The organism is Microbacterium sp. EST19A (assembly GCF_019969685.1).
GTDB lineage: Bacteria > Actinomycetota > Actinomycetes > Actinomycetales > Microbacteriaceae > Microbacterium.
The window spans coordinates 278151-333941 of the sequence record NZ_JAHXYZ010000001.1 but is presented as its reverse complement, the minus strand read 5'-3'; the positions used below and the strand labels follow the sequence as shown (position 1 = coordinate 333941).

Genomic DNA, 55791 nt, shown 5'->3' with positions numbered 1-55791 from the left:
CGTCACCGACGAAGGTCAGGAGCCGGGCTACTACTCGCAGGCGATCGTCCCCAAGGACAGCGACATCTCGAGCATCGCCGACTTCAAGGGCAAGAAGGTCTGCTTCGTCGACCCGTCCTCGACGTCGGGCTACCTCTTCCCGTCGTACAACCTGCTGAAGGCCGGCATCGACCCCACGACCGACATCACCCCGGTGTTCGCCGGCAAGCACGACGTCAGCGTGCAGAAGACCGGTGAGGGTGTCGAGTGCGAGGTCGGCTTCGCCGAGGACTCCGAGGTCGAGAAGTCGGACGCCGTGAAGGTCATCGACGAGACGATGGTCCCGGGCGCACCGCTGGTCTTCTCCTCCACCCTTCCGGAGGAGGTCTCGCAGAAGCTGATCGACGGCCTGGCCGAGATCACGATCGACGACATCATCGCCGCGGGCATCGACAGCGCCGACTCCGACTCCTTCCGCAGCGTGTTCTACGCCACGAAGCCGGTCGACGACGCGTACTACGACCTGATCCGCGACATCTGCAAGGAGACCGAAGCCGAGCAGTGCCAGGGCTGATGCCCTGAGCCCGCTTCGCTCCCGTCCGTTGAGCGAGGGAGCGAGGCGAGCGAGACGAAACGCCGTCCGTGAGGACACGTTTCGTCTCGCTCCGCTCGCTCAACGACCGAGCTTCAGAGAATCACAGGAGAACCCATGAACGCCGCATCCGATGCCCTCGTCCGCCTGGCAGGCGTGACGAAGACCTTCGGGACGACCACCGCCCTGAAGGACGTGTCGCTCGAGGTCTCCCGTGGTGAGATCGTCGTGCTGCTCGGACTCAGCGGCTCCGGCAAGTCGACCCTGCTCCGCCACCTCGACGGTCTCGAGCTGCCGACCGCGGGTTCGGTCGAGGTGCTCGGTCAGCAGGTCCCGGCGCTGAAGGGCCGGCCGCTCCGGAACCTGCGCAGTCGGGTCGGGTTCATCTTCCAGCAGTTCGAGCTGGTGCCCTCGCTCACGGTGCTCGAGAACGTGCTGACCGGCTCGCTCTCGGGTGTGCGCGGTCCGCGCCTCGGGCTCTGGGGCTACAGCAAGGCGTCGAAGCTGACGGCACTCGAGCACCTCGACCGCGTCGGCCTGCTCGACCGGGCCTACCAGCGCAGCGACACCCTCTCCGGCGGGCAGCAGCAGCGGGTGGCCATCGCCCGCGCGCTCATGCAGAGGCCCGACATCCTGCTCGCCGACGAGCCGGTCGCCTCGCTCGACCCCGAGTCGAGCGACCAGGTCATGGCGCTGATCCGCGAGATCGCCGCCGACGAAGGTCTCACGGTCGTCTGCAGTCTGCACCAGGTCGATCTCGCGATCTCCTGGGCCGACCGCATCGTCGGACTCCGCCACGGCGAAGTCGTGCTCGACACCCCGACGACCGACCTCACCAAGGCCGAGGTCATGGAGATCTACGGCCGCGTCGCGACGACGACCGCCGAGATCGCGGCCGTGGCCATGGAACTGGCGGATGCCGCGACGCAGGTGGCGGCGTCATGACGGTCATCGCCGGGCGTCCGTCGACAGGCTCAGGGACGCGGGGCGGAGGCTCGGCGCCCCACGTCGGCGTCGCCGAACGCGCTCCGAAGCGCCCGATCTCGCCGGAGCGCATCGCCGCATCCCTGACCCTCCTGGCACTCCTCGTGATCGGCATCCTGGCCGTGGGCGAGGTCGGCATCTCGATCCCGGCGATGGTGCAGAGCTGGGGCAACGCCGAGAACTTCATGGCGCGCGTCGGTGGCCTGTCGTTCCCCGAGCCGGGTGATCTCCTCTGGCTGATCGCGCTCACGGTCGGTCTGGTGCTCGTGGGAACGCTGCTCGCCGCGGTGCTCTCCGTGCCGATCGCCTACCTCGCAGCCTCCAACACGACCCCCGGCAACGGCTGGCGTGCGGCCGCCCGCTTCATCGGCGTGCTGACCCGCGCCCTCCCCGACGTCGTCCTCGCGATGGCGTTCGTGCTGATGTTCTCCCTCGGCACGCTCCCCGGCATCCTCGCCATCGGCATCCACTCGATCGGCATGATCTCGAAGATGTTCGCCGATGCGATCGAGCAGGTCGACGAAGGTCCTCGTCTCGCGATCCGTGCCGCCGGTGGATCGAAGATGCAGGAGTTCACCTCCGGCATCCTTCCGCAGGTGCTGCCCAGCTGGGTGGCCACGGTGCTGCACCGCAACGACATCAACCTGCGCGGCAGCGTGGTGCTCGGCTACGTCGGCGTCGCCGGCCTCGGCCTCGAGATGTCGTACGCGTTCAAGGCGCTCAACTACGGCAAGGGCCTCGGTATAGCCCTGGTCATCTTCATCCTCTGCGTCGTGATGGAGATCATCTCGAGCGTGGTGCGCGGCGCGATGCTCGGGCAGCAGAAGCAGACCCGCTCGTGGATGGACCGCATCGTGCACCCGCGGCTGCGCGGGCGCAGCGCCGAGTCGGCGACCGGTCGACCCGCGTGGGCGACCAGCCCGCAGACGGCCGTGCGCCGGCCCTGGACCGCGCAGCGCGTGCAGCACACGATCGCGGGCATCGTCGCCGTGCTCGTCGTGGTCGGCAGCGTCGTGGTCAGCCAGATCAACTGGCTCGACTTCTTCACCTTCTGGGCGAAGCTCCCCGAGGTCGCCCAGAAGTTCTGGCCGCCGTCCTTCGGCAGCTACGACGCCTCCGTGATGTTCGAGGCCATGCGCGACACCGTCGCGATCGCGCTCGCCGCGACCGTGCTGACCTTGCTGCCCTCGGTCGTCCTCGGCTCGCTCGCCGCGAGCAACGTCGCCCCGAGCTCGGGCGCGAGAGGCGTCGCCCGGTTCCTGCTGGTCGGCATCCGCGGCATCCCCGAGCTGATCCTCGCGATCGTTCTCGTCGTGATCACCGGCCTCGGTCCGCAGGCCGGCGTCATCGCGCTCGCGATCGGGGGCATCGGACTGCTCGGCAAGCTGATCGCCGACTCCTTCGAAGAGGTCGATCGCGGACCGGAACGCGCTCTGCGCGCGGTCGGCGCCACCCGCCTGCAGACCTACACCTCGGCCACCGTCCCGCAGGGGATGCAGGCGCTCATCGGTCACAGCTTCTACATGCTCGACACCAACATCCGCGCGGCGACGATCCTCGGCATCGTGGGCGGCGGCGGTGTCGGCTACTACCTGCTGAACGCGAGTCAGGGGTCGCGCTACGAGACCGTGACCGCGATCGTGCTGATGATCCTCGCCACCGTGCTGGTGGTCGAAGGGCTCGCGATGTGGATGAGGAAGGTATTCCGATGACCCGCACGAACGACACCGCCGACGTGGTCGTGGTCGGATCCGGGATCGTGGGCCTCGGCGCCGCGTATGCCGCTGCCCGGCGCGGCCTGAGCGTGATCGTGGTCGACCGCACCGACGGCCCGGGCGGGGCGACGATCCGCAACTTCGGACACCTCTGCATCGGTGCCCAGGCGGGGGAGGCACGACGCTACGCCGACGCCTCGCGCGAGCTCTGGCTGCGACTGTCCCGTGATGCCGGCTTCTGGCTGCGCGAGTCGGGCACCCTGGTCGCCGCGCGGCACGACGACGAGATCGCGGTGCTGGAAGCGGCCGTCCCGGACGGCGGAATCCGGATGCTGGACGCGGACGAGCTGCTGCGTCGGGCTCCGCTCCGTCGCGACGGGATCGTCGGCGGTGCGCTCATCGAGACCGATCTGCAGACCGATCCGCGCACGGCAGCCGACGCCATCGTGCGTCACCTCCACGGCCTCGGCGTGCGGTTCCGCTTCCGCACCGCCGTCACCCAGCTCAGCGCAGGACGGGTCGAGACGACCAGGGGCACCATCGTCACCGGACACACGGTCGTCGCCGTGAATCACGACCTCGACCAGCTGCTGCCCGAGATCGCCGAGCGGCACGGCATCCAGCGCTGCGCCCTCGACATGATGCGTGCGGCCGTGACGCTGCGGCATCCGCTGACCGCACCGCTGCTCACCGGCTGGTCGCTCGTGCGCTACGGGCGGTTCTCCGAGGGTTCGGAGGCGGCCGCCCTCCGCGAGCGGCTGCACACCGAGCGGCCCGACCTCGCGGCCCTCGACCTCAACCAGATGTACACGCAGCTGCCCGACGGCACGCTCATCATCGGCGACTCCCACGCCACCGCCCCCTCGCCTGCGCCGTTCCAGCCCGAGGCCGCGTTCACCGCATTCCTCGCCGAGGCCGAGGCCCTGTTCGACATGCCGGCCCCTCGGGTGCTCGAGCGCTGGCAGGGCGTCTATGCCAAGGGGGCCGAGGAGTTCCTCATCGAACGCGGCGACGAGGGCGCGCTGGTGCTCGCCGCGACGACCGGCATCGGAATGACCACGGGTCTGGGGCTCGCCGAAGAGAATCTCACCGCCGCCTTCGGGTGGACCCCTGCGATGGAAGGAACCTCATGACCACTCCGCTCGAACTGCTCGTCCTCGACATGGCGGGAACCACGGTGCTCGACGACGGCGTCGTGGAGCAGGCGTTCCAGCGCGCTGCCGAGCGCACCGGCGTCGCGGATCGGATGCCGTGGGCCGAGGCCCTGGACCACGTCCGCGTCACCATGGGACAGTCCAAGATCGACGTGTTCACCCACCTCGCCGGCGGCGACGTCGCGGCCGCCGAGCGTGCCACCGCCGCGTTCGAGGGCGCATACGCCGAGATCGTCGCGGAGCAGGGCGTCACCGAGATCCCGGGGGCGGCGGATGCCATCCAGGGTCTGAAGGATGCCGGACTCACGGTCGTGCTCACCACCGGGTTCGCTCCGGTCACCCGCGACGCGCTGATCGACGGACTCGGCTGGCGCGGTCTCATCGACCTGGCCCTGTCGCCCGTCGACGCCGGGCGGGGGCGCCCCGCGCCCGACCTCGTGCTCGCCGCCCTGGTGCGCACCCAGACGTCTTCGGTTCGTGCGGTCGCGGTCGCGGGCGACACCGTCAGCGACGTCGAGTCCGGCCGGCGTGCCGGGGCGGGCTTCGTCGCCGGCGTGCTCAGCGGCGCACACGATCGGGCGGCTCTCGACGCCGCCGGAGCCGATGCGGTGCTCGACGACGTGACCGGTCTCCGTGACGTGCTGGCCGAGCGCGGACTGCTCCGCGTCGTCGCCGCTTCCTGAGACGGCGGCATGACATGGGCACCCTGCTGATCCGTCCGCCCGGCCACCGGCGCGACGTCGCCCTGCGCCCGGCGGCCACGGCGATGGTCTGGGTGGGTGAAGGACACCCGCACGAGACGATCGCCGTGCCCGGCGTCGCCCTCGCCGACGGCGACGTGCTGGTCGCGGTCGAGATGTCCACCATCTGCGGTTCCGACGTGCACACGGTGCAGGGCCGCCGATCCGCTCCGACGCCGCTGGTGCTCGGACACGAGAGCGTCGGGCGTGTGATCGCCACCGGCGACCACGGAGCGGATGCCGTCGACGGCACGCCGCTGCGCATCGGAGACCGCGTGGTCTGGTCGGTCACGATCTCGTGCGGGAGCTGCGACCGCTGCCTGCACGGCATGCCGCAGAAGTGCCGGACACTCGGCAAGTACGGTCACGACCGCGTGGGCGTGCACGGCGATCTCACCGGGGCGTTCGCGACCCATGTACAGCTGCGGGAAGGGACCGCGATCGTCCGGGTGCCCGAGGCGCTCCCGGCATCCGTCCTCGCCCCCGCCTCCTGCGCGACCGCGACGGCGTGGGCCGCCGTGGCGCGCGCCGCACGGGACCGTGATCTCGAGGGCGCCACAGTGCGGATCCACGGAGCGGGGCTCGTCGGTCTGTCGGCCGCGGCCATCGCCGCGGAGCACGGAGCGACGGTGGAGGTGCTCGATCCGAACCCCGTTCGTCGGGCCATGGCCGAGCGCTTCGGTGCGACCTCCGTCGACGGCGAGCCCGACGTCGTCATCGAGGCCTCGGGGCACGCCGTGGTCGACGCGCTCGAGGGGGTGGCGGTCGGCGGCACGGTCGTGCTCGTCGGAAGCGTGTTCCCTGCCGATCCCGTCTCGTTCGACGCGGAGAGCATCGTGCGGCGACTGGTCACGGTCGCCGGCATCCACAACTACACCGGGGCGGAGCTGGCCGAGGCCGTCGCGTTCCTGGCCGGTCGTGGTCGCGCCTATCCCTTCGCCGACGCCGTCGGTGCCGTGCGGCCGCTCCTCGACATCGACGACGCGCTCGTCGACGCCGCCGCCCCCGCAGCGCCGTTGCGCATCGGGCTCGTTCCGGGCCGATGAGGCCGCGGGCGGGAGACCGATCCCGCAGGAATCCCGCGGAACAGCACGAATCTCGCAGAGATCAGTTCGATTCCTGCGAGATTCGTGTCGTTCTGCGTCGTTCTGGTCGCGCGCGAACCCGTCAGATGCCGCGGTCGGGAGCGCCCTGCGGCTCGTTCGACTGCGTTCCCTCGGTGGAGTCCGCGTCCTCGGGAAGCGGCTCATCGGCGGGGGTCGGCGACTCGCCGGCCTCGTAGTCCGGGCGGGGCGGCTGCAGCGGCTGGTCCGAGAGCTCGCCGCCCTTGCGTCCGCCGAAGGGGCGCCCGTGGTCGGCGAACTCTTCCCGGGCGAAGACGAGAGTCCATGGTCCTGCGGTGAATCGGGCACCGGTGCGCAACGTCTCGGTCGCGTCGCCCTCGTGCGTGGCATCCGCGCTCGCGTTGGCGTTCATCTCGCCCTCGCCGTGGAGCGTCAGCACGTATTCATCGCGCTCGTCGTGGGTGATGGTCGCGTGCACCGGGTCCGTGTCGGACAGGCGCAGCTCGTTGCCCTCGGCGGAGCCGATGCGCACGACGTCGGCTTCCAGGGCGAACTCGGAGCGCTCGTCGTCGCGCGTGACGCGCAGGAGCGGGTTGCCGGCACCCCATTCGGCGTGCGTGGTCGTCGGGGTGTAGCCCTCGTCGGGCCGGTCATCGATGTGTCGTGCGTTCATGGCAATGCCCTCCTCGGAGTCGAGATCACCAAGCTATGGGGTGCGACCTGTTCCGCCGAGGGGGTTGACTTCGCTCCACCGCAACATCACGCAACCCCGCGGACACCGTTTGGGAGGGTGGCCACGATAGAATGAGCCCTCGATCTGGATCCGATACTTCGCACAGCGAACCGAGGGGCACATGGGCAAGTTCATCTACGAGGGCGGCGTGAAGACCGAGATCGAGGATCGCGCTCTCACCCACCTCCAGCTCGTCATCACGGCGAAGCTCCGCCGAGGTGAGCCGTTCCCGTTCAGCTGGCGAGAAGACGCCAGTGTCGGCGGCGGACGCACGACCGTGTGGATCCAGCCGGGCAGCTCGCTCGTCTTCAAGTACTTCGGCAGCCGGCAGCCGGCGATCAACCGCGCCTGGATCGAAGCCCTTGCCTTCACGGCGAACGCGCCGAGCGGCCTGTACCTCGTTCCCGAGCCCGCCGAGACGGGCGAGGCGCAGGGTTCGGGAGAGGTTCCCGTCGGCGCACCCGCGTAGCACCGCGAAGCAACGGGCCCGAGGTCGGGAGCGACGGGGCGCCGCCGCCGATCGCGCCTAGGCTGGGCAGGTGCAGAAGCCCACGGCATCCGGTCCCCTCGTGGGCGTCGCCCTCGTCGTCGGCTCCTGCCTCTCGCTGCCCTTCGGGGCTGCGGTCGCCGCGCAGCTCTTCCCTGTTCTCGGCCCGTGGGGCGTGACCTCGTTGCGCGTCGCCATCGCCGCGCTGCTGCTGGTCGTCATCGTGCGGCCACGGCCCGGCCGCTGGACGCGCAAGCAGTGGCTCGCCGCCACCCTGTTCGGTGTCTCGCTGGCGGCGATGAACGGATTCTTCTACGCCGCGATCGACCGGATCCCCCTGGGGCCGGCGGTGGCCATCGAGTTCCTCGGGCCGCTCGTTCTCGCGGCGATCCTGACCCGGAAGCTCGCGGACGCCGCGTGGGTCGGTGTCGCGCTCCTCGGCATGGCGCTGCTGGGGATCGACGGCCTGATCGGTGCCGAGCCGCTCGACCCCCTCGGTGTGCTGTTCATCCTCATCGCGGCCGGATTCTGGATCATGTACATCCGGATGAGCGCCCGCGTCGGCGCCCTCATCCCGGGCAGCAGCGGCCTCGCGATGGGGCTCGTCGTCGCGGCGGTGCTGCTCCTGCCGGTGGGTGTTCCGACCGTGTCGGTCGTCGCCGGTGACATGCAGCTGCTGCTGCTCGCCGCGATCACCGCCGTGCTGTCGTCGGTCATCCCGTACAGCTTCGAGCTCGCGGCGCTGCGGCGCCTGCCCCAGCGGGTGTTCGGGGTGCTGCTGAGCCTCGAGCCGGCTTTCGCCACACTGGCCGGCTGGCTGATCCTCGGGCAGGACGCCACCGTGCTGCGGATGCTGGCCGTCGTGCTCGTGATCGCGGCCAGCGTCGGCACCACGCTCGGCGTGCGACGGGAGCGCCGGTCGGACGGCGGCTCCGGCCCCTTCACGGCGCCGATCCCGCTGCCCGACTGACGCTTCGTCTCGCTCGGCGGTTCCTGAGCGAGACGAAGTGATGCGGCGAGACGAAGGCGCTCAGCGACCGGGGGGCGTTCAGGCTCGAACCGGCACCGCCAGCGGGAACCGTCGCCGCAGCACGATGCGCTGCACGAGGGTCCAGGCGACCGTCACCGTGAGATAGAGGGCGGCGGCGAGCGGCACGAACACCGCGAAGACCGCGGTCAGGTAGTGCAGCGCGGACGTGATCCGCAGCATCGTGGGCGAGTTCATCGGCGAGTCGTCGCCTTCGACCGGCGTCGGGCGGAAGACACGGCGGGTGATCTCGGCGACCGCGATCATGATGACCAGGAGCGCGCCGAAGACGAGACCCGTGGCCGGCGTCATCGTGCCGCCGAACACGGCCGAGACCAGGCTCTGCCCGAGGGGCGCCCCGAACAGGTCGTGGGCGAGCAGGTCGTTGGCGTGCCCGGCGATGTCGGGGCGGATGAACAGCGTGTACAGGATGCCGACGACGGGGGCCTGCGCGAGCACCGGCAGCATCCCGGCGAACGGCGAGGTGTTCTCTTCGCGGTACAGCGCCAGCGTCTCCTTCTGGAGGCGCTCCGGGCTCTTCTTGTACCGGCGCTGCAGCGCACGCAGCTTCGGCGCCAGGCGCGACCGGGTCTGCTCGGCCTTGGCCTGCGAGATGCCGACCGGGATGAGGATCGCGCGCACGAGCAGCGTGACGAGCACGACGGCCAGGGCCGCGGCGGATGCTCCGGCGAGAGGTTCGAGGAAGGTGGAGAGCCCGGCGAGGGCTCCGTAGGCGGCGTTCAGGAGGGCGGTCAGAGGCGGAAAGGCAAAGGGGTCCATGGAGATGTCCGTTTCGAGGCGTCGGGAAGGGTCGGCGAAGGCCGCGTCATCCCACGCGAACAGACGGCCCTGTCAGGGCGTCTCGTTGCCGGTGGACTACGCGGCGGTCGCGAATCCCGGCGCTCGCGGGCGAGGGTGGCCCGCGGCATCCGGATCGCTCTGCGCGAGCAGCGTGCCGACGTCGATCGCGCGCAGCGGATGCGGCTCATCGGCACGGACGACCGGGCGCACGCTCAGCACGACGGCGAGCGTGAGGACGGTCACGGCGAGGAGGGCGATGGCGAGGCCGAGGGCCGCGGCATCCGGCATCGAGACGAGCCCGAGCGCGGTCGCGACGAAGCTCAGCATCTGCCCGAACCACTCGCTCATGCGCGCTCCCTTCCTCCAGCGAGATTAGCACCGGCGGCTGCGCCTAGGCTCGAAGCATGAGTGACCTGCGCGCGCTGCTCGGGATCGAGCATCCGATCTTCCTCGGCCCGTTCGGAGGACTTTCCTCCGTCGGACTCACCGCCGCCGTGAGCGAAGCCGGCGGCTTCGGTTCGTTCGGGCTCTACGGGTACGACGGCGACCGCATCCGGGCGACCGGTGCCGCGTTGCGGGCCGCGACCGACCGCCCGTTCGGCGTCAACATCTGGCTGCCCACCGGCGACGAGGTCGCCCCGAACGCGCAGCACATGATCTTCGCCCAGGCGCTGGAGCCCTTCTACGAGGCGGTGGGCGTCGCCGTTCCGGCCCGCCCCGAGCAGTACGTGCCGTCGCTCGACGAGCAGCTCGAGGCCATCTGGGAGATCGCCCCGGCCGTGCTGAGCGTGGTGTTCGGCGTGCCCTCGGCCGACCTGGTCGCGGAGGCGCATCGCCGCGGCATCCGCATCGTGGGCACGGCGACGACGGTGGCGGAGGCCACAGCTCTCGCCGAGGGCGGCGTGGACGCGATCGTCGCGACGGGCATGGAGGCCGCGGGGCACCGCGTGTCGTTCCTGCGTCCGGCCGAGGAGTCGCTCGTCGGGACGTTCACCCTCGTGCCGCAGGTCGTCGACGCGGTCGACGTGCCGGTCATCGCGGCGGGCGGCATCGCCGATCGACGAGGAGTCGCGGCGGCGTTCGCACTCGGAGCCTCGGGCGTGCAGGTCGGGACGGCGTTCCTCGCCACCGCCGAGTCGGCGACGACAGATGCGCACCGCGCGGCGATCCGCTCCACCGCGGCCGACGAGACCGTGCTCACCCGGGCGATGAGCGGACGCCTCGCCCGCGGGGCGCGCAACCGGGCCGTGCGGGCGATCGAGGCGAGTGGCACGATCGCCCCCTTCCCGATGCAGAACTGGCTCACCGGCCGCTTCCGCACGGCGGCCAATGAGCAGGGCCTGGGAGAGCTGCAGGGGCTGTGGATGGGCCAGGTCGCGCCGCTGATCCGCTTCGACACCACGGCCGAGGTCTTCGCGGAGCTGGTGGCCGGGGTGCCCGACGGGCGCTAGAGGATGACGGTGGACTTGCCGTGCACGATCACGCGGTCCTCCGCGTGCCACTGCACGGCGCGGGCGAGCACCTGACGCTCGACGTCGGCTCCACGGCTCTGCAGCTGCGCGGCCGAGTCCGAGTGCGTGACGCGGGTCACGTCCTGCTCGATGATGGGGCCCTCGTCGAGGTCGGCCGTCGCGTAGTGCGCGGTCGCGCCGATCAGCTTCACGCCGCGATCCTTGGCCCTGGCGTACGGGTTCGCGCCGATGAAGGCGGGCAGGAACGAGTGGTGGATGTTGATGACCGGAGCCTCGAGCCGCTCGATGAAGTCGTCGGTGAGGATCTGCATGTAGCGCGCGAGCACGACGAGGTCGACGTTGCCGCGGAGCAGATCGAGCTGACGCTCCTCCATGAGCTGCTTGTCGCCGGACGGGATGTGCACGAACGGCACGCCGAACGACCGGACGGCTTCGGCGAGATCGGGGTGGTTCGACACGACCATCGTGATGTCGATGTCGAGCTGGCCGCGCTGCGTTCGCCAGAGCAGCTCCATCAGGCAGTGGTCGTACTTCGACACGAAGATCGCGACGCGCTTGCGGCGTGCGACGTCGTGCAGCGACCACTCCATGCCGAACCGCTCGGCGACGGCCGCGATGTCCGCCTCCAGTGCGGGGCGTGCGGCGGCGAGTCCGTCGAGGTGGATCACCGTGCGCTGGAAGAAGCGGCCACCCTCGGAATCCGTCGAGTGCTGGTCGAGCGAGATGATGTTCGCGCCGTGCCGCGCGAGCACTCCGGCCACCGCTGCGACGATGCCGGGCTGGTCATCGCAGGCGATCAGGAGGCGGGCGGTATCGGGCTGAGACATGGAAGCTCCTCGGGGGTGTGCATCGATTCTGCCGTGGATGCGTGCTGGCGGGCGAATCGTCGCGGTCCGCTCGCTACTCTGAGACCGTGGAAGCGAGCGACCTGGCCCTGGTGCTGATCCCCCTGCTGGCCGTCGCCGCGCCCCTGCTCGCCCGGGGAGTCCGGCGGGTGGTGCGCGTGCCCATCATCGTGTTCGAGCTCGTGCTCGGCATCCTGGTCGGTCCCGCCGTGCTGGGGTGGGTGGAGACCGGGGACCTTCTGGAGAAGCTGAGCGACTTCGGACTCGCGGCGCTGTTCTTCGTCGCAGGGTCGGAGATCGATTTCCGGGCCGTCTCGGGCAAGCCCCTCGCACGCGCCTCGCTCGGCTGGCTCTTCAGCGTGGCGCTCGGCATCGCCGTCGGGTTCTTCTTCTCTCCCGGCGAAGGCATGGTGGTGATCGGTATCGCCCTCAGCTCCACTGCCCTGGGCACCCTGATGCCGATCCTGCGCGATGCCCGCGAGATGGACACTCCTTTCGGTCGGGCGATCACCGTCGTCGGGGCCGTGGGCGAGTTCCTGCCGCTCATCGCCATCTCGATCTTCCTCAGCACGCAGACGACGGGGATCGCGACCGTCGTCCTGCTCGCATTCGTCGCGCTCGCCGCGATCACGGTCATCGCCGCCCAGCGGATGCCGCACGGCCGGCTGCACCGCTTCGTGAGCGCGACGCTGCACACCTCCGACCAGTTCGGAGTGCGTTTCGTGCTCCTGCTCATCGCGGCGCTCGTCGGACTCAGCGTGATGCTCGACCTCGACATGCTGCTCGGCGCGTTCGTCGCGGGCGCGGTGTGGCGCATCATCATGGCGCGCGCTCCGAAGAAGGACGCGGAGGAGATCGAGAGCAAGATCGAGGCGATCGCGTTCGGGTTCCTGGTTCCGATCTTCTTCCTGTACACCGGTGTGACCTTCGATCTGCAGGCCCTGCTGGCCTCGCCCGCTGCACTCGGGCTCGTCCCGGTGTTCCTCATCGCCCTGCTGGTGATCCGCGGTTCGGCCGCCCAGCTCTCGGCGCCCGCCGGTGCGAGCATTCGAGATCGGGCGGCGCTCGGGCTGCTCGCCGCCACTGGACTGCCGATCGTCGTGGCCGTCACCGCGGTCGGCGTGGACCAGAACATGATCGACACCGGCACGGCGGCGGCTCTCGTCGGCGCAGGGATGCTGTCGGTGCTGCTGTACCCCCTGATCGGGATGATCCTGCGGGGTGATCGGCCGCAGGTCGTGGGCCCGCAGCCGGTTCACGAGCAGCCGCAGGGGGAGCTGTGACGACCGCGAGTGCCCTGCTCACGCAGGCCGTGCAGGATCTCGCCGGCGCCCCGAAGGAGGGTCTGGGCGAGCAGAAGGACTCCCGGTGGCGCGGTCGGCGCATCGTGCGGGTCGGCGAGGCCTGGCATCTGGGCGCGCTGCTGCTGACCGAAACGCATGCACTGGCGACCGCGGAGGTGCTGCGGGCCGCAGATCCCGGTCGTCGCGGCTACACCGCCGAGTCGGCACGCGCGCGGGCGGAACGCCGGGCGGAAGCGCTGCGCGGCGGCTTCGACGAGGGCGATGTCGTGCATGTCGGATGGACCGTGATCGATGTGGATGCCGTGGATGCCGGCGGCTCATCGGGTCCACTGGCCCTGATCGACGGCGTCCCCTCGGTGCGGTGGAGTGCCGCGGGAGGTTTCATGCCGCTGGAGGCATACCTGCGCGAGCGCGTGGAGCTGCTACGCGGGGGACCTGCCTGACCCGAGCGACCTTCAGGCGAAGGTCTCGGCGAAGCGGCGGAGGAGGGCTGCGCCCTCGGTGACGGATGCCGAGAGCACCTGCCCCTGGACCTGGTCGAACTCGTCCGGGTCGAAGTATCCGGTGGTGCGATAGAACGTCATCCGGTCGGCGAAGTCGCGCGGGGTGGGCTCAGGGTGGAACTGCGCGGCATACAGATGCGTGCCCACGCGGTAGGCCTGCACCGGGCACACCTCGTTCGTCGCGAGCAGCACGGCGCCGGGCGGTGTGCTCGCCGCGCTCTCCTTATGGGCGGTGAACACCGTCAGAGCACGGCCACTGGGTCCGAAGACCGGATCGACGGCGCCCTCCGGAGTCGTGTCGATGACCGTAGCGCTGGCCGACTCGGGCATGTCGGTGACGACCTCGCCGCCCAGCATCCGGGTGACGACGCCGATGCTGAAGCAGGTGAAGAACACGGCGATCTCGCCGGCGATGGCGGAGTGTGCGAGAGCCTCGAGGTTCGCCTCGACCCGTTGCTGCACAGGCGACTTCGCCTCATCGCTCACGTTGAACGGCGACCCGCCGACGACGACACCTCGGTAACCCCGCAGGCGTGCGGGATCCAGCGGCTCCTGGAGCAGATCGAGACGGTCGACCACGTCGACGCCGAGCGCACGCCGGAAAGAGGCGTGCTCGGCATCCGCCGCCCCGGTCTCGGGTCGCACGCAGACGTAGAGAAGCGAGGCCATCAGGAGATTCTAACGAGCGTGAGAGGGCGCGCCGTCCGCGGTCGTCACCGGGAGGAATTCGCCGTGCGGCCGCGCACGATGCCCACGAAGGTGTCGACGTCGGGGGTGGTGCGCTCCCGCGGCCACACCAGCGCGACCGTCGAGTGCGGTCCGTCGACGAGCGGCCGGTGGTCAGCGTCCTTCCGACGGTGCAGACGGGCGAGAGACATCGGGACGACGACGATGCCCACGCCGGAGGCGGCCGTCGCGATCGCCTCGCTCGTCGGCAGCGGGGCGAACCTCGCAGGGAGCGTGCCGGGGAGTTCGAGCGCGTCGAGGGCGTCGTCGGTCAGCCCGATGACGACCTCGCCGGCGAGATCCGTCGTGGAGAGCTCGTCGACGGCCATCAGGTGGGAATCCGCCGCGGCGACCACCACCGGGATCTCGTCGTACAGCGTGATGATATGCAGCGTCGGATCGAGGAGCGGGAGACGGACGAGTGCCGCATCCAGGTCCTTGAGCGCGGCGTGCGTCGCGCGGGCCTCGATCGGCACGAGTTCGAGCGGGACGCGCGGCATCCGCTGCTTCCACGCATCGATCCACTTGCCGGGCGTCGCGCCGGGAACGACGCCGAGGCGGAACGTGCGCGGCTCCTCCGACTCGGTCGACGGGGCATCGAAGACGACCTTCTCGGAGGTCTTCGCGGTCTTGCGCGGAGGCTTCGGCGGCGGGAAGCGCTCGGCGGGGGCGGCCTTGTTCCGGCGCACCGGCGTCGGCTTGCCTGTGCCGCGTCCGGGTCGTCGTGCCTGCTTCGCCATGCCGTCCAGGCTACGCGCCCGCTGCCATCCGTCGTTGCACTCGGCGGAGGAGGCCGGCGGCGCCCGCGACGAGCAGCAGCACGCCGACCGTCAGGATCGCGATGGTGCCGATCGTGGCCGGGGTCAGGGAAGCCGTCCAGTCGGCGATGCCGGATCGACGGTCGTCGTCGGCGAGCAGCCACAGCGCGCTGGCGGCGACGGCGGCGAACAGGAGGCCCCAGACGATCGCGGCCCAGCGGGTGCGCGGCGGGGTGAGCTCTTCGGAGGTCGAGGTCGAGGTCGCGGTCGTGCTCGCGGTCGTGGAGGTCATCGTTCTTCGTCCTTCGGCTCGTAGATCGTGATCGTGACGGTGCCGCTGCCCTGGTCGATGGTGACCGGTTGCACGGTCGTCGTCGACGCGGTCTCCGACGTCAGCTTCTCGGTGACGGTGTGCACGTCGCCGTCGCCCTGGCCGCCCCAGGTGCCGCTGTCGATGATGGTGCCGGTCTCCATCTCGACCCGCACCCACTCCACGGTCGCGGTGTCGACGGTGGCGCGCAGGTCGAGCTCGACACCGGGATCCACGTAGATGAGAGTCGTTCCGGACCCCTTGTCGACCACGATCGGGCGGGTGCCGGCGTCGTGCTGGTTGAGGTTGATGTAGAGCTCACCGAACGGCTGCCGCACGTGCGCGGCCCGGTTGTTCGAGATCGACGCCCATCCGAGGCTCACGTCCTGGAAGGCGGAGAAGCCGCCGGCCACCAGGCCGCCCGCGAGGGTGAGCACGGTCGCGAAGGCGAGGAAGCCGCTCCGTCGGCGGAACGCCCCGGCCACGATCATCCCGACCGCGAGCACGAGTGCCGCGGAGAGCAGGCCGAGCGCTCCGCTCGTGCCGTCGCCGCCGCTCCGGAGTCCGACGACGGCTCCGGTCACGATCGCGAGGCCGATCACGGATGCGACGATCGCGAATCCGGCGCGGGGGTTGGCGGCGCGGCGGATGCGGCGACGCTCGGCCGCCTCTGCGGCGAACACGCCGGCCGCCGCCTGGCGCTCACGACGCAGCTCGTCTCGGGCCGCGCGCTCGGCATCCTGCTGGCGGCGACGCCAGGCCTGGTCCTGTTCCTTCCACGCGGTGTGCTGGGCCCGCCAGGCGGCGACGTCGGCCGGATCCTGGACGCCTGACGGCAGCGGTGCCGGGGGAGCAGGCGGAACCTCGGTGGTGACCGCGGCGGATGCGGACGGCGAGGACGGCGCGGCTGGCGCGGCCGGTGCGGCGTACGCGTCGACGGAAGTGGCGTCCGCCCCTTCAGCGGTACCCGAACCGCTGAAGGGGACGGACGCGGCCGGGGCCGCCGGATCTGCGGAAGCCATCGGCAGATCCGGCGCGGAAGCACCCGGGGTGCGGCTCGCAGCACGCACGATCAGGAAGAGCAGGCCGCCCACGATGACGAGGCCGACGATCCAGCTGAACAGGGCCAGGGCCGACCAGCTCTCATAGCCGAAGCCGAACAGTCGGCCGGTGAGCGGAGCGGTCGGGACGAGCCCCACGATCGCCATCCCGAGAATGCCGAGCTGCACGGGCTGGTAGTTCTGTCGCAGCAGGTCGCGGGCATGCACGCGGCCGTCGATGTCGGGCAGCAGGGCCCATGCGACCGCGTAGAGGAAGATCACCGGCAGGCCGAACAGGGCGGCGATCACGAGCACGCCGCGCACGATCAGCGGATCGATCCGCAGCCGGGCGGCGATGCCGGCGGCGACGCCGCCGAGCCATCCGTCGGAACGGGCGACGCCGAGACCGGCGACCCAGAGGAGGAAGCGCTCGGCGCCCTGCGGGGCGACCGGGCCCGGTGTGCCGGCGCCGGGATCGGCGTGGTCGGCAGGGGGCGGAGGCGCAGTCGGAATCGTCATGCTTCGATCCTGACGGCAGGCGTCCCTCTCCAGCTATGGGGGGAACCCCTGAGCGACCCCTGGTTCTGCACGGGGGAGGCCCCGGATCGCGCTCGCGGATGATTGGATGTCGACATGTCCTCTTCGGCGCCCGCTCCCGCGCGGACCTCTCCTGCAGAGGTGCCGCCGCGCCCGGCGCTGACCCGCGATCGCGACTGCCTCGTGTCCGGCGTGAGCGCCGGCCTCGCCCGCCACCTCGGCGCGAAGGTGTGGATGGTGCGGGCGCTCTTCGTCGCTCTCGCGCTCTGCGGCGGTGCCGGCATCCTGCTCTACGCCTGGTGCTGGACCTTCACGCCGTGGGCCGAGGGTGAGGGATCGCCGACGCGACGGATGCCGGTGGCCTGGATCCTGTTGGCCCCTGCCGTGCTCGGTGTGCTGCTCGTCGCTCTCGGGGGCCAGGGCGCGGATGAGGTGCGCGCGGAGATGCCGCCGGATGCCGCTGCCGTGGTGGTTTCCTCTGCCACGGTGGTTTCCGCGACCGTCGCTCTCGCCGCCGGTGCGGGGCTCTGGGCCACGCTCATCGACCGCACCGATACGGCCAGAGGACCGCGGCACACGGCGATTCTCCGCATCCTGTCGGTCCTGCTCCTCGCGGTGGTGTTCGGTCTGCTCCTCACGAGGCCCGTCGGCAGCGTGGCCCTCGTGCTGATCCCGCTCGCCGGTCTCCTCGCCGTCGTGTCGTCCACGCTGATCCCGCGCTGGCGCGAGCTCGCGGGCGAGCGCGTGCGCCGCATCCGTGAGGAGCAGCGCAGCGAGATGGCCGCGCATCTGCATGACTCGGTGCTGCAGACCCTCGCGCTGATCCAGAACAGGGCGGGGGCGTCGAGCGAGGCGGCCCGTCTCGCGAGGGCGCAGGAGCGCGAGCTGCGCGCCTGGCTGTACGACGGCGATGCCCCGGCGGACAGCGACCTCGCGACGGACCTGCGCGACTACGCCGGCGGGCTGGAGCTCGACTACCCGGTGCGGATCGAGGTCGTGTCCGCGGGCCTCTCCACGGAGCGGGCGAGCGGGGAGCTCGCCGCCGCAGCGCGTGAGGCGATGCTGAACGCCGCCCGCCATGCCGCCGGGGAGATCTCGGTGTACATCGAGGGGAGTGTCACCGACGTCGACGTCTTCGTGCGCGACCGCGGCCCCGGCTTCCGGCTCGACGACGTGCCGAGCGATCGTCTGGGCGTGCGCGAGTCGATCATCGGCCGGATGCGACGCGCAGGGGGCGCAGGCTCCGTGCGCAGCGACGAGAACGGCACCGAGGTGCATCTGCGCATCACGACCGGGCAGCGCGGCGGCAGCGGCCCACAGCCGGCGAATCCATCACAGGGCGAGGAGAGTGACCGTGGGTGACAGCATCCGGATCGTGATCGTCGACGACCACTCGATCTTCCGCTCGGGGCTCCGTGCCGACCTCGATGCGAGCGTGGACGTGGTCGGCGAGGCAGCGGACGTGCCGTCGGCGATCGCGGTCATCCGTGAGACTCAGCCCGACGTGGTGCTGCTCGACGTGCATCTTCCCGGCGGCAGCGGCGACGACTCGACCGGAGGGGAGTCGGTGATCCGCGGCTCGCTGCCGACGGCATCCCGCTTCCTGGCGCTGAGCGTGTCGGATGCCGCGGCCGACGTCGTGCGCGTCATCCGGGCCGGAGCCCGCGGGTACATCACGAAGGGCTCGTCCGGTGCCGAGGTGAGCGGTGCCGTGCACGCGGTGGCCGGCGGCGACGCGGTGTTCTCGCCACGGCTCGCCGGGTTCGTGCTCGATGCGTTCGGCGCGGTCGCGGGCGAGATCGCCACGGCGACCGACGAACTCGATCGGCTGTCGGCACGCGAGCAGGAGGTCATGCGCCTCATCGCCCGCGGATACGCCTACAAGGAGGTCGCGTCGGAGCTGTTCATCTCGATCAAGACGGTCGAGACGCACGTGTCATCCGTGCTGCGGAAGCTCCAGCTCTCGTCACGGCATGAACTCACCGTGTGGGCGTCGGAGCGACGCCTGCTCTGAGGGCAGGCGATCGCCGGGGGCCGCTCAGGCGGCGAGCCAGAGGCCCTTCGACGTCGTCGCGACGGTGAGACCGGCGGCGACCGTCTCGTCGTCGCCGATGCGGGCGCCGCGTACGATGCGGGCTCCGGCTCCGACCTCGGTGCGGACGCCGACGTGGGCGTTGTCGCCGATCGCTGCGCCCTGACCGATGTGCGCGTGGGCCTCGATGTGAGCTCCCTCGCCGATCACGGCGTCCGGTTCGATCCAGGCGCCGCGTGCGATCGTCGCCCCGGCGCCGATGCGCGCTCCCGGTTCGATGTACGCGCCGGCCTCGATGTGCGCCTTGGGGTGCACCTTCGCTCCGTGCGCGACGAGACCGCGGCCATTGGCGTGCTTGCGGTAACGCAGCGTCGCTCCCTGGTCGTTCTCGATGTCGACGTAGTTCTTGCCCACGATTCCTCCCGTGTTCCGGAGTTCCCCGGATATATCAACAACCACAGGAGGTGCGGATTCATTCCCGCGGATGGATGATGCTCAGCGCTGGCAGAACGGGCACCAGAACGTGACGCGTTCGCGGGTCGGATCGGCGCCGAGCTCGCCGCGCAGGATCCTCGTTCCACAGCGCCGACAGGGGCGCCCGGAGCGTCCGTACACCCACGCCGCCTGACCCGGCCGGTCGATGCCGGTGAAGGTGCGGGCGGAGCGATCGCGGTTGGCGCGGATCGTGCGGACCCCGAGGGAGAGGAGTGCGGCGACATCGACGTCGGGTGTCGGCGTGGTCGGCAGGATTCCCCGCAGGAACAGGAGTTCCGCGGCGTACTCGTTGCCGAATCCTGCGACGTTGCGCTGGTCGAGAAGGGCGACATGGATGCTGCGTGTGTCGGCGCCGAGACGGCGGATCGCCTCGGCGATGTCCCAGTCGTCGGCGAGCGGATCGGGCCCGAGATAGCCGACGAGCTGTTCTTCGTCGCGGGTCGGCACGACCTCGATCTCGGCGATGTCGACGCCGACGGCCTCGCGCTCGGCGGTGCCCACGATCGCTCGCACCTTGTACGCCGGATGCCGCCACTTCTCGCCGGGCTTGTAGACGAACCAGGCGCCGTCCATGCGCAGATGGGAATGAATCGTGGTGTCGCCGATGCGCAGCAGCAGATGCTTGCCGCGCGACACGGCGCCGTGCACCGGCTGACCGGTGAGGTCGACGGTCGCGAAGCGCGGAACCCGCAGGTCGAAGCGCGTGACCTCGCCGCCGGCCAGCGCCTCGTCGAGGCGCCGTGCCGTGCGGAAGACGGTATCGCCCTCGGGCATCAGGAGGCTCCGGGGCTGGTCGGGAGGGAGTGGGTGCCGGCGCCGGCCGCCGCGCCTGACGGCAGAGCGGTACGGGCGAGCATGTCGCGGGCGAGCATCGTGCTGCCCGCGACGGCCACCGGCATGACGACGACGGCGCCACCGGGGATGAGGAAGCACAACTGGGTCGCGACGCCGAACCCGAGCACGCGGGCGCGGCTGCCGGAGAACAGGGCGGCGCGATCGGCCGGCGACAGGTCGCGCGCGTCGAAGGCCCGGCCGGTGAGCTCGCGCGCGAGCAGCCGTCCGGTGAGGACCACACCCGCGACAGGCCCGAGGAATCCGCCGACGGCGGGGATGAGTCCGATGAACAGCACGAGGATCGCGATCAGGATGCCGAGCACGACGAGCCGCAGGCCCTCCGCCACCGTGGTCCAGAAGCCGCCGCCGTCCGCCGGCGGAGCATCGCCGAGTTGGACCTCGACCGCGTGCCAGATGCGCTGGTAGAACGGGTCGCCGATGGTCAGGGTCAACGCGGTGAACACGGCGCTGGCGAGGGCGAGCGACGCGACGACGACCACGAAGCCGACCGCGCCGCGGACCAGGCCCTTCCACGGCGCCGGCCATTCCTCGGCGAACGGCGTGATCCACGACGCGATCGTTCCCATGTTGAGCGCCAGGGGCAGCAGCACGGCTCCGAGCACGACGATCGTGATGATCGCGGGGATCAGGCCGAGGTTCATCAGCCCCGGGCGGGTGCGCCACAGTCCGAACCCGCGCAGCAGCGTGCGGATGCCGGCGGCGAACTCTCGGATCATGGCTCTCAGCGTAGGCGGTCCTCAGACCGCCTTGCGCAGGGTGTACCCGCGCGGGGTCGCCACGAAGCCCGCTTCCTGCAGGGCGACCGCCAGATCGGTGCCGTAGACGCCTTCGCCGTTGGTCTTCTCCACCGTGAGCGTGTCGAGGCGGCGGGCGCGGGCCGTCGCGGCGAGGTCGGAGGCGGCGGCGCGCAGCACGTCGCCGTCGTCGGTGAAGGAGATCACGGTGCGGCCGCCGCGCTCGAGGTACAGCACGAGCTCGCCGTCGACGAGCACGACCAGGCCGCCCGCCTTGCGCCCGGGGCGGTGCGACACGTCGTCGCGCTTGGGCCACCCGAGAGCCGCTCCGTACGGGTTGGCCGGGTCGGTCGCGGCGAGGGTGACGGCGTTCCGCGGGGGCGGGTCGTTGAGGCCGGCGTAGGTGCGCAGCCGGTCGACGGTGGCGGATGCCGCGAACTGCGCCGCCCCGAGGCGCTCGATCACGTAGCCGCGGCGGCAGTGCCCCGCCTCTTCGAAGCCGGCGAGCACGCGGTACGCCTGGGCGAAGCCGCCGGGCACGCCCTCGGACTGCACGGCGCCGCGCGTGACGACGCCGTAGCGGTCGAGCAGCAGGCCCGCCGTCACGGTCGCCCGGCGGGCGGCATCCGTCTCGATCGTGGGCAGCAGCGACCAGCGTCCGCCGATCGAGGTCGGGCGCGGGGCGGTGCGGGTGAGCGACATACCGCGATAGGTGCGGGCACGAGGTGCGCGACGCGTGACCTTGTGCGCCTGCGAACCGCCCGCGAGCAGGGAGCGGATCGGCGCGAACGTGTCGTTCGTGACATGCCCCGACCAGGTGAGACCCCACAGCGCCTCGAGCACCGACTGTTCGTTCTCGGCACCGGCCATCTCTTTCAGCTGCCCGGCGAAGTACGCGCCGCCCACCTGCAGCGCGGTGAGGATGCGCGCCTCCAGGGAGTCGGTCGCGATCTCGGTGTCGGGCTCGGGAAGGGTGAAGGGAGCGAGATCGGCCGGGTGCAGCGACACCCAGCCGTCGCGTCCGGGCAGCGTGCCGTGGCCCGACCAGATGACCTCGCCGGCCGTCGTCAGCTCGTCGAGCATGGTGGGGGAGTAGTCGCGCACCCGTGACGGCAGCACCAGCGACTCCCAGGCGCTCGCGGGGATCGGCACACCGGCGAACTGCTCGATCACCGTGAGCACCCCGTCGAGGCCCTCCAGCGGTCGGCCCAGGTGCTGCCACTCGGGCAGGAAGCGCGCATAGGCCTCGGGGGAGACCGGCTCGACGGATCCGCGGATCGCCGCGAGCGACCGCATCCGCAGACGCCGCAGCACCTCGGTGTCGCACCACTCGATGTCGGACCCGGAGCCCGCGGCCTCGGGCAGGAAGTACCCGCTCGTGAGCCGCCCGGAGTTCTCGAGGCGCTGAAGGGTGTGCCGCGCGACGGCCGAGCCGATGCCGAACCGGGAGGCGACGGCATCCGTCGTGAACGGTCCGTGGGTGCGCGCGTGCCGGGCGACGAGGTCGCCGAGCGGGTCGGCGATCGGCTCGAGGAAGGCGACGGGGATGCCGGTGGGGAGCGCCGCGCCCAGTGCGTCGCGGAGGCGTCCGGCGTCTTCGATCGCGGCGACCCGACTGACCCCGCCGATGGTCACGGGAATGGCGCGGCGGGCGGTGATCAGGTCGTCGCGGAGAGCGGATGCCGACGAGGTGACGGTCTCGGGATCGAGACGCGCGGCGACCTCGTCGGCGTCGAGCGGGCCGAGCATGCGCAGCAGGTCGGCGACGCCCTCGAGGCCGCGGGCGCGTCGCTCGGGGTCGAGACGCTGCGCCTCGCGCTCGAACTGCGCGATCACCTCGGGGTCGAGGAGCTCCCGCAGCTCGACCGTGCCGAGCAGCTCGCCGAGCAGCGCCGGGTCGACCGAGAGCGCTGCCGCCCGCCGCTCGGCAAGGGGGGAGTCGCCTTCGTACATGAACGCGCCGACGTAGCCGAACAGCAGATCGCGCGCGTACGGAGAGGGCTGACCGGGCTGCGTCTCGACGAGGCGGATGCGCCGGTCGGCGATCGAGGTCGCGAGCTTGCGCAGCGACGGGAGGTCGTAGACGTCTTGCAGCACCTCGCGGAGGGTCTCGAGGATCACCGGGAACGTCGGATGCCGCCGGGCGACCTCGAGCAGCTGCGCCGACCGTTGGCGCTGCTGCCAGAGCGGGCTGCGGCGGTTCGGGTTGGTGCGCGGCATGAGCAGCGCCCGCGCCGCGCACTCCCGGAAGCGCGAGGCGAACAGCGCGGAGCCGCCGACCTCCTGCGTGACCAGGACCTCGAGCTCATCGGGGTCGAAGACGAACAGCTCGGCACCGGGCGGCTCGGCCTCGGCATCCGGTATCCGCACGATGATGCCGTCGTCGCTCGCGACCGCCGAACCCTCGACGCCGAGGCGCTCGCGCATGCGGGCGTTGATCGCCAGCGCCCACGGTGCGTGCACCTTCATGCCGTACGGCGAATGCAGGATGACGCGCCAGTCGCCCACCTCGTCGTGACCACGCTCGACGGTGAGGGTGCGATCGGTCGGCAGGGTGCCCGTGGCCTCGCGCTGCTCGGTGAGGTGGGCCATCAGGTTGCCCCGCGCCTGCTCGTCGAGCCCGGCCTCGATGAGACGCTGCGCCGCCTTCTCGGGGGTGGCGGCGGCGACTTCGCGCGAGAATTTGCCGAGGGCCTCGCCGAGCTCGAACGGTCGTCCGATGCCGTCGCCGTGCCAGAACGGCACCTTGCCCGGCTGTCCGTAGGCGGGGATCACGTTGACCCGGTCGTGGGTGATCTCAGCGATCCGCCAGCTGGTGGTGCCGAGGGTGAAGACGTCGCCGACGCGCGACTCGTAGACCATCTCCTCGTCGAGCTCGCCGACGCGCCGGCCTGCGCCCTCGCCCGCGACGAAGACGCCGAAGAGTCCGCGGTCGGGGATCGTGCCGCCGCTGGTGACGGCGATGCGCTGGGCGCCCGGGCGGCCGGTGAGCGTGCCGGCGTCGCGGTCCCAGACGAGGCGCGGCCGGAGCTCGGCGAACTCGTCGGACGGGAAGCGACCGGCGAGCAGATCGAGCGTCGCCTCGTAGGCGGAGCGCGGCAGCGACTGGAAGGGTGCCGAGCGGCGGACCGTCTCGAACCACTCCTCGACGCTGATCGCGCCGAGCGCGCTCGCCGCGACGGTCTGCTGGGCGAGGATGTCGAGCGGATTGCGCGGCACCTGGATCGCCTCGATCCGCCCCGCCAGCATGCGCTCGGTGACGATCGCGGTGTGCAGCACGTCGCCGCGGTGCTTGGGGAAGAGGGCGGCGCGGCTGATCTCGCCGACCTGGTGGCCGGCACGGCCGACACGCTGCAGACCGGATGCCGCGGACGGCGGGGCTTCGACCTGGATCACGAGGTCGACGGCACCCATGTCGATGCCGAGCTCGAGGCTGCTGGTCGCCACGACGCAGCGCAGGACGCCCGACTTCAGCTCTTCTTCGACCTGTGCGCGCTGCTCTTTCGAGACCGAGCCGTGGTGCGCCTTCGCGAGAACGGGGTCTGCGCCGGCTGTCGCGCCGGCCTGGGCCATCATCGCGGCGGGTGATCCGACGGCGGCGGGGAGGGCTGCGCCGATGCGCTCGGAGTAGATCTCGTTGAGGCGCCCGGTCAGTCGCTCCGCCAGTCGGCGGGAGTTCGAGAACACGATGGTCGAGTTGTTCTCGAGGATGCGGTCGACGATCGCCTCTTCGACGTGCGGCCAGACGGAACCGGTGACCTCGGAGTACTCCGCGTCGGCAGGGTCGTCGGACTGAGCCGGCGCGCCGGGCGGCGGCGGGGGATTGGTCATGTCGTCCATCGGCACGACGACGGAGAGCTCGAACGTCTTGGATGCTGGGGGAGCGACGATGTCGACCGGCGCGGAACCGCCGAGGAAACGCGCGACCTCGTCGATCGGCCGCACGGTCGCCGACAGGCCGATGCGCTGGGCGGCGGTCTCGTTGCCGTGCGAGGCGCGGAGGGCGTCGAGCCGCTCCAGGCTCACCGCGAGATGAGCGCCGCGCTTCGTCGCGGCGACGGCGTGCACCTCGTCGATGATCACGGTGTGCACGTCGCGCAGGGTCTCGCCGGCGCGGCTCGTGAGCATCAGGTACAGCGACTCGGGAGTCGTGATGAGGATGTCGGGCGGGTCGGAGACGAGCTTGCGACGGTCGCTCGACGTGGTGTCGCCCGACCGCACGCCGACCGTGACCGAGGGAGCGGCCAGGCCGAGGCGTCGCGCGGACTGGCCAATGCCGATCAGCGGCGAGCGGAGGTTGCGCTCGACGTCGACGCCGAGCGCCTTCAGCGGCGAGATGTAGAGGATGCGGGTGCGCGACGCATCCTTCTTGGGTTTGTCGTCGTGGGTCTCGAGGCGCTCGCGGAAGACGCTGTCGATCGCCCAGAGGAACGCCGACAGGGTCTTGCCCGATCCGGTCGGCGCGACGACGAGCGCGTGCTTGCCCGCGGAGATCGCATCCCAGGCGCCGGCCTGGGCGGGGGTGGGCGCGGGGAACGCCCCCCGGAACCAGTCCTGCGTGGCCGGAGTGAAGCGCTCGAGCACATCCCCCATCCGTCCATCTTCCCCGAGACCACCGACATCGGGGCGGGATTGACGGAGTGCTCGACGGATGTCCGACCTGTGCGCGATGCTGAGGCCATGGCGACGCACACGACGAACTATCGCGAGACCTTCATCGAGGTCGCAGAGGACTGTCCGACCGACCACGCGGAAGAGCCGCCCGTGGCGGAGTCGCCGTCGATCGCCGCCCTGCATCACCGCCTGATCGCGGAAGAGCCGTACCGCCGCACCTCCGACGACGTCATCTTCGAGACGTATGCGCTCCGGCGGGGCATCGCGGTCGACGATGCGGCGGCCCGCGAGGAGTTCTTCTCGAAGGGGCAGCCCTGCCTGCGCTCCTCGCCCCTCGGCAAGCGCTACGGGTGGGGCACCCATCACGACGCCGAGGGCCGGGTGGCTCTGGTGCCGCGTGAATCCGCGCAGTACGAGCTGCTCGCGGCCGACCCCGCACTCGCGCACACGAGGGCGATGAGATCGAAGCGTCTGTGACCGGCGCCGTCAGAGCTGTACCCGCGCCGGTGCCCACGCGGTCGCGAAGGCGGCCCACATGATCGGCGAGTGACGCGGATCCCCGGTCGAGGTCCACAGCTCCCGCTGTTCGCGTTGCCACGTGCCCAGTGCGCTGATGGGGTCATCCGACTCGTGTGCCGCGTTCACGGTGACGATCGCCGCCGTCAGCATCTCCTCGGCCCGATCGTCGAGTCCGGGCACGAGACGACGCAGCCCCGCCTCGGTCGGCAGTGTCCAGCGCGTGGCGGTGACGAACTCGGCGCCGCGGTGCAGGAAGGCCGCCACGAGTCCGGTCGGCTCGGCGAAGCGCAGGTCCGTCCCCGAGTCGCACGCGATCAGCGCGACCCGGTTCGGCGCACGGAGGGGCGACAGGCCCCCGCCGCCCAGGGCGATCTCGGCGGCGGAGTACGGGCGGTGCGCACCGACGGGCGGGGTCGTGCCGGGCGCATCCGCTCCGTCCGACAGGTGGAGGCGCGCGTCCAGCGCGTGCGTCGAGGCCGTGACGTGGCCGACGTAGAGGAGCCTTCCGGCGTCGGTGAGAGCCTCCGCCAGGGCGAGCCGACCGATGTCCGATCGACGGAAGGCTTCGCCGGCCGGCATCCGTCGCGGTCCGAGGTCGGCGATCGCCGTCGCCAGAGGTGAGTCGGCACCGACGGGCCCGAGCACGCTCCCCAGCTCGCCGGTTGCGGAGAATCCGGGGACCACGGGATCCAGCACGGCGACCGCGGGCGACGACGCCGACCACGGAGACACCGCCCGCGACGGATCGTTCCGCAGGGTCGCGGGCAGCAGCACCGAGACGTCGGCCATGTCGATGGCCCGCTCCACGCCCGAGGTGCTCAGCAGCTCCCACGGCACCTGGGCGGTCGACGGCGACAGCTGCACGCGCAGGTGCGGCCGCAGGCCGGCCTGCTCGAGCGTGTTCAGCTCGGAGCCCAGCCACTGCGGCACCAGCACGGACGTCAGCAGCGCGGCGAGATGCTGCTCGCGCTCGAGATCGAACAGCACCCCGTCGGTGAGGGCGCGCTGCAGCGCCTGCAGCCCCGTCTCTCCGGGCAACGGAGACGGCAGGGCCCGTGCGAGTTCGTCGAGCACGGGCGTGACCTGCGCGCGCGGGACGATCGTCATCCGGGGCGAGCTGCGCTGATGCTCCCACACCCAGCTCACGATGAGGTCGTCGGCGTCGATGTAGCGCAGTCGTGCGGTCGGGCGGACGCCGTCCGGCAGATCCCGCAGCACGGCGTCGCCATCGGTCTGCGCCACCGGCATCGGTGCGCCGAGCTGCGGGACGTCACGCCAGTTGCCGCCGCTCACCACGACGCCACCACCGCAGATGAGCGCAGGGTCATCCCGTACTCGGCCTCCGCCGCCGTGATCCAGCCGTCGAGCACGGGGGCCGCCCCGGGTATCGCGACCACACGCGGCGGTGCCGTGAAGCGGACGGATGCCGTCGTCGACGCGCCCCCTCCGAGCCCGGCGGCTGCGGCCGGCAGTTCATCGAGATCGGCACCCGACTCCGTGTGATCGGCGCGGGCCGCGGGCGCCTCGAACGGCAGCAGCGCACCGACGGCAGGTTCGGCGCCGAGGGAATCGGCGACAGCCTGCAGCGTGACCGCGGCCGCCGCGTTCTCCACGAGCTCGAACAGCAGGGTCGCGTCGCCGAGAGTGCGGGCGAGCCGGAAAGCCAGCTCGCGCGCGGGGGCCGCGACCTGCAGACTCCAGCGCTCGCGGGTGCCGCCGGGTGCGAAGCCGTCGCGGAGCGCCTCGGTGACGAGCAGCACGGGGACCGCGAGGTCTCTGGCCTTCTCCAGCCGCTGCATCCGCGAGCGCGAGGTGATCGACATGGCCGCCCACTCGGCGTGCATCTCGGCGCGCCGCAGGTTCACCCTCGCCCGCTCGCCCGGGGAGCGCGCGAGGTCGAGAGCCGCCCGGTAGGCCTCGTCGGCGGCGGGGTAGCGGTGCCGCGCCGACTCGGCGTCGCCCAGGAAGGCCTGTGCTTCGAGGCGCTCGTGCACGGCGGCATCCTGATCGAGGTCGGCCAGGAGGATGCGTAGGGTCTTCGCCGCGGCCCCGGCGCGGCCGGACTGCAGGAGCGCGGCGGCGAGGCCCGTGCGGCTCGCGGCGAGACGGGTCTTCAGCCCGATCTGGTCGGCGAGTTCGGCGGCTTCGCGGAAGCCGGCCTCGGCCTCACGATGCCGTCCTTCCTGCATCGCCGCGCGCGCGAGGTTCTCGACCGCGAGCTGTCGACTGGTGGCATCTCCGCCGAGCGCCTGCGCCTGCTGGGCGAGCTGCAGATACTCCCGGGCGGCGGCGGCGTCGCCGGTGCGCTGCGCGATCACGCCGAGGTTCGCATAGGCGTGGCCGGACAGTTCCGGACCGACCGTGACGGCGATCGCCAGGCCGCGCTGCGCCTCGTCCTCTGCCTCCTGCAGGCGCCCGGTCATGATCAGCACCGCGGTCCGCGCGTTGTGCACGGCGAAGGCGAGCAGTTCGCGCTGATCGATGTCGGAGGCTTTCCCGAGCCGGTGCTCGGCGTCGGCGATGCCGGCGAGTGCGTCGTCGAGCCGGTCCATGAGCGTCAGGGTCTGCGCGCGCGCCAGCATCCCGTTGATCTGCACGGTGCGGGTCGCGCGTTCGTCGCCGATCAGGGCGATCGCCGCGGATGCCGCATCGAGTCCCTCGTCGGTGACGCGGAGCGCTTCGACGAGGTCGCCGGTGAACTCGTGCCCGGCGGCGAGGTTGAGCAGGGCCCTGGCACGCAGGTCGAGCCCCTCGCCGTCGACGTCGGGCACGCGGGTCAGCGCGACCGCCTGCCGCAGCCTCCCCATGGCCTCGTCGATGCGCCCGGTGTGCAGCATCATCGCGGCCTCGTTGTTGATGTCGCGGCCGCCCCGCCAGCGGGCGGTCGCAGGGATCCGTCCGCGCACGGCGCTCGGCGGGCGCTGCTCCGGGCCGGTCGCGGGGTCGGTCACCGCGCTGCTCCGGCGGCCCGCTCGGCGAGCGAGGCGTGCGGCGCGTGCAGGCGGAGCGTCGCGAACTGCAGGGTGCGCTCCCGGTCGTCGGCGCTCTCGGGGGCACCGGGCGACGGCGCCAGCACGGGATCGCGCACCCAGAGCGTGCGTTCGTGCGCGGGGAGGAAGACGAGGGATGCCACGACCACGGCCTCGCCCTCGAACCGGTCGGCCACCCGCGCGAGCGCGACCTCCACAGCGGTGTCGCCCGGACCGAACCGCGCCCGCAGCGACTCGGTCGTCGCACGATCGACAGCCGGGACCTCCACACGCAGGGTCGTGCCGCCGCCCCGCTGTCGGAGCGACCAGCGAGCTTCGCCCTCGGCATCCACCGTCTGCGCCGGAACGTCCGTCCACCGGATCGGCGCGGTCCCGGACGCGACCTCGATCCCCGCAGGGGAAGGTCCCGCGCCCCCGGCGGCGAGGGCCCACTCCGCGCGCCTCGTCGTCGCGGGCAGCAGGTCGACGCCGTGGTCATCGGCCAGCTCGGCCAGCGCGCCGGACAGCTCCGCACCTTCGGCCGCGAGCACCTCGGAGAGGGCGGCGAGGGCAGTGCCGGCATCCGCCGCATCCTGCAGCGCACGCTCGACGGCGTCGTCATCGTCGAGGAGATGCGAGACCGTGTGGCTCGCCACGGCGACCTCGGCCGCGAGCAGCGCGGGATCGAGCGCCGGGATGCGCGCACCCGCCGGCCACCAGGCCCTCGCCCACGCCAGGTGCCCGAGTCGGAGCACGGCGTCGACGAGTCGCGGGTCATCCGGATCGACGTCGACGGCGGCGGCGTCGCCGCCCGCCCGCACGGCATCGGAGACGGCCGCCCCGTAGATGTCGGCGAGCCAGCCCGACGCGGCCGCGACGTCGTCGATGTCGGCGTCGGGAGACGCGACGCCCGCCGTCGGATCCCAGTGCAGCAGCGCGCCCGAAGCCTCGACGATCGCGGTCAGGAACGGCGCACCCTGCGGAGTGCCGAGGCCCGTGGAGATGTGCGCGACGCCGTCTCGCACCCGGATCAGCGTGCTCATGCGGCCTCCGATCCTGCGGACTCCCGCGCGCCGCGGCCCATCGCCATCTTCAGCCGCTGGCGCTGATCCATCACGACCGAGCGCAGCACCCCATCGAGCAGATCCCAGAGGTCGTCGGCGGTGATCGTCTGCTCCCGCAGCTCGCGGCCGTGCAGGCGCACCCAGAGCCGCCGCAGATATCCGCGGCGCACGTCGCGGACGTCCGAGACGACGGATGCCGGAACCCCGCTGAGCTCCACCGGAAGCCGCAACGCCCGGCGGACGTACGCTTCGCGCCGCCAGCGGGCGGCCAGCTGTCGATGAGCCGCCGTCGGATGCCGGGAGTCGATGCCCGCCTCCGACGCGTCGAGCGCGCGGCTCGCCTCGACGCCGAGGACCAGCGCGACGCGGCTCTCCTCCTCGCCGAGCTCCCAGCCCCGTGCCGAGCGGAGGATCTCCTCCTCGACGAGGCAATGGGCGTCCACGCCGAGGTCGGGTGCCGCGCCGCCGGAGAGCGCCGCGAACAGCCGCTCGAAGATCGACCGGTCGAACGGCAGCGGCAGGTCGCGCTTCGACGCCGTCCCGCCCAGCGCCGGCGGCCCGGGCACCGCGTCGAGCGTCAGCCCCAGCGCACGGGCGGCGCCGTCATCGTCGAGGGAGGATGCGGCCGCGGTGCCGGCATCCGTCTCCACGAGGGCGGCGAAGGCGAGTCCGGGGCCGGCCTGCGTGCAGGCCTCGAGCGCATCGGCGATCGCGTCGTGAGACGGCGGCGTCCCCGCGACGCGGGACTCCCGTCGCAGCCAGGCACCCGCGAGCTCGGCGTCCAGACGCGCGGACTGCTCGTCGTCGTGCAGCAGCAGCCGCACCTGGGCGAGCAGCGAGTCGCCGGAGGCCCGCGCGATCTCGGACACGACCTCGGTCGCCACGGCATCCGCATCGGCGCTCGGCGCTCCCGCGAGACGGGCCAGCTCGTAGCACCGCTGGAAGTACTTCTCCTGGGGGTTGCCGTCGGTGATGCGCAGGCGCCTGCGGGCGGCCTTCAGCTCCAGGAACCAGGCGGATGCCGCGGCGAGCTCGTCGCGCGCCGACCGGATGCGGTCACGGAGCTCATCGGCCGCCGCCGCGGTCAAGGCGCCTCCGGCCAATCCGGGATTCTGCACCGGCCGGATCACCAGCGGGTCGAGGATCAGCTTCATCGTGCGCGCCAGCGGACGGCCCGAGCCGTTGCTGAACGGGGCGACGCCATCGCCGAGCTCCTGCCACGCCTGGGCGATCACCTGCGCACGTGGATACAGCGCCGCCACCGCGACGACGTCGGGGCTCGCAGGTGTGAGCTCGGCAGGCGCACTCATGCCGCCAGCCTATAGAGGGTGGATGAGGTCGAGTGCGAGCCGGGGAACCCGTGATCGGGAGATCTCACGGTCGCGCGATCCTGGCGGCATGAACATCAACGAGACGCGAGGGTACGTGCTGAACGGCACGACGGTCCTGCCGCTGCAGTCGACGTCGCCTCCGACGCGAGGGCCGCGGGATCCGCGCAAGGTGCGCCGGCGCATCCGGATGCGCTTCCTCGGCTTCTTCCTCGCGCCGGTGATCGTCGGAGGAGGGATCTTCCTCGCGACGTGGATCCTCACACCGCCGACTCGCGATGTCGAGATCCTGCCGGGTTCGGCGATCGTCAGCATCGACGAGCAGGACGTGGCGGTCGTCGTCTACGCCGACACGTCGCGCCCCGGTATGTTCGAGCCGCTCTTCCAGACCAGGGCGACGGCGATCCGCCTCACGGACGGCAAGGCCCTGTGGGACCAGCGGCTGAACGAGGACCTCGCGAACGAGGCGATCGCCCTGGCCGGCGACTCGTCGCGGGTCTACGTCGGCACCGACGACGGTCTCGTCATCCTCGACGCGGCGACCGGTGCGATCGAGGCGCAGGGCACCGGCATCGCCGGGCTCGGTGCGGATGCCGTGCTCTCGGCATCCGCCTACGGCTACGACTCCGAGGCGAACGCGGTGGTCGCGCTCGCCGCGACCGGAGGATTCGTGCAGATCCCACTGGGTTCGCTCGAGGCGCAGCCGGCGGATGCCGCGGTGGCGAGCCGCTGGCAGGGCACGTTGAGCGCGTCGGCGTTCCTCGACACGAGCACGCTCACGCGGCTCGTCGACACCGCGATCGCACCGGATGGCACGACGTTCGCCATCGAGCCGGTCTCCGAGGCGGTCGGACGCGACGCGCTCGTGATCTCCTCGCCCGATCGGACGACGGTGAGCCGCACCGACCTCGTCGACGCCGAGATCCTCCCGGCGTCCGGCCTGGAGCCGCAGCTCGGCCTCATGCTCGACAGCGGCCAGTTCCTGGAGGGCGATTTCACCGGGATCGACGCCGACGACATCGAGGCTCTGCTCGAAGCGGCGAGCCGGATGACCGGAGAGACCGTTCTCGCGCCCGCGGCATCCGGCAGCGGATTCCTGCTCGTGCAGCACCGCGAATCGGTGAACGCCGACCGCACCCTGCTCAGCAGCGTCGAGATCGCGACCGGCCGCCTCGTCGACACGGTCGAGATGCAGACGGATGCCGTCCGCGCGATGACGGGACCATCGGGGACGACGGCGGTGATCGCCGCCGCCCCCGATTCCTGGTTCCCGAACACCCTGCTCGTGCTCGAAGAGGACGGTGCCCTGCGCGAGGTCGCCGTCGGCGTCGTGCCCTGGTGGGTGGCTCCGCTGCGCTAGAGCTCCCGCAGCGAGCCCTCGGCGTCGATCTCGAGAGTGAGATCGAGGTCGAGCCGTGCCAGGAACGCGTCGTCGTGGCTCACGACGAGCACGGCTCCGCGATACGCGCGGAGCGCCTCGACCAGCTGGTCGACCGTGTCGATGTCGAGGTTGTTCGTCGGTTCGTCCAGCACCACGAGGTGCGGTGGCGGATCCGAGAGCAGCAGCTTCGCCAGAGCGACGCGGAACCGCTCGCCGCCGGAGAGCGCCGACACCGGACGATCAGCCGTCGCCCCGCGGATGAGGAACCGGGCGAGCCGGTTGCGCAGCTCCTTCTCCGGAACCTGCGGGGCGGCATCCGCGATGTTCTCGAACACCGAGCGTTCGGCGTCCAGGCCGTCGATCCGCTGCGGCAGGTAGCCGATCCGGTCGGTGAGGGCCTCGGCGACGAGCGTCGATCCGACCGTCGGTCCGGAGGAACCGCGCACCAGACGCTCCAGCAGAGTCGTCTTGCCCGCTCCGTTCCGCCCGACCAGCGCGACGCGCTCGGGACCCTGGAGCACCCAGGCCCGCTCGTCGTCGCCGAGCATCGCGATGCGTCGCGAGCGGGAGACCTGCGGATCCGGCAGCTCGATCTTCATCGACGCGTCCGAGCGCACGCGGCGTCCGGCTTCGTCGAGGCTCGCTCGTGCGGCATCCTCCTTCGCGCCGACCTCGGTGCGCAGCTTGCCCGCCGACACCTCGGCCTCCATCCTGCGACCGTGCGCGATGATCTTCGGGACCCGCTTCTCGAGCTCGGCCTTCCTGGCCGTCCGCGCCCGATGCGAGAGCTTGATCTCGGCCTCGATGCGCTGACGCTTCTCCTTGCGGAACGCCTGCGCGGCGGTGGCCTCGGCCTGCTTCGCGGCATCCTGCTCGGCGTCCAGCCAGGCACGCCACTCGGAGTACGGGCCTCCGAAGACGCTCAGCGTCTGCGCGTACAGCTCGGCGGTGTCGTCCATGAGCTCGAGCAGGGACAGGTCGTGACTGACGACGATGAGCGTGCCCTTCCAGGCCTGCACCATCGCACCCAGCTTCGCCCTGGCGTCGCGGTCGAGGTTGTTGGTCGGCTCGTCGAGGAGCGTGATCGGCGCACGACGCAGGCGGATGCCGGCGATCGCGACCAGGACGGCCTCGCCGCCGGAGAGCGCGCCGACTGTGCGGTCGAGGAAGTCCGGGGCGAGCCCGGCCTCCGCGAGCGACGCCTCGGCGCGCGCCTCGATGTCCCAGTCGTCGCCGACCGCGTCGAACTGCGCCGGGTCGACGTCGCCGGCGCTGATCGCGCGCACCGCGTCGAGCGCCTCGGACACGCCGAGGAGCTCTGCGACGCGGCGATCGACGTCGAGCGTCAGCTGCTGCGGCAGGTACGCGACCTCGCCGGATGCCGCGACGAACCCGGACGTCGGTTCGAGTTCGCCGGCCATCAGGCGCAGCAGCGTGGACTTGCCGGCGCCGTTGCGTCCGACGAGGCCGGTGCGACCGGAGCCGAACGCCCCGGAGAGGCCGTCGAGCGCGGTGGAGCCGTCCGGCCAGGTGAAGGTGAGCCGGTCGAGAATGACCGACGCGTGAAGGGTGGGTTGTGACATGGGGTGTCTCCTGTCGAGTGCGAGGGTGCACTGACACCGGGACCTCGGTCACGAGCCATGAGGGGTCGGAGCGGAGGCGGGGTCTGCCGTGGAGTCGGCGATCGTCGGGTCAGCGCGCGGAAAGAGGAGCGCGGAGGCGACGGATCAGATCAAAGGACTTCCAGACACGGCGGACAGGACGCATCGACGATACCCGGGCGTGTCGCGACGCGCAACCCCGGGCGTGTCGCGGGGTCAGCCCTTCTCGATCCCCTCGAGCCACTTCGTGAGGAACAGCCGCACATCGGCGAGCTCCTCTTCGGAGATGCTGTGCGTGAGGCCCGTGTAGACCCGGCCGGAGAGCTCGGAATGGTCGGGCAGCCACTGCGCCGTGTGGTCGATCAGCGCGGGAGGGATGACGTCGTCGTTCGTGCCGCGGCCCCAGAAGACGGCAGGCCGGAGCTCGCGCAGTTCCTCGTCACGAGGCAGATCGCCGGGCGACGCGTACCCGCTCAGCGCGACGACCGCCCCGAAGCGCTCGGGAGCGAGGCGGAGGGCCTGGAGGGCGACCGCCGCACCCTGGGAGAAGCCGAGCAGCGCGATCGACGGCGCCTCACCGGCCGCGGCATCGAGCCAGCGGAGGAAGGAGTCGGCGGCGCCGGTCACCGCGTCGGGGCTGCGGCCGTCGAGACCCTCGATCGGGTACCAGGAGCGCCCCGGCATCGGCCACGGCGGTGCCAGCGGGGCGGCGACGGATGCCACGGCGATGCCCTCGGGAAGGTAGGGGACCAGGCCGAACAGGTCGTGCTCGTCGGCGCCGTAGCCGTGCAGCAGCACGAGCAGCGGCATCCGTCCTCTGTCGGTGGACGACCATCTGGTTGCCGCATCGTCGATCGTCAGGTTCTCGCTCACACCGATATCCTGCCAGCGGATGCCGACACGTCGACCCCGGACGGTCAGGCGCGGCTGGTAGAAAGGACACATGTCCGTCCGTACACCTGATCCCGACCCGGAACCCGAAGACGACGGTCTCGGCGCGTTCCGCGATGCGAATCCCTCGGCGCCCGGCTCGAATCCCGGGTGGCTGAGCGACATCGAGCTCGAAGAGGCGCGGCGGCATCTGCCGATGCTCTACGTCGAGGCGATCCCGGTGCGCACCGACGGGTCCGGCCAGGTCACCGAGGTCGGCATCCTGCTGCGGTCCACGCCGATGGGTGAGATGACCCGCACGATCGTGTCGGGTCGCGTCCGCTTCGGCGAGACCATCCGCGACGCCCTCTTCCGCCACGTCGAGAACGACCTCGGACCGATGGCGTTCCCGCTGCTGCCACCGCAGCCGCTGCCGTTCACGGTGGCCGAGTACTTCCCGATGCCTGGTCTCAGCGCCTACCACGACGACCGCCAGCACGCGGTGTCGCTGGCGTTCGTGGTGCCGGTGACGGGCACCTGCGAACCTCGGCAGGACGCGCTCGAGGTGACCTGGTTCCCGCCCGAGGCCGCCGCATCCGACGCGGTCGCCGCCGAGATGGAGGGCGGCCGCGGCACGCTCATCCGCCTGGCCCTCGCGAACCTCGGACTGCTGCGCTAGCGATTCCCGACCGGCGCCGCGGCGCCGGCATCCATGCCTCTGGACGTGGCTCTGGACGGGTCTCTCGAAGGATGTCGAGAGACCCCGCTCCACAGGCGACTCTTGCGTTGGCTGAACTAATGGGCTAGAAAGTAGACCATTAGTCCAATCGGCAAAGGATGTTCGCATGGATGCTTCGACAACGACGTCGCGCAGTGCAGGAGCAGAACAGGACCGCAACCTCCGCGGAAACCTCGGGGCGGTCTCGGTCACCTTCATGGTGATCGCCGCGGCGGCTCCGCTCACGGTGGTCGGCGGCCTCGTGCCGATCGGCTACCTCGTGGGGAACGGCATCGGCTTCCCGGTCATGTTCCTCGTGGCCACCGTGATCCTGCTGCTCTTCTCGGTGGGGCTCACCGCGATGAGCCGCTACCTCCCCAAGGCCGGATCCTTCTTCGTCTTCGCCACGCACGGGCTCGGTCGCACCCCGGGGCTGGCCACGGCGTACCTCGCTCTGATCTGCTACACGACCGTGCAGATCGCGGTGTTCTCCTACCTGGGTGCGACCATCAGCTCGAGCATCGTGCTCCTGGGCGGTCCCGAGATCCCGTGGTGGCTGCTCACCCTCGCCACCGTCGCGATCGTCGGCGCCCTCGGCTTCCGGCAGATCGAGCTCAGCTCCCGCGTGCTGGTCATCGTGCTGCTCGCCGAGATCGGCATCGTCGTGCTGCTGGGCGTCGTGATCCTGGTCACCGGGGGAGCGGACGGCGTGACCTACGGCTCGTTCCTGCTCGAGAACGTGCTCTCCGGCGCCCCCGCCCTCGGTCTCATGTTCGCGATCGCGAGCTTCATCGGGTTCGAGTCGACGGTCGTCTACCGTGACGAGGTACGCACACCGGAGCGCACGATCCCGCGCGCCACCTACGCATCGGCCATCGTCATCGGCGTGTTCTACGCGTTCGCCGCCTGGGCGATCGTGGTCGGCGTCGGCGAAGGCGCGATCGTCGACGAGGCGGCCGCCGACCCGACCACGCTGATCGCCCGCGTGACCGAGCAGTACCTGGGCCCGATCGGCTCGATCGCCGTCGCCGTGCTGTTCCTCGGGAGCATGTTCGCCGCGGTCCTGTCGCTGCACAACGTGCTGACCCGCTACCACCATGCGATGGCGAACGCCCGCGTGCTGCCGCACCGCGTCGGCGCGGTCCACCCGCGCCACGGCTCGCCGCACGTGGCCTCGATCGTGCAGGTGGCGACCTCCGGACTCGCGATCATCGTGCTCGCGCTGATCGGCTTCGCGCCGGAGAACATCTTCGCCTGGTTCGCCGGTATCGGCACCCTCGCGATCGTCATCCTCATGGCGGTCACCTGCCTCGCGGTCGTCGTGTACTTCGCCCGCACGCGCCTGCTGCGGAGCCCCTGGCACACCGTGATCGCTCCCGCGCTCGGCTTCCTCGGGCTCGCGGTCTCCGCCGTGCTCATCGCCGCGAACTTCCCGCTGCTGGTGAGCGACGTCGATGCGGAGGGGAACCCCGCCTGGGGGCCGATCAGCATCACGCTGGTCGCCGTCGTCGTGCTCGCTCCCGTGATCGGCCTCGTGCAGGCCGCCGTCATGCGCGCGAGGGCACCGGAGGCGTACGCGCAGATCATGCGCCGCTTCGACGAGAACGCCTGACCCCCGCCCACCGCAGACGAAGGATGGACATCATCGGCACCTCCGCCCTGACCCGACCACTGATCGGCATCTCCGGACGGCGCCTGCGCGGCGCCGCGATCGGCGCACCGCACGGCTTCGCCGACGCACCCCTGGAGGCGTATCTCAGCGAGTATTCGACATCCGTCCTCCGCGCCGGCGGCCTGCCGGTGCACCTGCCGATGGATGCGGCTCCGGCGGAGCTCGTCGAACGCCTCGACGGCGTCGTGATCGTCGGCGGCGACGACGTGGACCCGCGCCGCTACGGTCGCACGCCGGGGCCCTTCACGCCTCTGGTCGACCCGCAGCGCGACGAGTTCGAGGCCGGACTGATCGAGGCCGCGATCGACGGGGCGGTTCCGCTGCTCGGCGTCTGCCGGGGCGCACAGCTCCTCAACGTGGTGCGCGGCGGCACGCTCCACCCGCACCTGGCGCACGGTGAAGGCGAGTCGCACGGCTCATACGCCTACCCGCGCGCGCATCTCGTGCACGACGTGCGCACCGCGGCGGGCAGCGTCGCGCACGCCCTCTACGGCGAGACGACGCGCGTCAACTCGTTCCACCATCAGGCGGTCGACGTGCCGGGCCGCGGGATCGTGGTCACCGGCTGGGCTCCCGACGGCATCGTCGAGGCCATCGAGCTCGAGGGCCTCCCCGTCGTCGGGGTGCAGTGGCACCCCGAGGTCTTCGAGACCGATCCGATCTTCGGCTGGCTGGTCGATCAGGCAGCCGCCCGCGCGACGCTCGGCGTCGCGTCCGCAACGCAGAACGTCGCCTAGGCGTCACCGAACAAGGAGAAGAGAATGCGACACGCAGACAAGAACGCCTTCATCACCGGCGCAGGCTCCGGGATCGGACGCGAGACGGCTCGCCGTCTCGCGAGCGAGGGTGCCCGGGTTCTCGTGACCGACGTCTCGGCAGAGGGGGCGGCCGAGACCGTGCGTCTCATCGAGGAGGCCGGCGGCACCGCTGTCGCAGCCGTCGTCGACGTGCGTTCGCGGGAACAGATCCGCGCCGCCGTCGAGCGCGCCCGCGAGGAATGGGGTGCGCTCCACCTGCTGATCAACAACGCCGGCGTCGTCACGGAGCACTCGTTCGAGACCCTCACCGAAGAGGCATGGGACTTCGTCTTCGACATCAACCTCAAAGGCCAGTTCCTCGTCGCACAGGAGGTCGCCCCGCTCATCGCCGAGTCCGGCGGCGGCGCGATCGTGAACCTCTCCACGGTCGAGGCTCTCGTGGTCGTGACGAGCACCGGCACCGCGCAGCCGCACTACAACGCGAGCAAGGGCGGAGTGCCCATGCTCACCAAAGCGCTGGCCGTGGAGCTCGCCGCGAAGAACATCCGCGTCAACTGCGTCGCGCCGGGCCCCATCGCCACCGACTTCTTCGACTACGAGAGCGTGACGAGTGACGAGGCGCTGGAGTTCATGAAGCAGCGCCTCCTCGTGCCCAGGGTCGGGCTCCCCGCCGACATCGCGTCGGCCGTATCCTGGCTGCTCAGCGACGAGGCGTCCTGGATCGACGGCATCCAGCTGCCTGTCGACGGAGGGTGGCTGACACGATGATCGACGACGTACGCCTCGCACCGGACGAGCTCGAGGCCGCCGGCATCCGCACGGTGATCGTCGCGACGCCCGACATGCAGGGCCGTCTCGTCGGCCGGCGCATCCCCGTCGAAGGATTCGGCCGCGTGGTGGAGAACGGCGTCGACATCTGCACGTGCGCGTGGTCGTGGGACATCGAGCAGGGCCTCGAGCTGATCGACGCCAACCGGTTCGCCCTCTGCGGCATGCACAACGGCGTGCCCGACGTCACGCTCATCCCCGACCTCGAGACCCTCCGCCCCGCGGCGTGGCTCGATGGCGTGGCCATCTGCCTCGCCGACCCGGTCGACGTGCACTCGCACGAGCCGATGCCGATCTCGCCCCGCGTGCTCCTGAAGCAGGAGCTCGCGCGGCTCCGGGAGAGGGGCCTGACGCCGCTCGCCGGCACGGAGCTCGAGTTCTACCTCTTCCGCAACGAACCGCGCGCGCTGCGCCGTGCGGGATTCCGCGACCTGGATCCGACGACGCTCACCCCGTCGGACTTCATGATCCACGAGGGGAACCTCTACGAGCCGTTCTTCCAGAAGCTGCGCTCCGACCTCCGTGCCAGCGGCATCCTCGTCGAGACGGCGCAGAGCGAGTGGGGACTCGGCCAGTGGGAGATGACGTTCGAGTACGGGGATCCTCTGGAGATGGCCGACCGTCATGCGCTCTACAAGCTGGCCGTGCGCGACACCGCGGCGCGCGCCGGCATGTCCGCGACCTTCATGGCCCGCCCGCTCAACGACCAGCCGGGGTCGTCCTGCCATGTCCACGTGTCGTTCGTGGACGACGAGGGCACGGCGGTGTTCTGGGACGAGTCGGCCGCCGATCACCTCAGCGGGCGCATGCGGGCGGCGATCGCCGGCGCGCTCGAACACGCTCCGGCCCTGATGGCCTGGTACGCCCCGACCGTCAACGCGTACCGCCGCAGCAACTCCTCAGACGTCGCGGGGAGCGGACGCACCTGGGGCTTCGACAACCGCACCACGACGGTGCGCGTGGTGGGACACTCGCCGAAGGCGCTGCGCTTCGAGTTCCGGCTGCCCGGTGCCGACACGAACCCGTACTTCACCCTCACCGGGCTGCTCGCCTCGGCGCGCGACGGCATGGACAAGGACACCGCGCTCGCGGATCCCGTGATCGGCAGCGCCTACGACCTTCCCGGTGACGGGACGATGCCCGCGGATCCGCGTCAGGCGAGCATCCTGTTCGGCGAGAGCGCGCTGGTGCAGGACCTGCTCACGCCCGACATCATCTCCCACCAGCAGGTGCTGCTCGAGCACGAGTGGACGACGTTCATGTCCCGTGTCACGGACTGGGACCTGCAGCGCTACTTCGATCGGATCTGACATGACCTACCCCGCCCTGCGCACTTGGATCGGCGGCGCCGCCGAGGAGAGCCCCGAGAACGACGGCACCTGGCTGCACGACCCCAACACGGGGGAGGCGCTGGCCGCCTCCGCCTCGAGCACGCTCGACCAGGTCGAGCGCGCCGTGACCGCCGCGCAGGAGGCGCACGACGACGCTCGCTGGCGCGGCCTCGCACCGGAGCGTCGGGCCGAGAGGCTGATCGCCCTCGCCGACTGGCTCGACGACCGCGCCGAGGAGATCGCCCGTCTCGACGCGCTCAACAGCGGTGTCCCGATCTCGGTCACACGGCTGTTCGGCGGGGCGAACGGCGCGACCCTGCGAGATGCCGCACGGCGAGCGGTGGAGGTCGGCGATGCACGCGAGCTGCCCTCTTCGCAGGGCGGCGTGCGACTGCACCGCGTGCCGTGGGGACCGACCGCGCTGATCCTGCCGTGGAACGCCCCCTCGGCGATGGCGGTCAAGAAGACGGCGTTCGCGCTCGCGGCAGGTGCGACGGTCGTGCTCAAGCCCTCGTCGTTCTCGCCGTGGAGCGCCCAACTCCTGCTGGAGGGCGTGCACGCGGCCGGCATCCCCGACGGGGTGGTCGGACTCGTGCAGGGCAGCGGGGGGATCGGACGCGCCCTCGTCGCCGATGAGCGGATCGCCGCGATCTCGATGACGGGATCCACGCCGACCGGACGCGCGATCGCCGCGACGGCCGCGCCGCGCTTCGCCAGGCTGCAACTGGAGCTCGGCTCCAACAACGCCGCCATCGTCCGCGCGGATGCCGACCTGGAGGCCGCGGCGAAGTCCCTGGCCGACGGAGTTCTCAAACTCTCCGGCCAGTGGTGCGAGGCGCCCCGACGTGTGCTCGTCGACCGGGCGCGCCGCGACGAGCTCGCGGGACTGCTGATCGCCGAGTTCGGGCGGCGCCGGATCGGCTCGAGCCTCGACGATGCGACCGAGGTTGGACCTGTCGCCTTCGCCGCGCGCCGTGACGAGCTCGCCGAGCAGCGGGAGCGGCTGGCGCAGGCCGGTGCGGAAGTGCTGAGCGTCTCGCGGATTCCGGCGCAGGGGTGGTTCTTCGCGCCGACGGTGGCCGTGCTCGACGGCCCGGGTCCCGCCGACGAGGTGTTCGGACCGATGCTGCTCGTGGGCGGCTACGCCGACGAGGACGATGCCGTCGCCCTCGCCAACACCGGTCAGGTGGGGCTCGCCGGGTACGTGTTCGGCGCCGACGAGGAGGCTGCGGCGGCCCTCGGCACCCGGCTCGTCGCGGGAGAGGTCAAGGTCAACGGCACCAGCGTGCTCGACATGTCGCCCGAATCGGCGCAGAGCTTCTTCGGTGCGAGTGGGCTGGGCGGGCACGGAGACGGCGATGTGCTTGACTTCTTCGTGGGGAAGCAGGTCGTGGGCTCCGATCGCCCAGGGCTCCCCCTCTGAGCGGAGGAGTACGGATGAGCGAGCGTGACGACGCGCCGCACGACTTCTCCCGTGCCGTGCTGCAGCCCGTGTCCGGCTACCAGGCCGTCGCCGGGTTCCTTCGGCGCGAGATGGCACTCGGCCGCATCCGGCCCGGCGATCGGCTGCCGCCGGAACGTCGGCTCTCCGAGCAGCTGGGCGTCTCGCGGGAGACGCTGCGTCAGGCCCTGCGCATCCTCGAGGGGAGCGGCCAGATCGTGATCTCGCGCGGTGCGTCCGGCGGGGCGATCGTGCAGGATGCCGCGCTGGATCCGCGGCTCATCCGCGAAGAGGTGCGCACGCGTTCGGGCGAGATCGGCGAACTCACCGAGTTCCGCGCGATCGTCGAATCGGGCGGAGCGGCGCTGGCCGCGGTCCGCCGCAGCGACGACGACCTGGAGGCGATGGCGCAGGCCCAGCGCGACCTCGCCGAGGCGACCACCAAGGCGGATTCGCGCATCGCCGACACGGACTTCCACATCGCGCTCGCCGAGGCGTCGGGCAATTCCTTCGTGCGCGACGCGGTCGAGGAGGCGAGGGTGCGGATGTTCGAGCCCGTCGACCTGATCAGCTTCGACTTCGTGAAGGAGTCGAGCTGGGACGCGCACGAGCAGATCCTCGAGGCGGTGCGCCGTGGAGACGCCGAGGCGGCGGATGCCGCGATGCGCGCGCACCTGCGCACCACGCGCGAGGAGTTCACCCGCGTCGTCGAATCCTGACGCGCCGCGGGAGTGGCTCGGGGCGCATGAGCCGTGCGCTCAGGCCGTCGTGAGGCGAGACAGCTCCGCGACGAAGGCGTCGACGTCGGACTCCTCCGTGTCGAAGCTGCACATCCAGCGCACCTCGTTGCGCGCGGCATCCCAGTCGTAGAAGCGGAACGACTCGCGCAGGCTGTCGGCGACGCCGTCGGGCAGCGTCGCGAAGACGCCGTTGGACTGCGTCGGCTGCGTGAACGAGACGCCGGTGATCGAGCCGTCGGCGATGCCCGCCTCGACGGACGTGCGCAGCCGGGCCGCCATCGCGTTGGAGTGGCGCGCGTTGCGCAGCCACAGGTCGCCCTCGAGCAGCGCGATCAGCTGGGCCGACACGAAGCGCATCTTCGAGGAGAGCTGCATGTTGAACTTGCGCGAGTAGACGAGACCATCGGATGCCGAGGGGTTCAGCACGACCACGGCCTCGCCGAGCATCGCGCCGTTCTTCGTGCCGCCGAAGCTGAGCACGTCGACGCCGGCGTCGCGCGTGAACGCCCGCAGCGGCAGATCGAGGGCGGCGGCGGCGTTCGACAGGCGTGCGCCGTCGAGGTGCAGCTTCATGCCGCGTTCGTGCGCGTGATCGGCGATCGTGCGGATCTCGTCGGCCGTGTACAGGGTGCCGAGTTCGGAGGACTGCGTGATCGAGACGACCAGCGGCTGCGCGCGGTGCTCGTCGCCCCAGCCCCAGGCCTCGCGGTCGATGAGGTCGGGGGTGAGCTTGCCGTCGTCGGTCGGGACGGTGAGCAGCTTGAACCCGCCGATCTTCTCGGGGGCGCCGCCTTCGTCGACGTTGATGTGCGCCGTCGAGGCCGCGACGACCGCACCCCAACGGGGGAGCATCGACTGCAGGCCGGTCACGTTGGCGCCGGTGCCGTTGAACACCGGGAACGCCTGCACGCCCTCGCCGAACTGCGCCTGGAAGACCTCCTGCAGGCGTGTCGTGTAGAAGTCCTCGCCGTAGGCGACCTGGTGGCCCCCGTTCGCCGCGGCGATCGCCGCGAGGACCTCGGGGTGGATGCCGGAGTAGTTGTCACTGGCGAATCCCCGGATCGCGGGGTCATGCGTAAGGCTCACCGCACAAGCCTACGGCCAGGACGAGCGCGGTCGCGCGTTCGGGAGTGCTCAGGGGGTTACGGATGTCGGAGGGTCGCCCTACCCTCATAGGCATGGAGCGCACCGCGGCGAAGACCGCCTTCGCGAACGTCCTCGTCAACACGTTGATCGCCAACGTGACGACGAGCTTCCTGTGGTTCGCCCTCACGTTCTGGGTCTACATCGAGACGCAGTCGGTGCTGGCGACCGGCATCATCGGCGGCGTCTACATGCTGTTCGTCGCGTTCTTCGCGATGCTGTTCGGCACGATCGTCGACCGGCATCGCAAGCACACGGTCATGCTGCTCTCCAGCGTCATCTCGGCCGTGGCCTTCCTCATCGCCGGCGTTCTGTACGTCTGGCAGGGCGAGGCGTCGCTGCTCGATCTCGGCGGCCCGTGGTTCTGGCTGTTCTCCGGGTTCATCCTGTTCGGCGGCGTGATCGAGCAGCTGCGCAACATCGCGCTGTCGACCACGGTGACCCTGCTCGTGCCCGAAGAGAAGCGCGTGAACGCCAACGGCCTCGTCGGCACCGTGCAGGGCATCGCCTTCCTGGTCACGAGCGTCTTCTCCGGGCTCTCGATCGGCTTCCTGGGCATGGGGTGGACCCTCGCCATCGCGATCGCGGCGATGGCCGTCACGTTCGCGCACCTGCTCTTCATCCGCATCCCCGAGGGCACACCGCAACCCGATCCGAACGGCAAGAGCGCGCTCGATTTCCGCGGCAGCGTGCAGGCGATCCGGCTCGCGCCCGGCCTGTTCGCCCTGATCGTCTTCTCGACGTTCAACAACCTCATCGGCGGCGTCTACATGGCGCTGATGGACCCCTACGGACTCACGCTGTTCGACGCGCAGACGTGGGGCTTCGCGCTGGCCTTCGCGTCGACCGGCTTCCTGATCGGCGGCGGACTGGTCGCGAAGTTCGGGCTCGGCAAGAAGCCGATGCGCACGATGCTGCTCGTGGTGATCGCGATGGGACTGCTCGGTGCGGTCTTCATGCTGCGCGAGTGGTGGCCGCTCTATGTCATCGGCATCTGGGTGTACATGGCGCTGGTGCCGCCGGTCGAGGCCGCCGAGCAGACCGTGATCCAGAAGGTCGTGCCGTTCGAACGGCAGGGGCGCGTCTTCGGTGTGGCGGCGGCGATGGAGGCGGCCGCAGCGCCCATCACCGCGTTCCTCATCGCGCCGATCGCCGAGTTCCTGATCATCCCGTACATGGACAGCTCGGCAGGGCAGCAGCAGTGGGGCTGGCTGCTCGGCGAGGGCGAGGCGAGAGGCATCGCCCTGATCTGCCTGTTCGCCGGACTGATCATGGTCGTGGCGGCGACGCTGGCCTTCTTCACCCGTTCGTACCGTCGCCTCACCGAGCTCTACGCCACGGCGCCCGATCCGAAGCCGGAAGACGAGGCAGAGGGCGAAGACGGTGCGGATGCCGAGAGCGACGTGCCGGAAGATCGCGGCGTCGATGCTCCCGCGCCGGTGCGCGGACTGCCGCCGGAACTGCCCGAGCGCTCCATCTGACGCCCCCGGGGCGGCTCAGGCCAGGTCGATGATCCGGTCGTTGAGCTCGGCGGCATCCGTGTCCCAGAGTGCGAGCACCGCGGGAGCGAGTGACGCCGGATCGAGCGCTTTCGCGCGGAAGACGACGGATGCCGCGCGCAGCGGCTCATCGGCATCTCGAGCGGCCTTCGCGTACCCCTGCGCGACCGCGCGGGTCCACGCCTCACTCGCGGCCTTCACCGCCGCGTAGTTCGCGCCGCCGGCGAGCGGTCGAGCGACCGCCGTCGAGGAGACGATCGCGTAGCGTCCGGCATCCGCGGCGCGCAGCGCTCCGTCGAAGGCGCGGCTCGTGGCGCGCACCGCCTCGAGCGCGGGCAGCAGCGCGTGGAAGTCGTCGTCGGACTGCCCGGCGAGCCCGCCGCCTCCGCGCCAGCCGCCGACCAGGGAGATCACGCCGTCAACGGAGCCGAGGCGCGCAGCGAGAGCGGTCATGTCGTCGAGCGACGTCGCATCGGCGACCTCGATGTCGGCCCCGGCATCCGCCAGCGGCTGGAGGCGCTCGCTGGAGCGCCCCGTGGCGACGACGCGCGCGCCGGCGTCGACCAGGGCCCGCGCGACGGCGAGGCCGGACGCGCTGGTCGCCCCGGCGAGGACGATGTTGCGATCAGTGACAGTCATGTGCTCAACTTTCGCGGATGATGCGAACTTCTGCGGCCGATCCGGCGCGGAAGGGCCGCAGAAGTTCGGAAAGGCCGCAGAAGTCGGCGGCTGGATCAGTCGTCGGTACCGCGGATGCCGACCGTCGACTCGATCACGGGCTTCATCTTCTTGTCGAGCGCCTCGAAGAACATCGACAGCGGGAACTCGTCGTCCAGCACCGCGTCGGTGTAGCCCTTGGGGGCGCCGGAGAGGATCTCGTCCGACAGCCCGCGCGCCCAGTTCGACGCCGGGTGCGGAGTCAGCACGCCACGGACCAGGTCGTAGGCCGCGAGCCAGTGCGCGACCTTCGGCCGGTCGATCGAACGCCAGTACAGCTCGTCGATCGCGTCGCCCAGCGCGACGACCGCGTCGGGCACGGCATCCCAGTCGAACGCCAGCGCGGTGTCGGTCCAGTGCAGCACTCCGCGCTGGTGCAGCCAGGCGAACAGCAGCTGTCCGCCGAGGCCGTCGTAGTTGCGCACGCGCGAGCCCGTGATGGCGAAGCGGAAGATGCGGTCGAAGATCACGGCGTACTGCACGAGACCGGCCTGGTCGAGCGTCTCCTGCTCGATGGCGGTGAGCTGCTCATCCGCAGCGACGCGCGCCGACAGCGCACGCTCGATCTTGACCGACTCGCGGAACGCGGTCAGGTCGCAGCGCAGCTCTTCCAGCGAGTACAGGAAGAACGGCATCCGCTGCTTGATCATGAACGGGTCGAACGGCAGGTCGCCGCGCATGTGCGTGCGGTCGTGGATGATGTCCCACATCACGAACGCGCGCTCGGTGAGCGCCTGGTCGTCGAGCATCGCCGCGGCGCGCTCCGGCAGGTCGAGCTTGGTGATCGCGGATGCGGCGCGCGTGACGCGACGGTAGCGTGCGGCCTCGCGGTCCTGGAAGATCGCACCCCAGGTGAAGCTCGGGATCTCGCGCATCGCGACGGTCTCGGGGAACAGCACGGCCGAGTTGGTGTCGTAGCCGGGCGTGAAGTCGACCAGGCGCAGCGAGACGAACAGCTTGTTGCCGTAGTCGCCGGCCTCGAGAGCGGCGATGAACTCCGGCCAGATCGTCTCGACGATGAGCGCCTCGACGAGGCGGTCGCTCGACCCGTTCTGCGTGTACATCGGGAAGACCACGAGATGACGGATGCCGTCGACGCGGTGCTGCTGCGGCTGGAAGGCCACGAGCGAGTCGAGGAAGTCCGGCACGCCGAAGCCCTCCGACTCCCAGCGGTCGAAGTCGACGATCGACGCGGCCAGGTAGTCGGCGTCGTGCGGGAAGGCGGGGGACAGGGCGCGGATGCCGGCGGTGATCGCCGCGACCAGTTCACGGGCGACCGCGTGGTGCGCGGCATCCGGGATCGAGCCGTCCTTGATCTGGAACTCGCGGATCGCGATCGCGGCGTCCTTGAGCTGCGCCCAGGCGGCGGACTGTTCGGCGATCGATGCATCTTCGACGACCTCGGGTTCGCCGACGATGGCCTGTGCAGCAGAGCTGTTGGCGGAAATGATGGACATCGGGACCTCCGATCGCGCGGCATGCCGGAAATTTTCCGGTCATAACGGAATACTCACGATAATCTTACATCCATGGATGATTCTGTCGACCGCGCGATCGTCGCGGAGATCGCCCGCGACGGGCGGGCCACGCTGTCCCAGTTGTCCGAATCCGTCGGTCTCTCCGTCTCGGCCGTGCAATCGCGGCTGCGCCGACTCGAGACGCGCGGGGTGATCTCCGGGTACCGGGCGATCCTCGACCCCGAACTCGTGGGCACGCCGCTGTCGGCCTTCATCGAGATCACGCCGCTCGACCCGGCTCAGCCCGACAACGCCCCCGAGCTCCTCGAGCACCTCGACGCCATCGAGGCGTGCCATTCGATCGCCGGCGACGCCAGCTACATGCTCTTCGTGCGGGTCGCCTCTCCGCGCGCGCTCGAGGAACTGGTGCGCGACGTGCGCACCGCCGCGAACGTCAGCACCCGCACCACGGTCGTGCTGCAGACCTACTACGAGCACCGTCCGATCATCCCGCTGGCCGCCGAGGCGTAGGCGCGCGCTCGACTACTGCGGCCAGTCACAACTTCTGCGGCCTCTCGCCTCGAGATCGGCCGCACAAGTTCGGTCTGGCCGCAGAAGTTCAGCCGTGGAAGGAAGCCGGCGACACCGCGACCGATCCCGCTTCCACGCCGCATTGCTCACGAACGCCGGGGGCGGCATGCTGAAGATCATCGGCATCCCTGCATCCGCCACCATCATCCAGACGTTCCTCGACGAGGACTGAATCACAGGAGAACACGATGTCCTTCCAGGCATACCTCGACAAGGTCGAGACCCAGACCGGCCTCACCCCGCGGCAGTTCATCGCTCTCGCGAAGGAAAAGGGCTTCGACGAGACGACGAAATCCACCGTCGTCCTCAACTGGCTGAAGGAGGAGTACAGCCTCGGTCACGGCCACGCGCAGGCGATGGTGCACGTGATCCTCAAGGGACCGAAGATCAGCGACAAGCATGTCGGCACGGGTGGAACGCACGCCGACGCCTCCGACACTCTCTGGCTCGACGGCAAGGACAGCAACCCGAATCCCTGAGCACCCGAGCGCCACCGTGTAGACGCCGGGTCTCTTGCGAAACTGTCATAAAGTGACTACAGTCACAATGTGACCAATGCACCCGCGCTCTCTCCTGTCCTCCGTATCGGCCTGCCGGTCGCCGCCGTCGGCACCTGGATCGGCACGCTCATCTGGATCGGCGCCCGCATCGGCGTCGGCGGGATCGCGGCCGGGCTCGCGCTCTCGATCATCATCGGAGGATTGGTCGTCCTCGCGATCCTCTGGCTCGACCGGGGGAGGGCGCAGCGCCGGGGACTCCTGGTGTCGGCGTTCCTGTACGGCGCGACGTTCACGACGCTCGCCGGCATCGGACTGCAGGCGCTGCTGCAGGTGATCGTGGAAGGTCTCTGGGGTGTGGACGCCGGAGTCTGGATCCGACCGCTCCTGATCGCGCCGCTCACCGAGGACGGCCTCAAGGGGCTGTTCCTCATCTGGATGCTGATCGCGATGCGCCGGCAGCTGACCGGCGTGCTCGACGGGATCGTCTTCGGTGCTCTCGTCGGCGCCGGCTTCACGTTCACGGAGAACATCCTGTATTTCGGCGACATGGTGAACACCCTCATCGCGTCGTCCGCCGCCGGCGACCCGAACGCCATCGCCGACTTCGCCTTCATCTTCACGCTCCGCGGAATCATCGTCCCCTTCTTCCATCCCCTGATGGGCGCGCTGATCGGAATCGGGGTCGCTCTCGCCGCGCATCGCACTCGGCCGGCGGCGCGGGTGGGTCTCGTCGCCCTCGGCTACCTGGCGGCGATGCTCATCCACGGCCTCTGGGATTGGGCGGCGATCGCGAGTGCCCAGCCCGAGCCCTACGTGGCCGCCGTGCTGCTCCTCGTGCTGCTTCCCGCGATCATCGCCACCGCCGTCGTCGCCATCGTGCTGCGCCGCCGCCGCGGTCTCCTGCTCGATGCACCACCACCACCGGCCGCGGACGACATCACCGCTCGCGGCGACGTACGCGCAGAACGGAGCACACGATGAAGAGCCTGATCCGTGACATCGCGGACCCCATCCGGGAGGACCGTCGCGCGTTCGTCGTCCTCAACCTCGCCTATCTCGGGCTGTTCGGTCTCGGCATCCTCGCCACCGTCGTGATCCCCGAGCTGCGGCCCGGCGGCCTCGGCGCGCTGCAAGGAGAGCCCGGCACGGGTGGACTCGGCGCGGTGATCGGTGACGCGTACCGCAGCGGCAACGTCGCGATCGCCGCACTGGTGACCTTCGGCGTCAACCTCCTGTCCGCATCGCTGCTGCAGACCACGGTCCCTTCTCTCGTCATCCCGTTCCTCGGAGTCGCCCTGACGCTGGCGCGGGGTCTCTCCTGGGGCGTGCTGTTCACGCCGGTCGGCGCCGAGGATCCGACCTTCATGATCCACTGGGTGACCCTCGCGATCGAGGGCGCGGCCTACGTCGTGGTGGGTTTCGCCGCATGGGTGCACGGGCGCATGTTCCTGCAGCCGCGGCGCTACGGCTTCGCGACACGGCGGGCCGGATACGTGGGCGGCCTGGTGGCGACGCTGAAGCTCTACGTGCTCGTGATCGTGCTGCTCGTCATCGGCGCGCTGTACGAGGCGATCACCGTGATCCACCTCATCGCGTGATTCCGATGCCTGATACCGTCGCGGAGTGACAGAGATGCGGATGCCGATCGACCTACGCCGTAACGCCGACGCCAAGCTGCAGGTCTCCCGCATCGCCGCCGAGCTGTTCTGGCGCGACGGCGTCGCCGCGACTCGGGGCGAGGACATCGCCGCGGAGGCGGGGATCGCGACGCGGACGCTGTGGCGATACTTCCGCTCGAAGGAGTCGTGCGTCGAGCCGGTGCTCGCTCAGCTCGGCCAGCGCTTCTCGACCGTGCTCCGCGCCTGGCCACTCGAGATCTCGCTCGCGGACTACCTGCACGCGGCGAGCGTCCCGGGGCCCGCCGAGTATTCTCCCGACGACATCGCCGCGATGCGCATCGTCGTCCTGGGATTCGATGAGCCGGCGCTGCGCAGCGCGTGGCTCATGGTCTGCGACGCGGCAGAGCGCGAGGCCGCCGCCGTCTTCGGGCCTCGGCTCGGCCTGCCGGCGGACGCGGATGCCGTGCGTCAGGTCACCGCGGCGATCTCGGGTGCGATCCGCGCGCAGAGCGACGCGATAAGTCGCGACTACGTCGTCTCCGGGATCGTCCCGCGCAGCGAAGACGTGCTCGAGGCACTGGTCGCCGCCATCGTCGAGGCGAGCAACGGGCGCATCGGTCCGGCGGTCTGACGTTGCGGCGCTGAGCCGAACGGCCGACATCGCCGCGCCCAGTAGGATTCCCTGCGTGGCAGCATCCTCACAGCGCAAGAAGAAGAGCACGAGCGCGAAGCGCACCCCGGCCCGCACGAGCGGCAACCCGGCGAGGCGTCCGGTCGTCGAGGCGGGACCGGTCAGGGCATCCGACTGGATCGGCGCCGCGCGCCTGCGCACGCTCCCGCTCGCCGTGGCTCCTGTCGTGATCGGCACCGGGGCCGCGCGCAGCACGGGACCCGAGTTCCACTGGGTGATCGCGCTCGCGTGCCTCGCGGTCGCGGTGCTGCTGCAGATCGGCGTGAACTTTACGAACGACTACAGCGACGGCATCCGCGGCACCGACGCGCACCGCGTGGGCCCCGCCCGGCTCACGGCATCCGGCCGGGTGAAGCCCCGCACGGTGCTCATCATCGGGCTGATCTTCTTCGCGCTCGCCGCGGCCGTCGGCGTCGCGATCGTCGTGCGCACCGGACAGTGGTGGATGCTGGCCGTCGGCGCCGCGTGCATCGTGGCGGCCTGGTTCTACACGGGTGGCAAGCGGCCGTACGGGTACTTCGGCCTGGGCGAGGTGTTCGTCTTCGTCTTCTTCGGACTCGTCGCCACCCTCGGCACCACGTGGGTGCAGATCTTCGACCTGCCGCAGCAGGCCTGGCTCGGCGCGATCGCGGCCGGCCTCTTCGCGTGCGCGGTGCTGCTCGCCAACAATCTCCGCGACATCGACCAGGACCGCGAGGTCGGCAAGCGCACCCTGACCGTGCTGATCGGCCGTCGTGCGACCCAGGTGCTCTTCACGCTCTTCGTGCTCGCGCCGTTCGGGATCTCGATCTTCTTGGCGCTGCTGTTCCCGATCGCGTGGATCGCGCTGCTCGCGCTGCTCGCGGGACTCCCCGCCATCCTCATCGTGTGGACCTACCGCCAGCCGCGCGAGCTCGTCGTCGCCCTGGCGCTCACGTCGCTCACCGCGCTGCTGTACGCGGGCGCGCTGTTCTGGGCTTTCGTCGGCTAGATCGCGGCAGGCACGTGCGGGCTGTACGGCACGTGGAGCGTCGCGGCGAACCGGTCGAACAGCGCGGGGTCGCCCTCGAGCTGCACCGCGCCGGTCTCGACGGCGGTCTTCGGATCCAGCTCGCCGGCCAGCAGATCGCGGATCTGTGGTCCGGCGATGATCGTGAGGTCGGGGTTCTCGGCCGGACTCGCACTGACCGTGATCGCGCCACCGCTCATCCGCAGCTGCACGGCGACCTCGCCGACGTGCACGGCGTAGGTGGTGTTCCAGTCGTCGGGCACGACGCCGTCACCGGCCGCGACCCGCAGCGCGGCGACGATGGAGGACGTGGTGACGATCTCTCCTTCGCGCGGTGTGCGCATGCCGCCGGCGCCCCATCGTGAGAGGGCATCCAGCGCCGGGCCGAGTTCCGCGCCGCGCGGCGTGAGCTCGTAGACGACCGTTCGCTCGCCGGCGGGGGGAGCGGCGCGCATGACGAGCCCCTCCTCTTCGAGGTCTTTCAGGCGCGACGCGAGGGTGTTCGTCGGGATGCCGGGCAGCCCGGTCACCAGGTCGGAATAGCGCCGCGGACCCACGCTCAGGTCGCGGAGGATCAGCAGCGTCCATCGCTGCCCGACGATCTCCGCTGCGCGGGCGAGCCCGCAGAACTGGCCGTAGTGCTGGTTCGTCATGTTTCTCACTCTAGCACTTGACTGCATTAATTGCAGTGTGCTTTAGTTTTTGCAGTAACCAACCGAGGAGAAGGAAATGACCGACACCATCGCCCTCGCGGGCACCGACGCAGGCACCGACGTCACTGCCCCCACCGAACAGGGCCTCAGTGCTCGCAACCGCACCACCCTGGGCCTGCTGCTCGCGGCCGTGTTCGTCGTGTTCCTGAACGAGACGATGATGGCCGTCGCGCTGCCCCGCATCCAGGAATCCCTGCACATCGACGCGACCAAGGGGCAATGGCTGACGACGGCCTTCGCGCTCACCATGGCCGTGGTCATCCCGACCACCGGATGGCTGATGCAGCGCCTCCGCACCCGCACCGTCTTCACGTTGGCCATGTCGAGCTTCGTCGCCGGCACGCTCGTCGCCGCCCTGTCGCCCGCCTTCGAGATGCTCGTGGCCGGCCGGGTCATCCAGGCCGTCGGCACGGCCATCATGATGCCGCTGATGATGACCACGGTGATGACCCTGGTCCCCTCCGGTGAGCGCGGCCGGGTGATGGGCCAGGTCTCCATCGTCATGTCGGTGGCGCCGGCCATCGGTCCGGTCGTGTCGGGCGCCCTCATCCAGGTGCTGCCCTGGCAGGGACTGTTCTGGGTGATGCTGCCGATCGGTGTGACGATGCTCGTGATCGGCATCCGCCGGGTGCCCGACGTCTCCGAGACCCGGAACGTGCCCCTCGACGTGGCATCCGTCGTGCTGGCGGCACTCGCCTTCTCCGCCGTCGTGTTCGGGCTCAGCCAGATCGGTGCCGCAGCCGTGGGAGGAGCGGCCGTCGCGCCGTGGATTCCGATCGTCATCGGCATCGCCACGCTCGGAGTCTTCGGATGGCGGCAGATCGTGCTCCAGCGCACCGACTCGGCACTCCTCGACCTGCGCACCTTCCGGTCGCGCGACTTCGCGGTGTCGGCCGCCATGATGACGGCCGCGATGGTGTCGCTGTTCGGCGCCTTCATCGTGCTGCCCCAGTTCGCCCGCTACGCACTCGGCCTCGACCCGCTGTGGGTCGGCGCGATCCTTCTGCCGGGCGGTCTGCTGATGGGGCTCGCCGGCCCGAGCGTCGGACGCCTGTACGACCGCTTCGGTCCGCGTCCGCTCGTCATCCCGGGGTCCATCGGCCTCGCGGCATCCCTCTCGACGCTCGCGTTCGGTCTCGGTGAGGGCTCCTCGTGGCTCGTGCTGCTCGGCGCGCACATCGCCCTGATGCTGTCGCTCGCCTTCCTGTTCACACCGGCGTTCAGCGCGTCGCTCGGGTCGCTGGCGCCGCACCTGTACTCGCACGGCAGCGCCACCATCGCCACGCTGCAGCAGGTCGCAGGAGCGGCGGGCACGGCGATCTTCGTCGCGCTCTACACGACGGGCGTCGTCTCCACGGGCAGCGCCGACCCTGAGCTGCCGTCGCAGGCAGCCGCGGCCGCCGGCGCGCACCTCGCATTCCTCGCCGGAGCCGTGCTGTCGCTCGGCGTGGTCGTGCTGGCACTGTTCGTCCGCACGCCTCCCGTCGCCGCCGAGCACGCGGCGCACTGAGCGCGTCTCGCGCCCACGAGCTGGCGGACGGAGGCGAGATCGGGGTGACCGCCGGCGACATCGGCGGTCAGGCGTTCGCCCTGGGGTTGATCGACCACGTCGCCATCGATATCGTTCCGGTGGTGTTCGGGGGATGCCCCGCGACTGCTCGAAGACCCCGATGAGGTCATCCGGGGCGAGCGGGTGCTCCACCTGCGGTACCCCGTCCGCAAGAACTGACCCGCCCTGTCCGACCCCGAGAGAATCGAGAGAGACGCATCATGGCCGACCGCTCCACCTTCGATCATCTTCTCGACGTGAACCGCTACGGCGTGATCGCCACCGCGGACCGGGCGGGGAAGCCGTGGGCGACGCCCGTCTTCTTCGCGCCTCTCGGTGCCGACCGGATCTGCTGGGTCTCCTCCCCGGACGCGAGACACTCCCGCAACATCGAGAGCCGGGCCGACGTGGCCGTCACGGTCTTCGATTCCACGGTGCCGGTCGGCGGGGCCGACGCCGCCTACGTCGAGGCGGAGGCGTCGAGGCTTCCCGACGACGGGATCACGGCGGCGCTGCAGGCGCTCAACGTGCGGCTTCCCGCGCACAAGCAGCTCGAGGCCGATGACCTGCAGCCGCACGGATCGCTGGTGGTCTACGCGGCGCGCGTGCAGCACCGACACCTGCTGGTGCGCGGAGGCGACCCCGACCACGGCAATGCCATCGACATGAGGCTCGAGGTCTGAGTGCCTCGGCGGCGCCGGGGGTCAGGCCTTGGCGTCGCCGTCCGCAGCGCGGTTCACGCCGTCGATCGCGTCGTCTTCCACATCCGCGTCGGCCTGGCCGCCGGAGGTGCGGCTCTCGCGACGCTCGAGCAGGCGTGCCGATGCGTCGGTCAGCGGTGAGCGCAGGAAGAGCATCGAGATGCTCACGCCGATGAGCGCGGCGAAGATCGCGGCGAGCCACCAGAACTCCCGGAAGATCGGGAACAGCCAGAGGATCCCGAGCGGCACGAGGAATGCCAGCAGCCGCAGCACGGTATAGACGAGGAAAGGCGCGGGCTTCTTCACCGGACCAGTCTACGTTCGCGGGCTATGAGCTCTCCGACCGCTCAGCCGTCGATGCCGAGGCGGTCCAGCGGGATGCCGCGCACCACGCGCCGCCAGGGGTGCTCGCCGAGCGACCAGAGCAGTCCGTCGTCGAGGTCGAGCGCGAGATCCTCGCATCCGACGGGCAGCGAGACCGGGTCGCGTTCGAGCGCATCGCGTCGGCCGCGCCAGAGGATGCCGGGACGCAGCCGATCCGACTGCGAGACGAAGTATCGATCGCCCCAGCGGACCGCGCCCTGCATCGAGCGGATGCCGGGGGAGAAGCGGTCCTGCTCCTCGAAGCCCTGCTCCGGGCCGTCGGGGATGGAGAACTCGCCGATCCGGCCGCGCTCGTCGGTGCGATATTCGCCGATCATGACCCGACGCAGCGGCTCGCCCGCCTCGTCGAACACCCGGCCGAGGTAGGAGCACCGCAGATCGACCGGATGCACATGCGTGCGCACCGCGACCTGCGCGGTGGCACGCCAGCCGCGTCCGCGTGCACCCGCGAGACGTCGGGCGAGGCTGCCGCGCACGCGGCGGATGTCGGAGAGATCGAACTCCCAGATGCCCTGCCC

At 70.8% G+C, this 55791-nt stretch carries 56 protein-coding genes (2 of these 56 running past the window's edge); 32 read left to right on the top strand and 24 right to left on the bottom strand.

The features are described 5' to 3' along the window. From LC452_RS01745 to LC452_RS01720, 6 genes are all read left to right on the top strand, one after another. Positions 1 to 553, top strand: partial view of a phosphate/phosphite/phosphonate ABC transporter substrate-binding protein gene (locus tag LC452_RS01745; protein WP_223622299.1) — the 3' portion only. Its footprint begins 377 nt before the window's first position; only the last 553 of its 930 coding nucleotides appear in the window; its start codon lies off the left edge, out of view; the stop codon is at positions 551 to 553. Between the two features lie 135 nt (positions 554 to 688). Then, positions 689 to 1516 carry a phosphonate ABC transporter ATP-binding protein gene (phnC, locus tag LC452_RS01740; protein ID WP_223622298.1) on the top strand — a complete coding sequence of 276 codons (828 nt, stop codon included), beginning with the start codon at positions 689 to 691 and terminating at the stop codon, positions 1514 to 1516. Then, positions 1513 to 3267 (top strand): phosphonate ABC transporter, permease protein PhnE, encoded by a 1755-nt coding sequence (gene phnE / locus LC452_RS01735; protein ID WP_223622297.1) that lies wholly within the window; start codon positions 1513 to 1515, stop codon positions 3265 to 3267. Before phnC ends, phnE begins: the two co-directional genes overlap by 4 nt. Then, positions 3264 to 4403, top strand: coding sequence for a TIGR03364 family FAD-dependent oxidoreductase (locus LC452_RS01730; RefSeq protein ID WP_223622296.1), 1140 nt, complete (start codon positions 3264 to 3266; stop codon positions 4401 to 4403). The genes phnE and LC452_RS01730 overlap by 4 nt, the downstream gene beginning before the upstream one ends. Next, entirely contained in the window at positions 4400 to 5107 is a 708-nt protein-coding gene (locus LC452_RS01725) for an HAD family hydrolase (RefSeq protein ID WP_223622295.1), read from the top strand. The genes LC452_RS01730 and LC452_RS01725 overlap by 4 nt, the downstream gene beginning before the upstream one ends. A 14-nt stretch (positions 5108 to 5121) precedes the next feature. Beyond that, positions 5122 to 6210, top strand: a complete 1089-nt coding sequence (locus tag LC452_RS01720) for an alcohol dehydrogenase catalytic domain-containing protein (protein WP_223622294.1) — start codon at positions 5122 to 5124, stop codon at positions 6208 to 6210. Positions 6211 to 6331: 121 nt separating this feature from the next. Here LC452_RS01720 and LC452_RS01715 read toward each other — a convergent pair whose 3' ends face one another. After that, the gene (locus LC452_RS01715; protein WP_223622293.1) at positions 6332 to 6901 is read right to left on the bottom strand and encodes an FHA domain-containing protein; all 570 of its coding nucleotides are present in this window, start codon (positions 6899 to 6901) and stop codon (positions 6332 to 6334) included. 181 nt (positions 6902 to 7082) lie between these two features. Between LC452_RS01715 and LC452_RS01710 the strand changes: the two genes are divergently transcribed. Next, positions 7083 to 7430: an ATP-dependent DNA ligase gene (locus LC452_RS01710; protein ID WP_223622292.1), complete on the top strand. Its 348-nt coding sequence runs from the start codon at positions 7083 to 7085 to the stop codon at positions 7428 to 7430. 70 nt (positions 7431 to 7500) lie between these two features. Next, positions 7501 to 8418, top strand: a complete 918-nt coding sequence (locus tag LC452_RS22015; protein WP_223622291.1) for a DMT family transporter — start codon at positions 7501 to 7503, stop codon at positions 8416 to 8418. Between the two features lie 78 nt (positions 8419 to 8496). Here the strand turns inward: LC452_RS22015 and LC452_RS01700 are convergent, their stop codons facing one another. Together LC452_RS01700 and LC452_RS01695 are read right to left on the bottom strand one after the other, a co-directional pair. Continuing rightward, positions 8497 to 9255 (bottom strand): membrane protein insertase YidC, encoded by a 759-nt coding sequence (locus tag LC452_RS01700; protein ID WP_223622290.1) that lies wholly within the window; start codon positions 9253 to 9255, stop codon positions 8497 to 8499. A gap of 96 nt (positions 9256 to 9351) precedes the next feature. After that, positions 9352 to 9624 (bottom strand): DUF6412 domain-containing protein, encoded by a 273-nt coding sequence (locus tag LC452_RS01695; protein ID WP_223622289.1) that lies wholly within the window; start codon positions 9622 to 9624, stop codon positions 9352 to 9354. A gap of 56 nt (positions 9625 to 9680) precedes the next feature. Between LC452_RS01695 and LC452_RS01690 the strand changes: the two genes are divergently transcribed. After that, complete coding sequence (locus tag LC452_RS01690; RefSeq protein WP_223622288.1) at positions 9681 to 10727, top strand: nitronate monooxygenase family protein; 1047 nt, start codon at positions 9681 to 9683, stop codon at positions 10725 to 10727. Here the strand turns inward: LC452_RS01690 and purU are convergent. Further along, complete coding sequence (gene purU / locus LC452_RS01685; protein ID WP_223622287.1) at positions 10724 to 11575, bottom strand: formyltetrahydrofolate deformylase; 852 nt, start codon at positions 11573 to 11575, stop codon at positions 10724 to 10726. The two genes, LC452_RS01690 and purU, sit on opposite strands and share 4 nt — an antisense overlap. Positions 11576 to 11661: 86 nt before the next feature. Here purU and LC452_RS01680 point away from each other — a divergent pair, with 86 nt between their 5' ends. Together LC452_RS01680 and LC452_RS01675 are read left to right on the top strand one after the other, a co-directional pair. Beyond that, positions 11662 to 12876 carry a cation:proton antiporter gene (locus tag LC452_RS01680; RefSeq protein ID WP_223622286.1) on the top strand — a complete coding sequence of 405 codons (1215 nt, stop codon included), beginning with the start codon at positions 11662 to 11664 and terminating at the stop codon, positions 12874 to 12876. Then, positions 12873 to 13340, top strand: coding sequence for a glutaminase (locus tag LC452_RS01675; protein WP_223622285.1), 468 nt, complete (start codon positions 12873 to 12875; stop codon positions 13338 to 13340). Before LC452_RS01680 ends, LC452_RS01675 begins: the two co-directional genes overlap by 4 nt. 12 nt (positions 13341 to 13352) lie before the next feature. Here LC452_RS01675 and LC452_RS01670 read toward each other — a convergent pair whose 3' ends face one another. From LC452_RS01670 to LC452_RS01655, 4 genes are read right to left on the bottom strand one after another with little or no spacing between them, the layout of a single operon-like run. Further along, the gene (locus LC452_RS01670) at positions 13353 to 14069 is read right to left on the bottom strand and encodes a GMP synthase (protein ID WP_223622284.1); all 717 of its coding nucleotides are present in this window, start codon (positions 14067 to 14069) and stop codon (positions 13353 to 13355) included. Positions 14070 to 14113: 44 nt separating this feature from the next. After that, positions 14114 to 14866 (bottom strand): LysR substrate-binding domain-containing protein, encoded by a 753-nt coding sequence (locus LC452_RS01665; protein WP_223622283.1) that lies wholly within the window; start codon positions 14864 to 14866, stop codon positions 14114 to 14116. 10 nt (positions 14867 to 14876) lie between these two features. Next, positions 14877 to 15176: a hypothetical protein gene (locus LC452_RS01660; RefSeq protein ID WP_223622282.1), complete on the bottom strand. Its 300-nt coding sequence runs from the start codon at positions 15174 to 15176 to the stop codon at positions 14877 to 14879. After that, positions 15173 to 16753 (bottom strand): PspC domain-containing protein, encoded by a 1581-nt coding sequence (locus tag LC452_RS01655; RefSeq protein ID WP_223622281.1) that lies wholly within the window; start codon positions 16751 to 16753, stop codon positions 15173 to 15175. Before LC452_RS01655 ends, LC452_RS01660 begins: the two co-directional genes overlap by 4 nt. A gap of 114 nt (positions 16754 to 16867) precedes the next feature. Here LC452_RS01655 and LC452_RS01650 point away from each other — a divergent pair, with 114 nt between their 5' ends. Both LC452_RS01650 and LC452_RS01645 read left to right on the top strand, forming a co-directional pair. Beyond that, positions 16868 to 18133: an ATP-binding protein gene (locus tag LC452_RS01650; protein WP_223622280.1), complete on the top strand. Its 1266-nt coding sequence runs from the start codon at positions 16868 to 16870 to the stop codon at positions 18131 to 18133. Beyond that, positions 18126 to 18785, top strand: a complete 660-nt coding sequence (locus tag LC452_RS01645; protein ID WP_223622279.1) for a response regulator transcription factor — start codon at positions 18126 to 18128, stop codon at positions 18783 to 18785. The genes LC452_RS01650 and LC452_RS01645 overlap by 8 nt, the downstream gene beginning before the upstream one ends. 24 nt (positions 18786 to 18809) lie before the next feature. Here the strand turns inward: LC452_RS01645 and LC452_RS01640 are convergent, their stop codons facing one another. The 4 genes from LC452_RS01640 to LC452_RS01625 form a co-directional block, all read right to left on the bottom strand. Continuing rightward, positions 18810 to 19217 (bottom strand): DapH/DapD/GlmU-related protein, encoded by a 408-nt coding sequence (locus LC452_RS01640; protein ID WP_223622278.1) that lies wholly within the window; start codon positions 19215 to 19217, stop codon positions 18810 to 18812. A gap of 81 nt (positions 19218 to 19298) precedes the next feature. Further along, a complete protein-coding gene (locus LC452_RS01635; protein ID WP_223622277.1) occupies positions 19299 to 20072 on the bottom strand; it encodes a DNA-formamidopyrimidine glycosylase family protein in 774 nt (257 codons plus the stop codon). Next, positions 20072 to 20869 carry an EI24 domain-containing protein gene (locus LC452_RS01630; protein ID WP_223622276.1) on the bottom strand — a complete coding sequence of 266 codons (798 nt, stop codon included), beginning with the start codon at positions 20867 to 20869 and terminating at the stop codon, positions 20072 to 20074. Before LC452_RS01630 ends, LC452_RS01635 begins: the two co-directional genes overlap by 1 nt. A 21-nt stretch (positions 20870 to 20890) precedes the next feature. Further along, positions 20891 to 25480 (bottom strand): ATP-dependent helicase, encoded by a 4590-nt coding sequence (locus LC452_RS01625; RefSeq protein WP_223622275.1) that lies wholly within the window; start codon positions 25478 to 25480, stop codon positions 20891 to 20893. 87 nt (positions 25481 to 25567) lie between these two features. On the opposite strand from LC452_RS01625, the gene LC452_RS01620 reads away from it, so the two are divergent. Further along, on the top strand, positions 25568 to 25978 hold the full coding sequence (locus tag LC452_RS01620) for a DUF6157 family protein (protein WP_223622274.1): 411 nt from the start codon (positions 25568 to 25570) through the stop codon (positions 25976 to 25978). A 9-nt stretch (positions 25979 to 25987) separates the two neighbouring features. On the opposite strand, the gene LC452_RS01615 is transcribed toward LC452_RS01620, so the two are convergent. From LC452_RS01615 to LC452_RS01600, 4 genes are read right to left on the bottom strand one after another with little or no spacing between them, the layout of a single operon-like run. Beyond that, positions 25988 to 27313 carry a CHAT domain-containing protein gene (locus LC452_RS01615; RefSeq protein WP_223622273.1) on the bottom strand — a complete coding sequence of 442 codons (1326 nt, stop codon included), beginning with the start codon at positions 27311 to 27313 and terminating at the stop codon, positions 25988 to 25990. Continuing rightward, on the bottom strand, positions 27310 to 28971 hold the full coding sequence (locus LC452_RS01610; RefSeq protein ID WP_223622272.1) for a hypothetical protein: 1662 nt from the start codon (positions 28969 to 28971) through the stop codon (positions 27310 to 27312). Before LC452_RS01610 ends, LC452_RS01615 begins: the two co-directional genes overlap by 4 nt. Beyond that, positions 28968 to 30032, bottom strand: a complete 1065-nt coding sequence (locus LC452_RS01605; RefSeq protein ID WP_223622271.1) for a hypothetical protein — start codon at positions 30030 to 30032, stop codon at positions 28968 to 28970. The genes LC452_RS01610 and LC452_RS01605 overlap by 4 nt, the downstream gene beginning before the upstream one ends. After that, positions 30029 to 31363, bottom strand: a complete 1335-nt coding sequence (locus tag LC452_RS01600) for a hypothetical protein (protein ID WP_223622270.1) — start codon at positions 31361 to 31363, stop codon at positions 30029 to 30031. The genes LC452_RS01605 and LC452_RS01600 overlap by 4 nt, the downstream gene beginning before the upstream one ends. An 88-nt stretch (positions 31364 to 31451) precedes the next feature. On the opposite strand from LC452_RS01600, the gene LC452_RS01595 reads away from it, so the two are divergent. Further along, the gene (locus tag LC452_RS01595) at positions 31452 to 32741 is read left to right on the top strand and encodes a PA2928 family protein (RefSeq protein WP_223622269.1); all 1290 of its coding nucleotides are present in this window, start codon (positions 31452 to 31454) and stop codon (positions 32739 to 32741) included. Here LC452_RS01595 and LC452_RS01590 read toward each other — a convergent pair. Both LC452_RS01590 and LC452_RS01585 read right to left on the bottom strand, forming a co-directional pair. After that, positions 32738 to 34345, bottom strand: coding sequence for an ABC-F family ATP-binding cassette domain-containing protein (locus LC452_RS01590; RefSeq protein ID WP_223622268.1), 1608 nt, complete (start codon positions 34343 to 34345; stop codon positions 32738 to 32740). The genes LC452_RS01595 and LC452_RS01590 overlap by 4 nt on opposite strands. 234 nt (positions 34346 to 34579) lie before the next feature. Further along, the gene (locus tag LC452_RS01585; RefSeq protein WP_223622267.1) at positions 34580 to 35236 is read right to left on the bottom strand and encodes an alpha/beta hydrolase; all 657 of its coding nucleotides are present in this window, start codon (positions 35234 to 35236) and stop codon (positions 34580 to 34582) included. 70 nt (positions 35237 to 35306) lie between these two features. On the opposite strand from LC452_RS01585, the gene LC452_RS01580 reads away from it, so the two are divergent. The 7 genes from LC452_RS01580 (at position 35307) to LC452_RS01550 (ending at position 42700) form a co-directional block, all read left to right on the top strand. Then, on the top strand, positions 35307 to 35912 hold the full coding sequence (locus LC452_RS01580; protein WP_223622266.1) for a DUF4916 domain-containing protein: 606 nt from the start codon (positions 35307 to 35309) through the stop codon (positions 35910 to 35912). A gap of 166 nt (positions 35913 to 36078) precedes the next feature. Next, on the top strand, positions 36079 to 37563 hold the full coding sequence (locus tag LC452_RS01575) for an APC family permease (RefSeq protein ID WP_223622265.1): 1485 nt from the start codon (positions 36079 to 36081) through the stop codon (positions 37561 to 37563). Between the two features lie 23 nt (positions 37564 to 37586). After that, on the top strand, positions 37587 to 38360 hold the full coding sequence (locus LC452_RS01570) for a gamma-glutamyl-gamma-aminobutyrate hydrolase family protein (RefSeq protein ID WP_223622264.1): 774 nt from the start codon (positions 37587 to 37589) through the stop codon (positions 38358 to 38360). A 24-nt stretch (positions 38361 to 38384) separates the two neighbouring features. After that, positions 38385 to 39149 carry an SDR family NAD(P)-dependent oxidoreductase gene (locus tag LC452_RS01565; protein ID WP_136056112.1) on the top strand — a complete coding sequence of 255 codons (765 nt, stop codon included), beginning with the start codon at positions 38385 to 38387 and terminating at the stop codon, positions 39147 to 39149. Then, positions 39146 to 40519, top strand: coding sequence for a glutamine synthetase family protein (locus LC452_RS01560; RefSeq protein ID WP_223622263.1), 1374 nt, complete (start codon positions 39146 to 39148; stop codon positions 40517 to 40519). The genes LC452_RS01565 and LC452_RS01560 overlap by 4 nt, the downstream gene beginning before the upstream one ends. A 1-nt stretch (position 40520) precedes the next feature. After that, positions 40521 to 41963, top strand: coding sequence for an aldehyde dehydrogenase (locus LC452_RS01555; RefSeq protein WP_223622262.1), 1443 nt, complete (start codon positions 40521 to 40523; stop codon positions 41961 to 41963). A gap of 14 nt (positions 41964 to 41977) precedes the next feature. Next, the gene (locus tag LC452_RS01550) at positions 41978 to 42700 is read left to right on the top strand and encodes a FadR/GntR family transcriptional regulator (RefSeq protein WP_136056109.1); all 723 of its coding nucleotides are present in this window, start codon (positions 41978 to 41980) and stop codon (positions 42698 to 42700) included. 39 nt (positions 42701 to 42739) lie between these two features. On the opposite strand, the gene LC452_RS01545 is transcribed toward LC452_RS01550, so the two are convergent. Next, a complete protein-coding gene (locus LC452_RS01545; protein WP_223622261.1) occupies positions 42740 to 43807 on the bottom strand; it encodes a low specificity L-threonine aldolase in 1068 nt (355 codons plus the stop codon). A gap of 92 nt (positions 43808 to 43899) precedes the next feature. Here LC452_RS01545 and LC452_RS01540 point away from each other — a divergent pair, with 92 nt between their 5' ends. Continuing rightward, positions 43900 to 45345, top strand: a complete 1446-nt coding sequence (locus LC452_RS01540; RefSeq protein WP_223622260.1) for an MFS transporter — start codon at positions 43900 to 43902, stop codon at positions 45343 to 45345. Between the two features lie 15 nt (positions 45346 to 45360). Here the strand turns inward: LC452_RS01540 and LC452_RS01535 are convergent, their stop codons facing one another. Further along, positions 45361 to 46002, bottom strand: a complete 642-nt coding sequence (locus tag LC452_RS01535; protein WP_223622259.1) for an SDR family oxidoreductase — start codon at positions 46000 to 46002, stop codon at positions 45361 to 45363. A gap of 95 nt (positions 46003 to 46097) precedes the next feature. Further along, on the bottom strand, positions 46098 to 47537 hold the full coding sequence (locus LC452_RS01530; RefSeq protein ID WP_223622258.1) for a DUF6421 family protein: 1440 nt from the start codon (positions 47535 to 47537) through the stop codon (positions 46098 to 46100). Positions 47538 to 47609: 72 nt separating this feature from the next. On the opposite strand from LC452_RS01530, the gene LC452_RS01525 reads away from it, so the two are divergent. The 7 genes from LC452_RS01525 (at position 47610) to LC452_RS01495 (ending at position 51908) form a co-directional block, all read left to right on the top strand. Beyond that, a complete protein-coding gene (locus LC452_RS01525) occupies positions 47610 to 48068 on the top strand; it encodes an Lrp/AsnC family transcriptional regulator (protein ID WP_223622257.1) in 459 nt (152 codons plus the stop codon). Positions 48069 to 48162: 94 nt separating this feature from the next. After that, positions 48163 to 48300 carry a hypothetical protein gene (locus tag LC452_RS01520; protein ID WP_223622256.1) on the top strand — a complete coding sequence of 46 codons (138 nt, stop codon included), beginning with the start codon at positions 48163 to 48165 and terminating at the stop codon, positions 48298 to 48300. 16 nt (positions 48301 to 48316) lie between these two features. Beyond that, entirely contained in the window at positions 48317 to 48607 is a 291-nt protein-coding gene (locus tag LC452_RS01515; protein ID WP_223622255.1) for a DUF4287 domain-containing protein, read from the top strand. A gap of 69 nt (positions 48608 to 48676) precedes the next feature. Beyond that, positions 48677 to 49609, top strand: a complete 933-nt coding sequence (locus tag LC452_RS01510) for a PrsW family intramembrane metalloprotease (RefSeq protein ID WP_223622254.1) — start codon at positions 48677 to 48679, stop codon at positions 49607 to 49609. After that, complete coding sequence (locus tag LC452_RS01505) at positions 49606 to 50226, top strand: hypothetical protein (protein WP_223622253.1); 621 nt, start codon at positions 49606 to 49608, stop codon at positions 50224 to 50226. The genes LC452_RS01510 and LC452_RS01505 overlap by 4 nt, the downstream gene beginning before the upstream one ends. Before the next feature lie 34 nt (positions 50227 to 50260). Then, a complete protein-coding gene (locus tag LC452_RS01500; RefSeq protein ID WP_223624675.1) occupies positions 50261 to 50878 on the top strand; it encodes a TetR/AcrR family transcriptional regulator in 618 nt (205 codons plus the stop codon). Positions 50879 to 50933: 55 nt separating this feature from the next. Further along, positions 50934 to 51908 (top strand): 1,4-dihydroxy-2-naphthoate polyprenyltransferase, encoded by a 975-nt coding sequence (locus LC452_RS01495; RefSeq protein ID WP_223622252.1) that lies wholly within the window; start codon positions 50934 to 50936, stop codon positions 51906 to 51908. On the opposite strand, the gene LC452_RS01490 is transcribed toward LC452_RS01495, so the two are convergent. Further along, a complete protein-coding gene (locus LC452_RS01490; protein WP_223622251.1) occupies positions 51905 to 52579 on the bottom strand; it encodes a winged helix-turn-helix transcriptional regulator in 675 nt (224 codons plus the stop codon). The genes LC452_RS01495 and LC452_RS01490 overlap by 4 nt on opposite strands. Positions 52580 to 52655: 76 nt before the next feature. Between LC452_RS01490 and LC452_RS01485 the strand changes: the two genes are divergently transcribed. Both LC452_RS01485 and LC452_RS01480 read left to right on the top strand, forming a co-directional pair. Continuing rightward, the gene (locus tag LC452_RS01485; protein ID WP_223622250.1) at positions 52656 to 54149 is read left to right on the top strand and encodes a DHA2 family efflux MFS transporter permease subunit; all 1494 of its coding nucleotides are present in this window, start codon (positions 52656 to 52658) and stop codon (positions 54147 to 54149) included. 260 nt (positions 54150 to 54409) lie between these two features. Further along, on the top strand, positions 54410 to 54871 hold the full coding sequence (locus LC452_RS01480; RefSeq protein ID WP_223622249.1) for a pyridoxamine 5'-phosphate oxidase family protein: 462 nt from the start codon (positions 54410 to 54412) through the stop codon (positions 54869 to 54871). A gap of 21 nt (positions 54872 to 54892) precedes the next feature. On the opposite strand, the gene LC452_RS01475 is transcribed toward LC452_RS01480, so the two are convergent. Then, positions 54893 to 55195, bottom strand: a complete 303-nt coding sequence (locus LC452_RS01475; RefSeq protein ID WP_223622248.1) for a DUF4229 domain-containing protein — start codon at positions 55193 to 55195, stop codon at positions 54893 to 54895. A 41-nt stretch (positions 55196 to 55236) separates the two neighbouring features. Then, positions 55237 to 55791 carry the 3' portion of a hypothetical protein gene (locus LC452_RS01470; RefSeq protein ID WP_223622247.1) on the bottom strand. It continues 342 nt past the right edge of the window, so only the last 555 of its 897 coding nucleotides appear in the window; its start codon lies beyond the right edge, outside the window — the gene reads right to left on this strand; it ends in the stop codon at positions 55237 to 55239.

Coding starts and splice junctions, on each gene's coding strand:
- phnC (WP_223622298.1), top strand. CDS start 689: ATGAACGCCGCATCCGATGCCCTCGTCCGCCTGGCAGGCGTGACGAAG.
- phnE (WP_223622297.1), top strand. CDS start 1,513: ATGACGGTCATCGCCGGGCGTCCGTCGACAGGCTCAGGGACGCGGGGC.
- LC452_RS01730 (WP_223622296.1), top strand. CDS start 3,264: ATGACCCGCACGAACGACACCGCCGACGTGGTCGTGGTCGGATCCGGG.
- LC452_RS01725 (WP_223622295.1), top strand. CDS start 4,400: ATGACCACTCCGCTCGAACTGCTCGTCCTCGACATGGCGGGAACCACG.
- LC452_RS01720 (WP_223622294.1), top strand. CDS start 5,122: ATGGGCACCCTGCTGATCCGTCCGCCCGGCCACCGGCGCGACGTCGCC.
- LC452_RS01715 (WP_223622293.1), bottom strand. CDS start 6,901: ATGAACGCACGACACATCGATGACCGGCCCGACGAGGGCTACACCCCG.
- LC452_RS01710 (WP_223622292.1), top strand. CDS start 7,083: ATGGGCAAGTTCATCTACGAGGGCGGCGTGAAGACCGAGATCGAGGAT.
- LC452_RS01700 (WP_223622290.1), bottom strand. CDS start 9,255: ATGGACCCCTTTGCCTTTCCGCCTCTGACCGCCCTCCTGAACGCCGCC.
- LC452_RS01695 (WP_223622289.1), bottom strand. CDS start 9,624: ATGAGCGAGTGGTTCGGGCAGATGCTGAGCTTCGTCGCGACCGCGCTC.
- LC452_RS01690 (WP_223622288.1), top strand. CDS start 9,681: ATGAGTGACCTGCGCGCGCTGCTCGGGATCGAGCATCCGATCTTCCTC.
- purU (WP_223622287.1), bottom strand. CDS start 11,575: ATGTCTCAGCCCGATACCGCCCGCCTCCTGATCGCCTGCGATGACCAG.
- LC452_RS01670 (WP_223622284.1), bottom strand. CDS start 14,069: ATGGCCTCGCTTCTCTACGTCTGCGTGCGACCCGAGACCGGGGCGGCG.
- LC452_RS01665 (WP_223622283.1), bottom strand. CDS start 14,866: ATGGCGAAGCAGGCACGACGACCCGGACGCGGCACAGGCAAGCCGACG.
- LC452_RS01660 (WP_223622282.1), bottom strand. CDS start 15,176: ATGACCTCCACGACCGCGAGCACGACCGCGACCTCGACCTCGACCTCC.
- LC452_RS01655 (WP_223622281.1), bottom strand. CDS start 16,753: ATGACGATTCCGACTGCGCCTCCGCCCCCTGCCGACCACGCCGATCCC.
- LC452_RS01650 (WP_223622280.1), top strand. CDS start 16,868: ATGTCCTCTTCGGCGCCCGCTCCCGCGCGGACCTCTCCTGCAGAGGTG.
- LC452_RS01635 (WP_223622277.1), bottom strand. CDS start 20,072: ATGCCCGAGGGCGATACCGTCTTCCGCACGGCACGGCGCCTCGACGAG.
- LC452_RS01630 (WP_223622276.1), bottom strand. CDS start 20,869: ATGATCCGAGAGTTCGCCGCCGGCATCCGCACGCTGCTGCGCGGGTTC.
- LC452_RS01625 (WP_223622275.1), bottom strand. CDS start 25,480: ATGGGGGATGTGCTCGAGCGCTTCACTCCGGCCACGCAGGACTGGTTC.
- LC452_RS01620 (WP_223622274.1), top strand. CDS start 25,568: ATGGCGACGCACACGACGAACTATCGCGAGACCTTCATCGAGGTCGCA.
- LC452_RS01605 (WP_223622271.1), bottom strand. CDS start 30,032: ATGAGCACGCTGATCCGGGTGCGAGACGGCGTCGCGCACATCTCCACG.
- LC452_RS01600 (WP_223622270.1), bottom strand. CDS start 31,363: ATGAGTGCGCCTGCCGAGCTCACACCTGCGAGCCCCGACGTCGTCGCG.
- LC452_RS01595 (WP_223622269.1), top strand. CDS start 31,452: ATGAACATCAACGAGACGCGAGGGTACGTGCTGAACGGCACGACGGTC.
- LC452_RS01590 (WP_223622268.1), bottom strand. CDS start 34,345: ATGTCACAACCCACCCTTCACGCGTCGGTCATTCTCGACCGGCTCACC.
- LC452_RS01580 (WP_223622266.1), top strand. CDS start 35,307: ATGTCCGTCCGTACACCTGATCCCGACCCGGAACCCGAAGACGACGGT.
- LC452_RS01575 (WP_223622265.1), top strand. CDS start 36,079: ATGGATGCTTCGACAACGACGTCGCGCAGTGCAGGAGCAGAACAGGAC.
- LC452_RS01570 (WP_223622264.1), top strand. CDS start 37,587: ATGGACATCATCGGCACCTCCGCCCTGACCCGACCACTGATCGGCATC.
- LC452_RS01565 (WP_136056112.1), top strand. CDS start 38,385: ATGCGACACGCAGACAAGAACGCCTTCATCACCGGCGCAGGCTCCGGG.
- LC452_RS01560 (WP_223622263.1), top strand. CDS start 39,146: ATGATCGACGACGTACGCCTCGCACCGGACGAGCTCGAGGCCGCCGGC.
- LC452_RS01555 (WP_223622262.1), top strand. CDS start 40,521: ATGACCTACCCCGCCCTGCGCACTTGGATCGGCGGCGCCGCCGAGGAG.
- LC452_RS01550 (WP_136056109.1), top strand. CDS start 41,978: ATGAGCGAGCGTGACGACGCGCCGCACGACTTCTCCCGTGCCGTGCTG.
- LC452_RS01540 (WP_223622260.1), top strand. CDS start 43,900: ATGGAGCGCACCGCGGCGAAGACCGCCTTCGCGAACGTCCTCGTCAAC.
- LC452_RS01535 (WP_223622259.1), bottom strand. CDS start 46,002: ATGACTGTCACTGATCGCAACATCGTCCTCGCCGGGGCGACCAGCGCG.
- LC452_RS01530 (WP_223622258.1), bottom strand. CDS start 47,537: ATGTCCATCATTTCCGCCAACAGCTCTGCTGCACAGGCCATCGTCGGC.
- LC452_RS01525 (WP_223622257.1), top strand. CDS start 47,610: ATGGATGATTCTGTCGACCGCGCGATCGTCGCGGAGATCGCCCGCGAC.
- LC452_RS01515 (WP_223622255.1), top strand. CDS start 48,317: ATGTCCTTCCAGGCATACCTCGACAAGGTCGAGACCCAGACCGGCCTC.
- LC452_RS01505 (WP_223622253.1), top strand. CDS start 49,606: ATGAAGAGCCTGATCCGTGACATCGCGGACCCCATCCGGGAGGACCGT.
- LC452_RS01500 (WP_223624675.1), top strand. CDS start 50,261: ATGCGGATGCCGATCGACCTACGCCGTAACGCCGACGCCAAGCTGCAG.
- LC452_RS01490 (WP_223622251.1), bottom strand. CDS start 52,579: ATGACGAACCAGCACTACGGCCAGTTCTGCGGGCTCGCCCGCGCAGCG.
- LC452_RS01485 (WP_223622250.1), top strand. CDS start 52,656: ATGACCGACACCATCGCCCTCGCGGGCACCGACGCAGGCACCGACGTC.
- LC452_RS01480 (WP_223622249.1), top strand. CDS start 54,410: ATGGCCGACCGCTCCACCTTCGATCATCTTCTCGACGTGAACCGCTAC.